Annotated in this window: 51 protein-coding genes, 5 pseudogenes and 1 riboswitch (1 of these 57 running past the window's edge); of the genes and pseudogenes, 42 read left to right on the forward strand and 14 right to left on the reverse strand. The window is 34.6% G+C overall.

Going from position 1 to position 57,671, the window contains the following annotated elements:
- Positions 1–96 precede the first annotated feature (96 nt).
- The 12 genes and pseudogenes from ACTNDN_RS08290 to ACTNDN_RS08345 all read left to right on the forward strand — a co-directional run.
- A pseudogene (locus tag ACTNDN_RS08290) lies at positions 97–267 on the forward strand (cell wall hydrolase); the annotation flags it as partial.
- A 208-nt stretch (positions 268–475) separates the two neighbouring features.
- Positions 476–877, forward strand: coding sequence for a collagen-like protein (locus tag ACTNDN_RS08295; RefSeq protein ID WP_235252415.1), 402 nt, complete (start codon positions 476–478; stop codon positions 875–877).
- 236 nt (positions 878–1,113) lie between these two features.
- A complete protein-coding gene (locus ACTNDN_RS08300) occupies positions 1,114–1,968 on the forward strand; it encodes a protein-glutamine gamma-glutamyltransferase (protein WP_035416681.1) in 855 nt (284 codons plus the stop codon).
- A gap of 131 nt (positions 1,969–2,099) precedes the next feature.
- The gene (locus ACTNDN_RS08305; protein ID WP_031539391.1) at positions 2,100–2,312 is read left to right on the forward strand and encodes a YjcZ family sporulation protein; all 213 of its coding nucleotides are present in this window, start codon (positions 2,100–2,102) and stop codon (positions 2,310–2,312) included.
- Between the two features lie 448 nt (positions 2,313–2,760).
- Positions 2,761–3,636: a MerR family transcriptional regulator gene (locus tag ACTNDN_RS08310; protein WP_251628281.1), complete on the forward strand. Its 876-nt coding sequence runs from the start codon at positions 2,761–2,763 to the stop codon at positions 3,634–3,636.
- A 233-nt stretch (positions 3,637–3,869) separates the two neighbouring features.
- Positions 3,870–4,625, forward strand: coding sequence for an exodeoxyribonuclease III (locus ACTNDN_RS08315; RefSeq protein WP_031539388.1), 756 nt, complete (start codon positions 3,870–3,872; stop codon positions 4,623–4,625).
- Positions 4,626–4,805: 180 nt separating this feature from the next.
- A pseudogene (locus tag ACTNDN_RS08320) lies at positions 4,806–5,779 on the forward strand (ring-cleaving dioxygenase).
- A 73-nt stretch (positions 5,780–5,852) separates the two neighbouring features.
- Complete coding sequence (locus ACTNDN_RS08325; RefSeq protein ID WP_031539386.1) at positions 5,853–6,653, forward strand: Cof-type HAD-IIB family hydrolase; 801 nt, start codon at positions 5,853–5,855, stop codon at positions 6,651–6,653.
- Positions 6,654–6,751: 98 nt separating this feature from the next.
- Positions 6,752–7,810, forward strand: a complete 1,059-nt coding sequence (locus ACTNDN_RS08330) for an undecaprenyldiphospho-muramoylpentapeptide beta-N-acetylglucosaminyltransferase (protein ID WP_031539385.1) — start codon at positions 6,752–6,754, stop codon at positions 7,808–7,810.
- A 148-nt stretch (positions 7,811–7,958) separates the two neighbouring features.
- Positions 7,959–9,293 carry a DEAD/DEAH box helicase gene (locus tag ACTNDN_RS08335; RefSeq protein WP_031539384.1) on the forward strand — a complete coding sequence of 445 codons (1,335 nt, stop codon included), beginning with the start codon at positions 7,959–7,961 and terminating at the stop codon, positions 9,291–9,293.
- Between the two features lie 47 nt (positions 9,294–9,340).
- Entirely contained in the window at positions 9,341–9,928 is a 588-nt protein-coding gene (locus ACTNDN_RS08340) for a branched-chain amino acid aminotransferase (protein WP_349205011.1), read from the forward strand.
- Positions 9,929–9,977: 49 nt separating this feature from the next.
- On the forward strand, positions 9,978–11,012 hold the full coding sequence (locus ACTNDN_RS08345) for an STAS domain-containing protein (RefSeq protein WP_251628277.1): 1,035 nt from the start codon (positions 9,978–9,980) through the stop codon (positions 11,010–11,012).
- A gap of 307 nt (positions 11,013–11,319) precedes the next feature.
- Here ACTNDN_RS08345 and ACTNDN_RS08350 read toward each other — a convergent pair whose 3' ends face one another.
- The 4 genes and pseudogenes from ACTNDN_RS08350 to ACTNDN_RS08365 all read right to left on the reverse strand — a co-directional run.
- Entirely contained in the window at positions 11,320–11,961 is a 642-nt protein-coding gene (locus tag ACTNDN_RS08350) for an ABC-2 transporter permease (RefSeq protein WP_349205014.1), read from the reverse strand.
- A pseudogene (locus tag ACTNDN_RS08355) lies at positions 11,942–12,824 on the reverse strand (ABC transporter ATP-binding protein). The gene ACTNDN_RS08350 and the pseudogene ACTNDN_RS08355 overlap by 20 nt, the downstream one beginning before the upstream one ends.
- The gene (locus ACTNDN_RS08360; protein ID WP_031539380.1) at positions 12,821–13,177 is read right to left on the reverse strand and encodes a GntR family transcriptional regulator; all 357 of its coding nucleotides are present in this window, start codon (positions 13,175–13,177) and stop codon (positions 12,821–12,823) included. Before ACTNDN_RS08360 ends, ACTNDN_RS08355 begins: the two are co-directional and overlap by 4 nt.
- Positions 13,147–13,533 (reverse strand): annotated as a pseudogene (locus ACTNDN_RS08365) (transposase); the annotation flags it as partial. The pseudogene ACTNDN_RS08365 and the gene ACTNDN_RS08360, both read right to left, overlap by 31 nt.
- A gap of 724 nt (positions 13,534–14,257) precedes the next feature.
- Here ACTNDN_RS08365 and ACTNDN_RS08370 point away from each other — a divergent pair.
- The 6 genes and pseudogenes from ACTNDN_RS08370 to ACTNDN_RS08395 form a co-directional block, all read left to right on the forward strand.
- Positions 14,258–15,067 (forward strand): Fpg/Nei family DNA glycosylase, encoded by an 810-nt coding sequence (locus ACTNDN_RS08370; protein WP_349205015.1) that lies wholly within the window; start codon positions 14,258–14,260, stop codon positions 15,065–15,067.
- A gap of 117 nt (positions 15,068–15,184) precedes the next feature.
- The gene (gene dacB, locus ACTNDN_RS08375; RefSeq protein WP_349205016.1) at positions 15,185–16,675 is read left to right on the forward strand and encodes a D-alanyl-D-alanine carboxypeptidase/D-alanyl-D-alanine endopeptidase; all 1,491 of its coding nucleotides are present in this window, start codon (positions 15,185–15,187) and stop codon (positions 16,673–16,675) included.
- Positions 16,676–17,001: 326 nt separating this feature from the next.
- Positions 17,002–17,187, forward strand: a complete 186-nt coding sequence (locus ACTNDN_RS08380; protein ID WP_031539376.1) for a hypothetical protein — start codon at positions 17,002–17,004, stop codon at positions 17,185–17,187.
- A gap of 61 nt (positions 17,188–17,248) precedes the next feature.
- Positions 17,249–17,347, forward strand: coding sequence for a conjugal transfer protein TraX (locus ACTNDN_RS08385; RefSeq protein WP_231512594.1), 99 nt, complete (start codon positions 17,249–17,251; stop codon positions 17,345–17,347).
- A gap of 152 nt (positions 17,348–17,499) precedes the next feature.
- Positions 17,500–17,970 (forward strand): hypothetical protein, encoded by a 471-nt coding sequence (locus ACTNDN_RS08390; protein ID WP_109767230.1) that lies wholly within the window; start codon positions 17,500–17,502, stop codon positions 17,968–17,970.
- Positions 17,971–18,397: 427 nt separating this feature from the next.
- Positions 18,398–18,589: pseudogene (locus ACTNDN_RS08395) on the forward strand (diguanylate cyclase domain-containing protein); the annotation flags it as partial.
- Positions 18,590–18,644: 55 nt separating this feature from the next.
- Here the strand turns inward: ACTNDN_RS08395 and ACTNDN_RS08400 are convergent.
- Both ACTNDN_RS08400 and ACTNDN_RS08405 read right to left on the reverse strand, forming a co-directional pair.
- Entirely contained in the window at positions 18,645–19,589 is a 945-nt protein-coding gene (locus tag ACTNDN_RS08400) for a nucleoside hydrolase (protein ID WP_441131062.1), read from the reverse strand.
- A gap of 283 nt (positions 19,590–19,872) precedes the next feature.
- On the reverse strand, positions 19,873–20,499 hold the full coding sequence (locus ACTNDN_RS08405; protein WP_031539932.1) for a ribonuclease H1 domain-containing protein: 627 nt from the start codon (positions 20,497–20,499) through the stop codon (positions 19,873–19,875).
- Between the two features lie 159 nt (positions 20,500–20,658).
- Here ACTNDN_RS08405 and ACTNDN_RS08410 point away from each other — a divergent pair, with 159 nt between their 5' ends.
- The 9 genes from ACTNDN_RS08410 (at position 20,659) to ACTNDN_RS08450 (ending at position 34,795) form a co-directional block, all read left to right on the forward strand.
- A complete protein-coding gene (locus ACTNDN_RS08410; RefSeq protein ID WP_031539931.1) occupies positions 20,659–22,419 on the forward strand; it encodes a sensor histidine kinase in 1,761 nt (586 codons plus the stop codon).
- Positions 22,412–23,158 (forward strand): LytR/AlgR family response regulator transcription factor, encoded by a 747-nt coding sequence (locus tag ACTNDN_RS08415; protein WP_031539929.1) that lies wholly within the window; start codon positions 22,412–22,414, stop codon positions 23,156–23,158. Before ACTNDN_RS08410 ends, ACTNDN_RS08415 begins: the two co-directional genes overlap by 8 nt.
- Before the next feature lie 157 nt (positions 23,159–23,315).
- Complete coding sequence (gene cstA, locus ACTNDN_RS08420) at positions 23,316–25,112, forward strand: carbon starvation protein CstA (protein WP_031539928.1); 1,797 nt, start codon at positions 23,316–23,318, stop codon at positions 25,110–25,112.
- A 303-nt stretch (positions 25,113–25,415) separates the two neighbouring features.
- The gene (locus tag ACTNDN_RS08425) at positions 25,416–27,620 is read left to right on the forward strand and encodes a sensor domain-containing protein (protein ID WP_441131063.1); all 2,205 of its coding nucleotides are present in this window, start codon (positions 25,416–25,418) and stop codon (positions 27,618–27,620) included.
- Between the two features lie 120 nt (positions 27,621–27,740).
- Entirely contained in the window at positions 27,741–28,670 is a 930-nt protein-coding gene (gene glsA / locus ACTNDN_RS08430; RefSeq protein WP_031539925.1) for a glutaminase A, read from the forward strand.
- Between the two features lie 132 nt (positions 28,671–28,802).
- Entirely contained in the window at positions 28,803–29,621 is an 819-nt protein-coding gene (speD, locus tag ACTNDN_RS08435) for an adenosylmethionine decarboxylase (protein WP_031539923.1), read from the forward strand.
- Positions 29,622–29,809: 188 nt separating this feature from the next.
- Positions 29,810–30,979: a M20 family metallopeptidase gene (locus ACTNDN_RS08440; RefSeq protein ID WP_251628269.1), complete on the forward strand. Its 1,170-nt coding sequence runs from the start codon at positions 29,810–29,812 to the stop codon at positions 30,977–30,979.
- A 173-nt stretch (positions 30,980–31,152) separates the two neighbouring features.
- Positions 31,153–33,126: a methyl-accepting chemotaxis protein gene (locus tag ACTNDN_RS08445; protein ID WP_031537716.1), complete on the forward strand. Its 1,974-nt coding sequence runs from the start codon at positions 31,153–31,155 to the stop codon at positions 33,124–33,126.
- Positions 33,127–33,346: 220 nt separating this feature from the next.
- On the forward strand, positions 33,347–34,795 hold the full coding sequence (locus ACTNDN_RS08450; protein WP_251628265.1) for an alpha-amylase: 1,449 nt from the start codon (positions 33,347–33,349) through the stop codon (positions 34,793–34,795).
- 107 nt (positions 34,796–34,902) lie between these two features.
- Here the strand turns inward: ACTNDN_RS08450 and ACTNDN_RS08455 are convergent, their stop codons facing one another.
- Complete coding sequence (locus tag ACTNDN_RS08455; protein WP_031537720.1) at positions 34,903–35,544, reverse strand: LysE family transporter; 642 nt, start codon at positions 35,542–35,544, stop codon at positions 34,903–34,905.
- 136 nt (positions 35,545–35,680) lie between these two features.
- On the opposite strand from ACTNDN_RS08455, the gene ACTNDN_RS08460 reads away from it, so the two are divergent.
- The 3 genes from ACTNDN_RS08460 (at position 35,681) to ACTNDN_RS08470 (ending at position 39,035) form a co-directional block, all read left to right on the forward strand.
- Positions 35,681–36,115, forward strand: a complete 435-nt coding sequence (locus tag ACTNDN_RS08460) for a DUF1801 domain-containing protein (protein ID WP_031537722.1) — start codon at positions 35,681–35,683, stop codon at positions 36,113–36,115.
- 160 nt (positions 36,116–36,275) lie between these two features.
- Positions 36,276–37,019: a type I methionyl aminopeptidase gene (map, locus tag ACTNDN_RS08465; protein ID WP_031537723.1), complete on the forward strand. Its 744-nt coding sequence runs from the start codon at positions 36,276–36,278 to the stop codon at positions 37,017–37,019.
- A gap of 274 nt (positions 37,020–37,293) precedes the next feature.
- A riboswitch (Lysine riboswitch) is annotated at positions 37,294–37,473 on the forward strand.
- A gap of 152 nt (positions 37,474–37,625) precedes the next feature.
- On the forward strand, positions 37,626–39,035 hold the full coding sequence (locus tag ACTNDN_RS08470) for an amino acid permease (RefSeq protein ID WP_031537724.1): 1,410 nt from the start codon (positions 37,626–37,628) through the stop codon (positions 39,033–39,035).
- 102 nt (positions 39,036–39,137) lie between these two features.
- On the opposite strand, the gene ACTNDN_RS08475 is transcribed toward ACTNDN_RS08470, so the two are convergent.
- Positions 39,138–39,641: a hypothetical protein gene (locus ACTNDN_RS08475; RefSeq protein ID WP_031537725.1), complete on the reverse strand. Its 504-nt coding sequence runs from the start codon at positions 39,639–39,641 to the stop codon at positions 39,138–39,140.
- Between the two features lie 102 nt (positions 39,642–39,743).
- Here ACTNDN_RS08475 and ACTNDN_RS08480 point away from each other — a divergent pair, with 102 nt between their 5' ends.
- From ACTNDN_RS08480 to ACTNDN_RS08500, 5 genes are all read left to right on the forward strand, one after another.
- Positions 39,744–39,998 (forward strand): hypothetical protein, encoded by a 255-nt coding sequence (locus tag ACTNDN_RS08480; protein ID WP_441131064.1) that lies wholly within the window; start codon positions 39,744–39,746, stop codon positions 39,996–39,998.
- A 121-nt stretch (positions 39,999–40,119) separates the two neighbouring features.
- Positions 40,120–40,533, forward strand: a complete 414-nt coding sequence (locus tag ACTNDN_RS08485) for a GNAT family N-acetyltransferase (RefSeq protein ID WP_349205022.1) — start codon at positions 40,120–40,122, stop codon at positions 40,531–40,533.
- Between the two features lie 683 nt (positions 40,534–41,216).
- Positions 41,217–42,845 (forward strand): catalase, encoded by a 1,629-nt coding sequence (locus ACTNDN_RS08490; RefSeq protein ID WP_231512557.1) that lies wholly within the window; start codon positions 41,217–41,219, stop codon positions 42,843–42,845.
- A 320-nt stretch (positions 42,846–43,165) separates the two neighbouring features.
- Positions 43,166–45,043: a molecular chaperone HtpG gene (gene htpG, locus ACTNDN_RS08495; RefSeq protein ID WP_441131086.1), complete on the forward strand. Its 1,878-nt coding sequence runs from the start codon at positions 43,166–43,168 to the stop codon at positions 45,041–45,043.
- Positions 45,044–45,209: 166 nt separating this feature from the next.
- Positions 45,210–45,935 carry an MBL fold metallo-hydrolase gene (locus ACTNDN_RS08500; protein ID WP_031537734.1) on the forward strand — a complete coding sequence of 242 codons (726 nt, stop codon included), beginning with the start codon at positions 45,210–45,212 and terminating at the stop codon, positions 45,933–45,935.
- Between the two features lie 84 nt (positions 45,936–46,019).
- On the opposite strand, the gene ACTNDN_RS08505 is transcribed toward ACTNDN_RS08500, so the two are convergent.
- The gene (locus ACTNDN_RS08505; RefSeq protein ID WP_031537736.1) at positions 46,020–46,643 is read right to left on the reverse strand and encodes a LysE family translocator; all 624 of its coding nucleotides are present in this window, start codon (positions 46,641–46,643) and stop codon (positions 46,020–46,022) included.
- A gap of 257 nt (positions 46,644–46,900) precedes the next feature.
- Here ACTNDN_RS08505 and ACTNDN_RS08510 point away from each other — a divergent pair, with 257 nt between their 5' ends.
- The 4 genes from ACTNDN_RS08510 (at position 46,901) to ACTNDN_RS08525 (ending at position 49,799) form a co-directional block, all read left to right on the forward strand.
- The gene (locus ACTNDN_RS08510; protein WP_031537738.1) at positions 46,901–48,175 is read left to right on the forward strand and encodes a diguanylate cyclase domain-containing protein; all 1,275 of its coding nucleotides are present in this window, start codon (positions 46,901–46,903) and stop codon (positions 48,173–48,175) included.
- 270 nt (positions 48,176–48,445) lie between these two features.
- The gene (locus tag ACTNDN_RS08515) at positions 48,446–48,820 is read left to right on the forward strand and encodes a hypothetical protein (protein ID WP_031537739.1); all 375 of its coding nucleotides are present in this window, start codon (positions 48,446–48,448) and stop codon (positions 48,818–48,820) included.
- Positions 48,817–49,350, forward strand: a complete 534-nt coding sequence (locus ACTNDN_RS08520) for a hypothetical protein (protein ID WP_031537740.1) — start codon at positions 48,817–48,819, stop codon at positions 49,348–49,350. Before ACTNDN_RS08515 ends, ACTNDN_RS08520 begins: the two co-directional genes overlap by 4 nt.
- 149 nt (positions 49,351–49,499) lie before the next feature.
- Positions 49,500–49,799 carry a coat protein gene (locus tag ACTNDN_RS08525; RefSeq protein WP_031537741.1) on the forward strand — a complete coding sequence of 100 codons (300 nt, stop codon included), beginning with the start codon at positions 49,500–49,502 and terminating at the stop codon, positions 49,797–49,799.
- A 289-nt stretch (positions 49,800–50,088) separates the two neighbouring features.
- On the opposite strand, the gene ACTNDN_RS08530 is transcribed toward ACTNDN_RS08525, so the two are convergent.
- The 3 genes from ACTNDN_RS08530 to ACTNDN_RS08540 all read right to left on the reverse strand — a co-directional run bounded on the left by ACTNDN_RS08530 (position 50,089) and on the right by ACTNDN_RS08540 (position 52,778).
- A complete protein-coding gene (locus ACTNDN_RS08530) occupies positions 50,089–51,342 on the reverse strand; it encodes a glycoside hydrolase domain-containing protein (RefSeq protein WP_251628257.1) in 1,254 nt (417 codons plus the stop codon).
- A gap of 115 nt (positions 51,343–51,457) precedes the next feature.
- Entirely contained in the window at positions 51,458–52,411 is a 954-nt protein-coding gene (locus ACTNDN_RS08535; RefSeq protein ID WP_284561680.1) for an L-lactate dehydrogenase, read from the reverse strand.
- Between the two features lie 148 nt (positions 52,412–52,559).
- The gene (locus tag ACTNDN_RS08540; RefSeq protein WP_031537746.1) at positions 52,560–52,778 is read right to left on the reverse strand and encodes a hypothetical protein; all 219 of its coding nucleotides are present in this window, start codon (positions 52,776–52,778) and stop codon (positions 52,560–52,562) included.
- A gap of 185 nt (positions 52,779–52,963) precedes the next feature.
- On the opposite strand from ACTNDN_RS08540, the gene ACTNDN_RS08545 reads away from it, so the two are divergent.
- The gene (locus ACTNDN_RS08545; protein WP_031537748.1) at positions 52,964–53,485 is read left to right on the forward strand and encodes a GNAT family N-acetyltransferase; all 522 of its coding nucleotides are present in this window, start codon (positions 52,964–52,966) and stop codon (positions 53,483–53,485) included.
- Positions 53,486–53,529: 44 nt separating this feature from the next.
- Here the strand turns inward: ACTNDN_RS08545 and ACTNDN_RS08550 are convergent, their stop codons facing one another.
- Both ACTNDN_RS08550 and ACTNDN_RS08555 read right to left on the reverse strand, forming a co-directional pair.
- Positions 53,530–54,375, reverse strand: a complete 846-nt coding sequence (locus ACTNDN_RS08550) for a TIGR03943 family putative permease subunit (RefSeq protein WP_031537749.1) — start codon at positions 54,373–54,375, stop codon at positions 53,530–53,532.
- 14 nt (positions 54,376–54,389) lie between these two features.
- On the reverse strand, positions 54,390–55,256 hold the full coding sequence (locus ACTNDN_RS08555; protein WP_251628253.1) for a permease: 867 nt from the start codon (positions 55,254–55,256) through the stop codon (positions 54,390–54,392).
- A gap of 238 nt (positions 55,257–55,494) precedes the next feature.
- Here ACTNDN_RS08555 and ACTNDN_RS08560 point away from each other — a divergent pair, with 238 nt between their 5' ends.
- Positions 55,495–56,715 carry a polysaccharide deacetylase family protein gene (locus ACTNDN_RS08560; protein ID WP_441131065.1) on the forward strand — a complete coding sequence of 407 codons (1,221 nt, stop codon included), beginning with the start codon at positions 55,495–55,497 and terminating at the stop codon, positions 56,713–56,715.
- Between the two features lie 173 nt (positions 56,716–56,888).
- Positions 56,889–57,671 carry the 5' portion of an aminoglycoside phosphotransferase family protein gene (locus ACTNDN_RS08565; RefSeq protein ID WP_251628251.1) on the forward strand. The gene runs 117 nt beyond the window's last position, so only the first 783 of its 900 coding nucleotides appear in the window; the start codon lies at positions 56,889–56,891; the stop codon falls past the right edge of the window.

Genomic DNA, 57,671 nt, shown 5'->3' on the forward strand with positions numbered 1-57,671 from the left:
TCGCTTGGTGGCCTTTTTGTCTAGTTGGGGGACTCGTCCCCCAACTAGACAAAAAGGATATTTATTCTCCCACAAACATTTTACTCATACTCACTTCAAAATGTAAAATACTGGAGAGAACATCCGGCAAGATTTGCTTTATGGTACTTTAATCCTAGCGGAGCTTGTCCTCCAACATGGTATGACCAACCTTTTACCGGGCAATTTAAACAACACTGTTTTTATGAACCAAAGGCAGGAACATGTGAAAGTGTATATATAGGATGAGAACTTATGAATAAGCTAAAAACATGCATGGCTTAATTTTGCATCTTTTTAGCTTTTTTTATTGGAATATATGACTAAACACATATTGGTAGTTGCAAAAAATTTTCTGTAGATTGGGCGGTCCTTAATACAGCGAATAAGCTTCACAAAATACAGGAAAACATACAATACTTTAGAGATTTATTAAATATAAGGTGGTTATGTTTGAATGTCTAATCATGAAGTTTATCCTGCTATAAACGCTAATCAACAATTAGAGAGACAATTTCTGAATTTCCTTATTCCATCTCCTCCAGGACCTGGATTTGGAGGAGCTCCAGCTTTTCCTGGTATTCCAGGACCTGGATTTCAGCCTTCCCAAGCTCCAACGGCTCCTCCTCCACCATTTACTCCTCAACAAGCCGTTGCTTCACCGTTTGCTATTGATCCAGGTGCAATTAGCTTATGTATGTTTCGTAATACCTTTATTTGGCTAAGTAATGGTCAAGGATTTTGGGTTTATCCTATTATAATAGGTCCTAGATCTGTCGCTGGCTTCAGATGGAATGGAAGATTTTGGGTTATATTTGGTATTGACACAAGAAGAATTGTTTCGTTTACATGTTTCTAAATAACATTTTTTAGGTGATGCTTGAAAGAAGTATCACCTTATTTTTATTTAGGATTTATTTTTCATTAAATAAAATAGAATGAATATAGCAAAAATTAATGGAAGAATTTACTTCATTTAAATCTAAAACTGCAATTTGCCACTCAATATGCAATTACCATTACATTTTTAAGAGGTAAAGAGAATACCTTAGATTTATACCCACCAGAAGAAAAAAAGTGTGAATGGAGGAGCAAATGATACAAATAGCAGGAACAACCTTTCAACCTCAAGATAATTGGCCATTGGAGCACATGGAAAAAGCTATCTTGCAGTATATGCATGATGATCATAACATCTTTTCTTATCCTTCTTTAGAGGAGTTGCAGTTCGAAATTAGAATGCGCAAAAATATCATTAATGGAGCAAAAGAAATGAATGAAACTGAGGCTCAGTTTACAATTTTCGAGCAAGCACGGTGCAATCCTGCTTATTGGCAATTAACGATAGCTGGTGGGTTTTTGCTGAGATCAGATGTGCAACCATCTGATGCCATTATGGATATTTATAAGAACAGTTCGCTATATGCGTTTGAATGCGCAACTGCTTCTGTCATAGTTTATTACTATGCTACATTACAGACTATCGGTAAAAATTTATTCAATGCTTATTTTCAAAATCTTTATCTTTACAGTTGGCATGTGGATACTGACCTCGGTCTAGTTACGTTTCATTCAAGTAGTTTTTTACCTGGTGACATTGTTTACTTTGAAAATCCAGACTTTGATTTAACAACACCTTGGTTTAGAGGATTAAATGCTATTATGCTTGAAGATGGGAGATTTTTCGGGCATGGCTTTTCCATAAAGACGAATCAAGAAATCACTCAGGTACTTAATAAAAGGAGAATACCGGGAAGTAATCGTTCTGCTGTCCTGACAAGTTTGGTGACAAGACCATCATTTACCAAATTATCAAGATTAGCAAAAGGGCAAACGAGAAGTATTGCTTTCAAACCCCAACTACCCGTTGTGCATCATAATTACAGTTCCATATCCACTCAAAGATATCAGAAATATCTACTACATTTGGGATATCTGTTCAAAGGCTGATTCAGTTTTTCAATTCCGTAAATATCATGTTCATGAATGGGTACATACCCATTTTTTAATAGACGGGCTCCATTTTCATTTTTGAGAGTATCATATAGTGATAACCTAACTATAAGAAAGGATGAATGAAAATGTATGCTAACGTAAATGCATCTCCAACTCAAGGTGCGAATGTTCCACCTCAGCCTAACACGTCGCCTGCTTTTTTTATGAATGCTCCATCTTTCCCTACCTACACAGCACCTGCTTACAGTTATTGTGGGCCAACATATCAAAAGAATGACTTTGTTTTAGTTGTCGTGTTGTTTATTTTATTAATCATTGTGGGAGCTTGTATTTGTTAATAATGTCTCCGTGTTATATTCACAATTTAAGCAGTTTTATCCCTAATAAATTCACATAAAAAATATTAAATTTTTTTGAAACGAACTAGATAGACGATGCTAACAATCGCTAACATCGTCTTTATTTATGTAAATAAACAGGAAATTGACTATAAAAAAAGTTGACACTAAAGAATGAACAAATGTCATTTTAACGATTATACGTTTGGATATAAACGAGTATGCGCCTTCCTTAACAACGGAGGGCTTTTTTCTGTCTACAAGTAACTGCTTTTTAATGTCCTCCGAACATGGTATATTTAAGTCGTTATTGGAGTGTTCTTGTGAATGAATTACTACAAGGAACTTTGGGAAAATCTTTGAATAGTAGGGAAACAAGGATCATTTAAAAATATTTATTGACTATCCCCTTGGGTGTCAGATTAAGCTTATTTTGAGAGGTGATAGTATGTTAATTAATGAAGCAAGGAAATTATCAAATTTGACTAAAAAAGCTATTGAATATTATATAGAACAAAAATTGATATGTCCTAAAATATTGGATAATGGTTACCGTGATTTTAACGAAAATGATCTAATTTGTTTAAGGAAAATTTATGTTTTACGAAAACTGGGGCTTAGCACATTAGAAATTAAGTTAGTCCTTGCCGATAAAACAAATAACACATTACAAAAGATATCCGTACAGAAAGAATTAGCTATACAGAGGGATCAAGAGAAAAAATCTCTTCTGGACCAACTAAGCTTTGATAAAGATTATTCTGATATAAGCAAGGAACTAAGAACATTAGAACAGCATGCAACTGTAACAGAAAAGATATTGGAGGCATTTCCGGACTACTATGGTCGATTTATTTGCATGCATTTTGCACGTTTTTTGAACGAGCCTATCACAACTTCTGTGCAGCAGTCGGCGTATGAAGAAATAATATCGTTTTTAGATAATGTGCCTACATTACCATTAACAGAGGACTTAAAATTGTTCTTATTAGAAAGTACAAAAGATGTAAAAACAGATAATATTCATGAATTGTTGGAAAGAACAAAACAATCTATTGAAAATCCTACTATATTTTTAACAGAAAACAAGGAAGCAATTGAGCGATACTTGGAGTACAAAAAATCCGAGCAATACAAGAATTCTCCCATTTATAAAATTCATCATATATTTAAGGAGTTTAATAAAGCTAGTGGTTATTATGAAGTATTTATTCCCTCAATGAAAAAATTAAGTAATTCTTACGCAGCGTATTGTAAACAGATGGAATTAGCTAACGAAACATTATTGTTACACTATCCAGAATCCAATCAATTAAATAACTAGGCGCTAATCTCCCTTTATGGTTAGAAGTTTGAATTGTTATGAAGAAAATAGAGTAGTTCCACTATTAGGTATTGGGTAGGGAAAGATGCATAGGACATTCCTACTTATTTAAATTATTTAGAGATAAGCTCGTAAATTTAACAGCCTTTTCTTCCAAGATATAATCCTTTAACGAACACCCATTTCATGATACTCTTATTAATTAGAAGATTGATATAGTTAGGAGTATTTTTATGAAATTAGTAACTTGGAATGTTAATGGAATTAGAGCCTGTGTTAAAAAAGGCTTTTTGGATTTTTTTCAGCAAATAGATGCAGATATCTTTTGTCTTCAAGAAACAAAGCTGCAAGAAGGACAAATAAAATTAGAATTAGAAGGCTACCATCAATTTTGGAATTATGCTGAAAGAAAGGGCTATTCAGGAACAGCTGTTTTTACTAAAGAAAAGCCTCTTTCTGTCCAATATGGCATTGGAGAAGACTTTGAAGAATTAGAGGGGAGAGCTATTACTTTAGAGTTCGAAAACTTTTTCCTATTGAATGTATATACACCAAATTCAAAGCGAGATTTAAGCAGATTATCCTATCGAGTAGAATGGGAAAAACAACTAAAGCAATATATTACATCACTAGAAGCAATGAAGCCGGTGATTTATTGTGGCGATTTAAATGTAGCTCACCAAGAAATCGACTTAAAAAACCCGAAGCCTAATATTGGGAATTCCGGCTTTACAACAGAGGAAAGAGGGGAAATGACTAGCTTACTACAATTAGGTTTTGTAGATAGTTTTAGATATTTATACCCTGAACGAACAGATGTGTACACATGGTGGAGCTATATGGCAAAGGTAAGAGAAAAAAATATTGGGTGGAGAATTGACTATTTTATCGTCTCCAATCAATTAATAGACAATATCACTGATGTAAATATCCATTGTGATGTATTGGGAAGCGATCATTGTCCCGTGCAACTTGATATACAAATATAATATAATGAAAGGGCATCATTTTCGCTAACATTCTAAAGAAGAAAAAAATTGTTAGAATGAAAAGCAGATGCCTTTTTTCGCTTTGAGTAAATTTCCTATATCGAAAACTATTTCTTGGTTACAAATGCTTAAGTATTGGATTTATATATCATCTATACATATTTTGAAGGAGGGACTTCTATGAATTTAAAAGGAATTCATCATGTTTCTGCTATGACAGCGAAAGCGAAAGAAAATTATGCCTTTTACACAAAGGTACTAGGATTACGTTTAATAAAGAAAACAGTCAATCAAGATAATCCTTCTGTCTATCATCTATTTTATGGAGACGAACAAGGAAATCCTGGAACAGAGCTCACGTTTTTTGAAATTCCCCATATGGCTCCTAACAGAGAAGGGGTAAGCAGCATTTCAGCAACCTCTTTGCGAGTGCCAAGTGATAAAGCGTTAGATTACTGGGTAAAACGTCTGGATGATTTGGTGTCAACCATGGAGATATAACAGAAAGAGCTGGACGGCTGACATTGGAATTTAGAGACTTTGAGACACAACGATTTTTCCTTGTGTCAGATGAGCATGATCCCTTCGTTAAAGCAGGCAGTCCATGGGATAAAAGCTCAGTTCCAACTGAATTTGCAATCACAGGTCTTGGGCCAGTTCAATTAACGGTACGTCGTTCAGAGGCTACTGTTCGTGTATTAACCGATTTACTTGGCTTTCGCTTAAAAGATACCTATCCATCCACTTTCGAAAATCAGCCATCTATACAAGTATATGAGACAGGCGAGGGGGGGTCTGGCGCGGAAATCCATCTAGAGGAACGGACCGATTTAAAAGTACAGCGACTAGGAAGAGGGGGGGTACATCATGTAGCCTTTCGTGCTGATAATGAGGAAGAACTACACACTTGGATTGAAAAAATAAATGAATCACGGTTCCAAAATTCAGGCTTCGTTGATCGATACTATTTTAAATCCCTTTATTTTAGAGAACCGAACGGAATCTTATTTGAGATTGCTACAGATGGACCTGGATTCGCTACAGATGAAGCTCTAGAACATTTGGGAGAATCACTTGCACTCCCACCATTTTTAGAGACTAAACGTGCAGACATAGAAGCTATATTAGAACCTTTAGATACAAGCAGTAAATAATCACAAAGAAAGGGAAAATATATGCTAAAATAAAGAAAGTATCATTGTTGGAATTGCTAGGGGGAAAAGAAAAATGAAATGTGTATCCATTGATTTAGATGGTACTTTATTAGATGACCATCATCAAATTTCAGAAGCAAATCGAAATGTTATCCAAAAATTAAAGGAGCATCATATTGATGTGATTTTAAATACAGGACGCCAATACGCAGATGTTATTAAAGTAGATGGCGTTAAAGAATTAGAGCTTCCGATTTTTTGCCTAAATGGCAGTATGATGTATGATGAAACGGGAAACCTGCTTTATGAAACACAAATTTCGCTTGAGTTATATCAAACCTTGCTCAAAGCATTACAAAGCCTAGAGGTTGGGGTGCTTGTCTATACGAATCAAGGTGGATTTCCAGGGACTTTGCCAATGCTTCGAGGGAAAGCTTGGGATGAGATTCAAGCACTTTTCGATCAACAAGATTATGAAGCGATTCTTCAATTAAAAGATGTTAAAATCTATAAATTAATCGCAGTTGTTGATGAAACACAATTGGATAAAATTGATAAAGTGAAAGAGGCTTTAAAAAAACATGATACAATTTCTTTCTCATCTTCTTTTCCAAATAACTGTGAAATCACGTCAAGTGAAGCACAAAAGGGAAAAGCGATTAGACGATATGAAAACTTGCGAAATCTTTCCTTTGATGAAGTTTATTCCTTTGGGGATGGCGGTAATGACGTAACCCAATTTGAAGTATCTACAAGATCTTTTGCGATGGAAAATGCTCCAGAAGAGATAAAAAAAAGAGCAAGCGATATTACAAAGAGCAACAACGAGAGTGGCGTAGCATATGCAATTGAAGAGATTCTGAAATTAGTGTAATCGTCATATACTAGATTAATGAAAAGCCAGATTCCTTATGGTAACATCTGGCTTTTTCGCTGCGAAAATGGATAAAAAGAATAGGAGTCTGATACATTTTGAAAAAAATTGTGTTTACTGGTGGGGGATCAGCTGGACATGTTACCCCTAATATTGCCATCATTAATGAGTTAAATAAACAAGATTGGGATATTTCCTATATCGGCAGCAAAGCAGGAATCGAAAAAGATTTAATTGAAAAGATTGATATTCCTTATCACTCGATTTCAAGTGGGAAGCTTCGAAGATATCTATCAAAAGAAAATGTCAAAGACATTTTTAAAGTATTAAAAGGCTGTTATGATGCAAGAAAAGTACTGAAAAAAATCAAACCAAATGTCGTATTTTCAAAGGGTGGATTTGTTTCCGTACCTGTTGTCATTGCAGCCCGTCAATTAAAGATACCTGTCATTCTTCATGAAAGTGATTTAACACCAGGATTAGCCAATAAATTATCTGTGCGATTTGCATCGAAAATCTTCACCTCTTTTGAAGAAACATTGCAATATCTTCCTACAGAAAAAAGTAAAGCGATAGGTTCTCCGATTCGAAAAGAAATACTCTCTGGTTCACAAGCGAAAGGGAAGCTATTTCTAGGCTTTACTAGTCAAAAACCGATTCTTACCGTTATGGGCGGGAGCCTCGGTGCAAAAAAAATAAATGAAGTCGTTCGTAATAATTTAGATACTCTATTGCAAACCTATCAAATCGTCCATCTATGTGGCAAAGGCAATCTTTCAGAAGAGCATGAAGGGATAAAAGGTTATAAGCAATTTGAGTATGTGTATGAGGAATTAGCTGATATCTTAGCAGCGACGGAGGTAGTCATTACAAGAGGCGGATCGAATTCTATCTTTGAATTTCTAGCATTACGGATACCCATGGTCATTATTCCGTTAACGAAACAGCAAAGTAGAGGCGATCAAATATTAAATGGCAAAGTCTTTACGGAAAATGGTTACTCCTATATGATAGAAGAAGAGTCGTTAACGAAAGACCATTTCCTTCATACCCTTAAAGAAATTCAACGCAACAGGGCGTTAATGATTGAAAAAATGCAACAGAACAAAAGCAAAAATGCGTTAGAGGAAATTATAAAAGAATTAAATCGTTATTAATATAAGCATATGTCAGGCTACAAGTAGAGTTTGCATGTTCAAATCTACCTGTAGCCTTTATTTATGGTCGCTTGATAATTTCTTCAGAAAAAGCCAAAATATATAAATGGGAATCGCTATATTAGCGCAAGGAAAGTAGGTAGAAACAATGCAATCATTTACAGATCTCGGATTGTCTTCATCAACCATCGAAAAACTTAAAAAACAAGGAATAAAACAGCCAACCCCCATTCAAGCAAAGGTCATTCCACCACTCCTAAAAGGAGGAGATTTAATTGCCCAAGCACAAACGGGGACAGGCAAAACATTTGCTTTTGTATTGCCGATATTAGAAAAATTGGATACTGATGCAAAACACATTCAAACACTAATCTTAACACCCACAAGAGAGCTAGCCATTCAAATAACCGATGAAATCATGAAAATGAAACAAGAGGCAATAAAGGTGCTAGCTGTATACGGCGGGCAGGATGTGGACAAGCAATTGAAAGTCTTACAAAAAGATGTATCAATAGTAGTCGCTACACCAGGCAGATTAATTGATCATATCAAACGCGGTACGGTTGATTTAAGTAAAATCTCTTATTTTGTATTAGATGAAGCAGATCAAATGCTTCACATTGGATTTTTAGATGAGATTAGCTATATCATGAGACATATACCTAAGTCGAGACAAACGATGTTATTTTCTGCAACTATTTCAAAGGAAGTAGAAAAGCTTGCGAAAAAATATACGAAAAATGCCGAATATTTTACAGTAGAAGCAAAACAAGGGCCTGCAAAGACGGTTAAGCAAGTAAGCATACATACAACTGATCGTGCAAAACAAGGAACGTTAATGACCTTAGTTAAGGAAGCGAATCCCTATATGGCCGTAATTTTTTGCAGAACAAAGCGTCGTGTGACCAAATTATATGAAGTATTGCTCGCAAATAAATTTAGCTGTGGCCAATTACATGGAGATTTGTCGCAAACAAAAAGAGAGCAAGTAATGAAAGCTTTTCGAGATGGAAAATTCCAATTATTAATTGCTACAGATGTTGCGGCAAGAGGATTGGATATTGATGGTATTACACATGTTTATAATTATGATATTCCACAGGATGCGGAGAGCTATGTGCATCGAATCGGCAGAACGGGTAGAGCAGGAACAGAAGGGTATGCAGTTACCTTTTATTCCTCTGATGATAGAGACCTATTAGACACTATTGAGGAACAATTGGCTATTAAAATAGAAAAAATACAACAGCCTAAAAAGACAGACAAAAATAAAAAAGAGCTGGAAACGAAACCTCAAGTAAAAAAGGACAAAAAGCAAGGTTCTCCTAAAAATAATAGAGAGACATCTCGTCCATCTAGATCTGATAGACAAAGTAATGATAACAAACGAAAACGTTTTTCAGAGAGCAATAAGAACTCAAGTACATTCCAATCACCTGCTAAAAAACGGACAAAACCAAAGAAGCGAGCAGGAAAAAGATAAATTTGTTAGCCAAAATAGGAATATAACATCGAAAGGAGCTCATTCCATTGTTAAAAGCGGAAATGAAAAATCATCTAGAAAAAGCACAAAAAGAAGGAAAAGTTGTTCTTTTTGAAGAAGAATTGAATTATGTTAGAAAAGAAGAACTACTTACAGAGGACAATATAGTTGTAGGAACCACCGCAGAGCGTTTTTCAGATCTATATATGGAGCTTGCGAATAAAGAAACGGACGAAGTCGTACAAGAAAATATCGATGCCATTTTCTTAAAGGAAGAAGTTCAATACTTTGAAAAAAATATAGATGTATATCTCTATGTGGAAACAAAGGCATTCGAGGTTATTGGAGTTGATTCTCTGTCATTAGAAGTAGATTCCGTCTTTAGAACTTATGAAGTATTATGTGGGTTAAAAGCTCCAAAAAAGAAGGAAAAAGAAATCCGTTCATTTATGGAAGAGCATTTAAGCGGAGATGAGACTAATTACCAACTAATGTTTAATGGAAATGACGGCATATGGGATGTTAATTTCTCTTTAGAAAAAGTCAACAGTTTTCACAAAAACATGGAAATTGGCGAAGCATTAAAACTAGCATATGCATTTTTATTTGCATTACAAGGAAGTTTAACTGCTTAAGGTGTAGAAAAAATAGAAATATAATCGTTTTTATAAGTGAGGGAGAGAAATGTCAGAAGAAGCGAATCAAATAGTTCAGATTAATTCTAGTGAATTTTCATGGAATAAGAAGGATGGTGTTTTCCATTTTGATGGAGCGCCAGCACTCTTGTTTTGGGATAATGCATTTAAAATTTTTTTAAGTACGATTATGGAAATCTCCGGACCGGATGCTTCCAATGCTGTCTTTGAAACGACGGGATTCCGCATGGGTCTCCTAGTAAATGACTATTATCAAAATCGTTTTACAATCGAGGAAGTTATCAAGAAATACAGTGAAATTTATTCCAGTGCCGGCTGGGGAAATGTTACAATTACCTCCTTTAATAAAGAAGCGAAAACTGTTAAAGTGCAGTTGAAAAACACATGGGAACATCGGATATTTCAATCTCTGAATCCTAACCAATCTGCTGTTTTATTACCTAGTCATTGGGCAGGTGTTTTCAGTGGTCTATTTCAAGAGAATATGTGGTATGAGTTAACAAAAACACAATCAAGTGGAGCGGATTATGATGAAATGAATATATTCGTATCATCTAATACACCACACCATAATGTCCATGAAATAGCGAGAGGAAAAGAAGCAAATTACATAAATGAATTAGAAGAAATGGTAGAGAAGCGCACGAAAGAATTGTCTACTTTAATTAGACATCTTTCGACACCAGTAATGCCTGTTATGCAAGGAATAATAGCAATTCCCCTAATTGGTAAATTTAATGATGAGCGTTTTGAAGATTTACTGCAAAAAGGATTAAAAGAATTCTCCGAGCGCCGTGCAAGCTTCCTGTTGCTTGATTTAACTGGAATTAGTGAATTTGATTCCTTTATCATTTTTCGACTTCAGGGCTTAGTGAAAGCAATCGAATTAATCGGAGGAGAATGTGTTCTCGTTGGTATTAATCCTTCATTAAGCATGCAAATAATTAATTCTGGTGTGGATATAAAACATATTCAAACATTTGCGACATTGGAGCAAGGCATCCAATATGCGATAGAAGCACTTGGTTATCGAATTGAGAAACAAGTGATGCATAAAGAGTAATCTATGGGTACCTTCAGTTAAATACGGGTTTACAACGCTAAGCCTGTTTTTAACAACGTTAAGAATACTTTAGTGCTCTTAAAGAATCTAAGGATACTATTTTCTCCAAATTAAAGTGGTATCCACCTCGTAAATTAATATGTTCCCACCTAACGGTAACAATTTCTCAAGTTTACTATTTTCTATGATTTCTATAAAACTTATAACCAAAATATATAAAGGGAAATAATACAAGAAGTATTACTATTGGTGTTGGTAAAATGGGCATACTCTCTTTCCTCCTTTTTTGATAATATTTCTTTAACAGTTATAATAAATCTTTTTTTGAATAAATCTTTATGGATACAATCAAAGAGATACAAAGAATAGCAATAACAGCCACAATCAGTATCAAACATTTAGCTAACATAGACATTGCAGATAGTTCAATAAAATCGAGTCTGATATCTACGTTTGATAGTGCCGGCAAGATAAATGGTGTTGCTACAATAACAATTGAGAAGAAATACTTTGTTCTTTCATAACCTAATTTATACTGTATGGGTGTATATACGCCAAATAATATTGTCGAAATCAGCAGAGCAGTAAGTGTGCTTAACAGGGTAAGATATTCAACTTTAGGCACGAACAGTGCTAATACGGTATATGCTACATAGCAGTAGGTAAAAATCAAAAGAAGAAAAGCATATCTTGCCTTTATGAGCATGCTGCGAGAATATGGCGTACCACAAAGTAACGCGGTAGCTTTAGGGTATTTCATTTCTGCAATCGATACATACTGATAGAGCATAAATTCTGTAAAAATCACTGAAATTAGAAAGTTGTTAAAACCTAAAAATTCAGGATTGCGAGCCATAATAAATAGTGGGAAAGCAATTACTACAAGCAACATAAATAGTAAGTATTTCTTGACAAGGAGAATATCCTTTTTAACGAGATGTAATAACATTATTTTTTGTCTCCTTTTCTATGTATCCAAGCATAATATCTTCAATTGTAGCTCTTTCAATCAGAATGTCGTGCATGTTTGTTTGAACCTTCGACAATTGATTGGTGATACCCGAAAAACCAAATTCTGTTTCTTGAATATTCAAGAACAAGTTTCTGGTTTCATCAGTCAAATCCTTTATATCGCCTTTTACCAAACGGTGAGTGTCAATCAGAATATCCTTTTCTTCTTCAAATAAAATCCTACCATTGTTGATGAGAATTAACATATCTGCAACTTTATCTAAATCAGAAGTGATATGCGTCGAAAAGAAAACCCCTTTACCTCCTTGTTTCATATAATCTTTCAAGATTTTCCATAAGCTGACTTCGGATTAAGGGGTCTAATCCACTTGTAGGTTCATCCATTATCAGTAAGTCCGCCTGATGGGAAAGTGCTAAAGTCAATGAATATTTCATACGCATCCCCTTTGATAAGGTGGCAATCTTTTGGCGTGGGTTTAAGGAAAAGTGTTCCATAAAGGTTTTGTAATCTTGTTCACTCCATCTTGAATATGCAGGGGATATAATGCTTGTCATTTCTGCCATTGACAATTCATCATAAAAGCCTCCATCATCCAAAACAATCCCAATACGATCCTTTAATTCCTGTTCATATTTGTTCATATCCTTTCCAAAGAATTTAATAGTACCTGATGCTCTTGTTACAAGTCCAAGTATTGTCCGTATTGTAGTTGTTTTCCCTGCTCCATTGATACCAATAAACCCTGTAATGCAATCCTCCTCTAAAGTAAAACTAACATCAGAAAGAGAAAAATCTCCATAAGATTTATTTAGCCCTGTTACTTCTAAAATGCTACTCACTGTCCATCCTCCTCATATAGAATATTCATCATTTCATTTAACTCTTCTTTAGTAATTCTCAATGTCTTTGCAGTTTGAATTAACTCAAGCATTACTTGCTCAACAAGATGACGTTTAGAGTCTCGAATCAGCTCAAGATTGCCGGTAGAGACAAAAGTACCAATTCCCACTTGACTTGTAATAAACCTTTCTTCTTCTAATTCATCGTAAACGCGACGAATAGTAAGAACACTTACCTTCAAGTCATGGGCAAAATTTCGAATAGATGGGAGAGGATCACCCTCACCAATCTCTCCTTTGAAAATAGCATCTTTTATTTGGTCTTTGATTTGCTGGTGAATAACGCTCTTAATTTTTTGTTTCTAGGGATAATTTCATCAGTTGTTTTCTGTTTACGACAATAACGAATACAGCCATATATAAGGAGGGCTGCAACCTACTTGATCCACGTTTTGTAATACGAACCATAGTAGATTAAAATTTACCGGATTCAAACACCTCAGGATCCACTCCAGCTAATGGGACAAATTTTTGATTGGTTAAACCAATCTATCTCTCCAATTTCTGAAATAATCGTTTCAGCGATTTTTCACCGATACCAGGGATAGATTAGATTGATAATCTTATATTCTTCAATACAAAGAGCAACTATCTCTGCCTCCAACTCTGATAGATGCTCTTTATATTATAGAAGCATATTAAAATAAAGGGTGAAGATGCTGATGGCAGCCAATCATTAAATGGACCTATTGAAAGTAGAGGAGAATGGGTAACGATTGAAGTTATGAAAGTGCGTCTTAATTCTTGTGGATCGAGTGGATTATGAAGTAGCCGATCAGGATTTAAGTTACAGTATGGTCAGCATGTCAAGTATTCCCCATTGTAAAGTAGTGATTAAAAATGTTAAGCGAAGGACATAATTTTATTTTTACTCCACCCAATTATAGTGATGATTTTAGGAAATTGAATAATTAAGACCAGGCTTTAACGAAGCAACGAAAAAAATCTGTAACCACCAAGTAGAAATGAACACTTTCTTACCAAAAATGCTGAATAAGACTGAACACTATTTTCCAGTAATGACGAGAACTTTATTTAGAGAGAAGAGCAGGAGAGCCTAATTTGGCTGAGCCAGATATCTTGGTGCATCCGGCTTCATGGCTCATCAACTTATCCGCAGAGGCTGTATGTAAAGTGACAATGTACACGTTCTAATTTCCAGCAAAGTGTTAACTTCAATGCAACAAAAAGTGTTTAAAGTTAACTGACGGTTACAAAAGCCCAATTTCTCAAATATAAATGTTGAGAAAATGGGCTATAATATGAGAATTCCCTTAACATTGTAAATTTGCAATTCTTGACTATGGCTTTTTTTATAATATTTTCCATTCATCTGGAAAAAATAAGAAGGAAGCGATAAAGGAGAGGATACTATGCCTGAACTACCAGAAATGGAAAACTACAAAATATTATTAAGTGAATTGATTGTCAACCGCCCGATTACTGCTATTACCATAAATCGTGAAAAATCAATAAATATTCCGATTTCTGCCTTCTTATATCAAATGCAAAATGCATCCATCATACGAATCGAAAGACGTGCAAAACATTTACTTTTTCATTTATCCAATCAAAAAATCTTGTTGCTTCATTTAATGCTTGGTGGATGGATGTTTTACGGAAAAGAAGAAGAGAAGCCCAAACGAACGATTCAAATCCAATTTTCATTTGGAGAAAAACATCTATATTTTATCGGATTACGCTTAGGGTATCTTCATTTGCTTACCCTAGAAGAATGTAAAGAAAAACTGAAAGAGCTTGGACCTGAGCCATTTAATTCTACATTTACGGAGGAGCTCTTTATAAGAACTATAAACACGAAGAGAGGAAATTTAAAGCTTAAATTAGTTGATCAACATTTTATTGCTGGGATTGGCAATTGTTATTCAGATGAAATTTGTTATGAGGCACAGCTTTTGCCAACAAGAAAACTAGAAGACTTAAAGGAGCCTGAAATGAAAAATCTTTTTCGCTCCATAAAGAACATGCTGACACTAGCAACCAATATAGGGGGATATATGGAACATCCACTCTATTTAGGTGATACTAAAACAGGGAGCTACAATGATATTTGCAAAGTATATGATAGAGAAGGAGAAGCATGTCCACGCTGCCAGAATAAAATAAAGAAAATTAAAATCTCTTCTAAAAAAAGTTTTTATTGTCCAGGATGTCAGTTTTAACTATTTTTCCGCATATATTAGGAGTAATTTTCAAAAAACTGGACAGACTATTCCTTTAGTCCACTTAACACCCAACTTATCCATGGTGGAAAGCATCATATAATAAGGAGTGAGAAAATGGCTTTTTTGAAAAAGGGAATATTACAAATTTTGATATTCTCCATTTTCCTATCTGGCAGCACACCAAATGCTTTTTCTCCAATGGCTTTAGCAGCAGAAACACATAAAAAAGCAACGATATCCACTGCACTTGAATCTCTCTTACAATCAGAACCTGATCTGAAAGGAAGTCTTGCAGGAATTAGCATACGCGATCAAGAATCTGGCAACATCCTTTATGAACATATGAGTGATTTACGATTAACACCAGCCTCCAATATGAAGTTATTGACATCCGCCGTTGCCTTAAAAGTATTGGGGGAGGACTATCAATTTATTACGGAAATCTATGGAGATGGTAGAGTGGTAAATGGGCATTTGAAAGGAAATTTGTACATAAAGGGGAATGGAGATACGAGTCTACTAGCAACTGATTTAGAAAAAATGGCAAAAGAACTGAAGCAAAAAGGAATCCGTTACATTGATGGTAACATCATTGGTGATGATTCTTGGTATGATGACACGCCATATTCCGTTGATTTAGCATGGAGTGATGAATCAACCTATTATGGAGCGCCGATTTCTGCTTTAACCTTATCACCAAATAAAGAATATGACGCTGGGACCGTATTACTGGAAATAAAGCCTGGAAAAAATATTGGCGAGCCTGTCGTAATCAACAGTATTCCTAGAACATCGGAAATAAAAATAAAAAATATGGTGAAAACAGGGGATAAAGAGTCTGGGACTAGCTTGAAAGTGGAGAGAAAACATAATAGTAAAGTGGTCACTGTTACTGGGAGACTACCTATTACTACTTCTCTAAAAAAAGAGTGGGTTTCAGTAGATAATCCTACGAAGTATACATTAGACGTATTCCAGCAAGCATTAAAGAAAGAAGGAATACAATGGAATGGTGCAGTCCAAAAAGGAAAAACTCCACAAATAGCCTCCCTTATTACCACCCATGCTTCGATTCCTCTCTCTGAATTACTCATTCCTTTTATGAAATTGAGTAATAATACGATTGCAGAAACATTAATCAAAGAAATGGGGGTTGTTAAGAAAGGGAAAGGGAGTTTTGAAAAAGGATTAGCGGTTTTAAAAGAGGAATTAATTGCTTTTCAACTGGACCCAAACAAGATGCTTATTCGCGATGGATCTGGTATATCTCCTATAGACTATATTTCGGCTAATGATTTGAGTCTATTTTTATACGAAGTTCAAGCAGAACCTTGGTTTGCAACATTCAGTCAAGCATTACCTGTTTCAGGTATGGAGGAACGATTGGTAGGAGGTACGCTTAGAAATAGATTAAACGGAGAAAACACCAAAGGGAAGGTTATAGCAAAAACAGGAACCCTCACCTCTGTCAGCACATTATCTGGATATATGGAAAGTACAAACGGAAAAAAATACATCTTTTCCATCTTACTAAATCATCTCGTGGATGAAGAAAAAGGAAAAGAAATAGAAGATCGTATTATTGAGACATTGGCAGAATATTGATTTGTCACTCTAGACGATATTTTTGATTCTTTTTGTAAAAAGGATTAGAAATATCGTCTTTTTCCTATTTGACTTTAAGAGGAAAGTCTATCTCTAAGTATTTCATTTCTCCCTTCCAATTATTTAGATAAGTGCCATATTTATACTATAGTTTGAAGAATATCACACAGGGATATGAGTATTAATTGACATTTTATTCAGAATATTAATAATGATAATTGACATATTTTACCTCATATTATACTCTATCTGTATATTATATTATCATTCAAAATATAGGAATAACTATTAATCTTATAAAGCCTGATTAGGAATATAGAATTGAAGTGAAAAACCACCATAGTAGTACATTAAAGGTGCAATTAGTAAGGTACAACAAATGGGGCAATGTAAATTCTTGGACTGTGAAATCAGGTAATACATTAGTTGCTTTTTTATACCCTGCAGTAGCAAACGATAAATACTTTTTAGAATTTGACGCACCAAGTAGCTTTAGTGGATTTGTACAATAGCATTATAAAAGGATGTTTACGGATGTCTACGACTATATTGAAAATCATAGCCTTAATAGCTATGATAATAGATCATTATGGAGAATTTTTTCCGAACACTCCTGAATACTTAAGGTGGATAGGGAGAATATCTATACCAATATTTATTGTGTCTTTATAGGAATCCAGCACACCTCGAATAAAAAGTTGTTTTTCTTCCGTCTATATATGGCAGGAGTAATAATGGCTTGTATAAATTTAATGATAATTTTGAAATAGAATCGAAATGTTCTCTAGAGCATCTTTCATTTCTTATATTAATGAGGTGATTACGTGGACCATGTTGAGTACAAAGCATATTTGAAGCAGCAATATTCCCATGAGATTCGACCGTTACAATCAGTTAATGACGTTATCTCCGCATTTCAAAAAAAATTAGATATTGTCGAAACAGAATTATCAGAATCCGAAGCTATTTTCTTAAAAATGACAATGCTTAACTATATTAATGTACACAAAAACGACCCTATAAAATCTAACTTGGATAACTTAAATTTCATTTCGTATGAAGTAGTAAGAAATGAAAAAAGTGATCATTACTACAATCATATGGGGATTACATCTGATAATGAAAGAATACTTGTCATTATTGAATCCCAGTTAAATGCAATAACCTCCAATTGCGAAGAACTAAAAGTTGATATGATTATTGAACGTGGAATCGACACACCTCATGTTAATCAAGAAACATCTGAGTTTTTTGCATATCTAATGCTTTTTGATTCTCATAATGAGAATCATTGACTCCGACAGGAGACAAAAAGATAAGATTTTACAGAAAAGTGAAAGAGTTACAGGAAAATTAATTCTCGATTTTAAGAGTCTATTCTATGGACTCTTTTTTTGGGGGATCTCCAAGAGCAAAATTAAAAATGAAGAATTTTAGGTTATATAATTGTTCTAGAAAAGGGCGTGATTGTGGAGAAATACATAGAAAATGATCAAACTTTTTTATAAAACCGAAACTTAAATCTGTTGGATAAGAATCAATTTTGATCAATCTTTTTTCAAAATTGATTCTTTTATTTATCGTAAAACGCTGGCTTGGGAGGTATTTTTGATTAAACTTTATTTTAAAGCAACAACAAGGAGTTAAAGTACTCAACTAATTATAAATAAAGACTCTTCTCAAGCAGTCAAAGTAGCAAATGAATGAAAGAGCAAACTCGCTGCAAAGCAAATAGAGCATAACTTCTCGAAAGTTGGTCCATACCTTACTGCAAGTATTGGAATTGCAACAATCATTCCCAAAGAAGAACTTTCTCCTTCCTTATTAGTTTTAAAAGCGGATGAAGGACTATATGAATCAAAAGAAAAAGGAAGAAACACCTATACAGCCATTGAGGTAGATATGGTTATATAGAAAAGACCAATTTCCCTCCTATTAACATAATGGAAGGGAAATTGGTCCTTTTTCATTAATCGTTTTTCGCAAGCTTTGCTAAACCTGTAATGTATTCGAAAAACGCATCCCGATTTGCATCATATACAACAGAAACAGGACGACCTTCTTCACTTAGTAAGGTTCTACCTTGGGAAGGAGCTTCTGTTAAAGCAATGGATTTCACTTCTTTCATTTTAACCAATTCTTTTTTTCCAATCGTTGCAGTGGTTAAAACATCCCATAAATAATAGGTAGAGTTTGTCTCCACATGCACAAGAGGGGGACAAGCAGCATAACATTGCCCAATGAAATCGACGCCTGAAAATCTTCTTAATGATGCCCAATTATTTCGTACGGAAAGAGTTAGTGGCACTTGATTTGTACTTTCTAATGCCACCATTTCAATCGTTAAATCGCTAGCCCATACTGTTGATACTGCCCACGGATCCCAGAAAGCATTCCATTCCGCAGTTCCATCATGCTCCGGCTCTTGCACATTGCCGACCTCTAAGAATGTTCCCCCCATCCAAACTAATTTTTCAATTTTTTCTTGAATATCTGGGGCAATTTCTAATGCTCTTGCCAAATCTGTTAACGGGCCAGTAAATAAAAGCGTCGTTTTATCCGGATTTTCTCTGACAGCTTTAATTAAATGTTCATGTGCAGGAAGAACGCTTTCAGGTGCAGTTACTACGCCACTTTCATTTAAAATCGGCAGTGCATCTACATAAAAAGTATGCATTCTCCATTCTTTTGGAAAAGGATTCACTCCACGAGAATTGGATCTAGCAACTTCAATTGCTCCATTACCAAATCGATCAATAATCTTTCTACTTGCACTAATACCAGGCTCTAAATAGCCATCTGCCGGAATGACGGAGACACCAATTAATTCCACTTCATCCATTTGTAGTAGAAGGAAAAGGGAAACTAAATCATCAATTCCTGCATCATGGTTAAAATAAACTTTCTTTGACAAAGACATTCACTCCTATGTATTACAATCATTTATAAAGCTTATTCTATTATACTATCAGATTCATGCGAATAATTAGTAAAAAAATACTAAATATTTGTTTCTAGTCTCTTCTAAATTAACTTAGCTTAACTTATTTATATAGACAATTAAATTAATTGGAAAAATTTTACCCACAAAAAGAAAAAGAGCTTAGCATAATCTCCAAGTTCTTTTTCTTTATATACCTAGATGCGTATAGTTTCTATTATCGATTAATAGATTTGTTATTTACATAATCGTGAAGTTATTTTCGTCCAAAATCAGCCTTAATCTCTCCATATTTATTCGTATCCCATTTTAAAATCTTATTGGAATAGTTGTTTTCCTTCAACCACTTTTCTGCACGTTCGATTAATTGCCATAATTCTTCTGTTCGCTTGTCTCGCACTAAGGTAGTGTTTGCTTTTTTATTTCGAACCCAAGAAAGAGCGGTCATACTGTCGCTGTAGATGGTCGTATTTTTTTCTTGTTTTTGCAAAAGACTTAGCGCATGTACGATTCCTAAAAACTCACCAATATTATTTGTTCCAAATACTGGCCCATAGTGGAAGAGAACTTCTCCCGTTTTCGTATGGACTCCACGATATTCCATCAACCCAGGATTACCGCTACAAGCTGCATCTACAGATATGCTATTTTCATCAATTGCTTCTAAGGAAGTGTTAGCCTGTTTTTTAGAGGAAGAGCCTTTCGCCGCTTTTTGACCAAAACTCCCTCCTTGATTAAAGGCTTTTTCTGCTTCCTCAAGTGATTGGTAAGATTTAAAAGCTGCTCCTTTAAATCCTTTTGTCTGTTTTTCGCATTCAGCCCACGTACGATAAATCCCAGGTTTTCTTCCATTCCATACAACATAATATTTTTTCCCTGCCATTCATTATAACCAACCTTTCACGTCCTATTAAGTAATCATATCATATAATGAAATCGAAGCACAAAATAGGCATTTAGCCACAAACTTTTGAAAAGGCTTTCTATAATTCTTGTAATTTACTATAATGATGGGGAGTAAAATAGGAGGGTGGGGCATTCATTGTTACAGTTACTTCCACTAATGATTGAAAGAGTCGGTATTTTAGTTATCTTTGCCTTCTTATTATCAAGAATCAAGATTTTCCGTTCGATTATCCATAAGGAATCACAATGGCAGGATAAGCTCTATTTAATTCTTTTCTTTGGCTTGTTCGGGATTATTAGCAACTATACCGGGGTAGAAATTTTAAAAGGAAGCATAAGTACACATACATGGCAGCATGAACTAGATGTATCAAGCGCGATTGCAAATACGCGCATTATGGGTGTTGCGATTGGTGGCATGATTGGAGGTCCTTTAGTAGGTCTTGGAGTGGGATTAATAGCCGGTCTTCACCGCTTAACACTAGGCGGATTTACCGCGCTAGCCTGTGGATTATCAACGATCATGGCAGGGATAGTTACCGGTTTCCTCGGCAGGAAGTATTCTATCCAGCAAGACTCAGCCAGCAAGGCTGTTATTATCGGCATAGCGATGGAAATAATTCAAATGGCATTCATCCTTTTATTCGCATCACCATTAGCTCTTGCACTCGAACTAGTCAAAATCATTGCTTTTCCGATGATTGTCATCAATGGATTTGGGATGTTAATTTTCATTTATATCATACAAAATATTCTTTTAGAAGAGGAAAAAACGAAAGCAGCCCAAACCAATATCGCTTTAAATATTGCACAATCTACACTAGCGTACTTTAGGCAAGGCCTAAATCCTGAATCAAGTAAACAGGTTGCTAAAATTATGCTTAAAGCAACAAACGCAGATGCAGTATCCATTACAAATAGATCGATTGTATTAGCACATGAGGGTCTAGGAAGGGATCATCACATTCCCCTTGATAAAACCTCTACAAAACTTACAGAAAAAGTGTTAAGAGAAGGTAATATATTAGTAGCCAAAAATAAAGACGAAATTCAATGCAACAATCAAGATTGCCCTCTCTATGCTGCTATTTTATTACCCTTAAAAGCGAATAATAAAATAGTTGGTTCATTGAAGCTTTATTTTGCTAATCCCAAAAACATTCAATTAGTAGAATACACAATGGCGGAAGGCTTAAGTAAATTATTTTCTTTACAGCTGGAATTAGCAGAGGCAGAGCTTCAGCAAAGGCTACTAAAAGATGCGGAGATTAAAGCATTGCAATCACAGGTTCATCCCCATTTTCTTTTTAACAGCATGAATACTATATCAGCACTAATTCGCACAGATGGAGAGAAAGCTCGGGAAATGATTCGAAAATTGAGTATTTATTTTCGCAGTAATATACAAGGTTCCAAAAATATGTTAATTCCCTTAACACAGGAATTAGAACATGTGCATGCTTTTTTAGCATTAGAAGAAGCACGGTTTCCAGATAAGTTCATCTTGAAAGAGTCAGTCGATCCTGAATTAAAGAAGGTACTAATTCCCCCTTTTACCCTTCAGCCTTTAGTTGAAAATTCGATACGCCACGCTTTTTCAAAAGGAAATGTTGGAAATATTACGATATCTGCTCATAAAGAAAAGGATAGAATGGTGCTGATTGCAGAAGATGATGGTAAAGGGATGTGTGAGGATACGCTTTATATGATTGGGCAAAAAACAATAACATCTAGCACTGGCACAGGAACCGCGCTTTGGAATATACAAGAGAGAATGAAAAAAATTTATGGAGAAAAAGGGATGTTCAACATTGAAAGTGAGTGGAATAGAGGAACAAAGGTAATGATCAAAATACCATTTAACGAGCCAGCAATCTGGAGGGGAGCAGATGATTAAAGCATTAATTATAGAAGATGAACCATTGGCTAGAGATGAACTAAGCTATCTGTTAAAAAGAAGTAATAAGATGGAGATAGTAGGGGAATGCGATTGCCTTGAAACTGCCTTAGAGTATATTGACAATCTTGAAATCGATGTAATATTTTTAGATATTGAGCTTGGGGAAGAGAACGGGATGAACTTAGCCGAACGTTTAAACCTTAAGGAAAATGGAAATGCCCCTGAAATTGTTTTTGCTACCGCTTATGACGAATATGCTTTGCAGGCGTTTAATGTCAATGCACTTGATTATCTTCTAAAACCATTTGAAGAAGAGCGAATTAATCAAACGATTATAAAACTAGTAAATAAAAGAGAAAGAAAGAGGAATGAAGGGCAAGGAAATAAACTTACTAACTCTCCGATACATAAAAATAAGCTCGCGATTTCAACAAACGAAAAAATTAAAATCATCGATGTAGATTGTATTGTTTATATTAGTGCACAAAATGGAAAAACATTACTTGTTACCGATGAAGAGGAAATGATCGTTACATTTACCTTAAGTCAATTAGAACAAAAGCTAATAAACAGTCCAATTATGAGAGTCCATCGGTCTTATTTAATAAATAAAGAACGAATTTGTGAAATAGAACCATGGTTTAACTCTACTTATTTATTATGTATGAATAATGGGGAAAAGGTGCCATTGAGTAGAAATTATACGAAAGAGATTAAGCAGTTATTCGGTTTTTAACAAAGATGATTTTTTAGTCGAACCTAACAGATAAAATCATTGTATTTTATCTGTTATTTTTTGCATCTCATATATAAATCCCCGCATTCTGTCATGAAAATGACTTATCTTCCTTTTTCATTTTTTATAATAATAGCATTAAAGGAGGTAGATAAATATGAATGCGGTTACAATTGTAATAGCATCTGCGTGTATCTTGATGATTGCTTATCGTTTATATGGTACCTTTATGACTGTAAAGGTATTAAAGCTAAACGATAAAGAAAAAACTCCCGCTCATGAATTAAATGATGGAAAAGACTACGTACCTACAAATAAGTGGGTCACATTTGGTCATCATTTCGCAGCTATTGCTGCAGCAGGACCGCTCGTAGGACCTATTCTTGCTGCACAATTCGGCTATTTACCTGGGCTAATATGGTTATTGATAGGCGCTGTAATCGGTGGTGCTGTCCATGATGCAGTTGTGCTATTTGCTAGTATGAGAAAAAAAGGAAAATCTTTATCCGAGGTAGCAAAGGAAGAACTCGGACCTGTTGCTGGTTTTTGCACAGGGCTTGCTATGCTGTTTATTATTACCATCACTATGGCTGGTCTATCCATGGTAGTATTACACGCTCTGGAAAGAAATCCATGGGGCACATTCTCTGTGGGGATTACTATTCCTATTGCAATGGGCGTAGGAATATTTTATAAAAAGACAGGAAATCTGAAATTATGTACAACAATTGGATTTATTCTATTAATGATTGGTGTGTTTGTTGGCCCAATGATTCAAGAAACAGTAGTTGGAGATTGGCTAACCCTTGATACAAAAACACTTGCGATCATTCTTCCAATCTATGCATTTTTTGCAGCGGCACTTCCTGTGTGGCTACTCTTGGCACCTAGAGACTATTTAAGTAGCTTTATGAAAATAGGTGTGTTTATTGCCCTTATCATTGGTGTTTTTATTATTAATCCCGCCATTGAATTTCCAGCGTTTACGGAATTCGTACACGGAGGGGGACCAGTAATTGCAGGACCAGTATGGCCGTTTATTTCGATTACCATTGCCTGTGGCGCTATTTCTGGCTTCCATGCATTTGTCGGATCTGGAACTACCCCAAAAATGCTCGATAAATGGAGCGATATTAAAGTCGTAGGTTTTGGAGCCATGCTTGTTGAGTGTTTAGTTGGAATTATGGCACTGATTGCTGCAACCGCTTTACATCCTGGAGATTACTTCGCGATAAATTCAACTCCAGAGGTATTTCAGACACTAGGAATGAGTGTATCAAATTTACCAGAGTTAAGTCGTGAAATCGGGATTGATTTAGAAGGCCGAACTGGTGGAGCTGTTACATTGGCTGTTGGAATGTCCTATATATTCACGGAAATCTCTTGGTTTTCTCATCTTGCTTCTTATTTCTTTCAGTTTGTAATCATGTTTGAAGCAGTATTTATTTTGACTGCAATCGACGCTGGTACAAGAACGGCACGTTATTTGATTCAAGACTTTTTAGGCGAGTTTTACAAACCACTAAAGAGGGTCGATTGGTTGCCTGGCTCCATTTTTGCCAGTGCGCTAGCATGTGTGATGTGGGGATATCTATTATTCTCAGGTGATATCAGCTCTGTCTGGGCACTATTTGGGGTATCCAATCAGCTAATGGCAACAATCGGACTTATTATTGGCGCAACCGTGATTTTAAAAATGGCTGATAAAAGAAGATATATGCTCACTTGCCTTATCCCGATGGCTTATTTATTTGTAACAGTAAATTACGCAGGATATTGGATGGTGAAAAATGTTTATTTAAACCCAGAGGCAGTTGGCTATAATGTGTTAAATGCAGTGCTTTCCATTATTATGCTAATCTTAGGCATTATTATCATTATAACAGCAACAAAGAAATGGTTTGACACTTGGAATACTCCGCGTGTACAAGTAGAAACTCCGAACCTTCATTAAATTTCATTATGCAATGGGTTATAAAGTAGGATGTATGTATATGTTCTTACTTTATAACCTTTCTTCGTTATTATTACAATTAAATTCCACATTCACTACCATCAAAAAAAAATCCTTCGGAAAAGAATTTTTCAACTTATAAACAAATTATAATAAGTGTATTCTAATTGTACATGCAAGGACAAAGGTATTAATGAGGTTTTAATCACTGAATATCGGGTATCAATATAATGTTTTGCCAAAATACTTATTTCGGTACATATCACATGATTAGCATCTATGACAAGAGTAAGGAGTTCTTATATGGATTATAAACACAGTGAATTAAAATGGATTATCGCAATTGGCGTTTTTGTTTTATTCTCTGTGATACTTAATGTCTTTGTTACAAGTATCAATAGAGTCATTTTTATTCTGTTACAACTTATCATTACTGCTGGGTTACTTTATGTTTTTTATCAATTAATAAAAAAAATCACCTATGTTCTAGGAGAATATGCACAAACCAATAAAAAATTGCAATCGATTTTCGAAACATTAGATATTGCCATTTGGTTTCATGATTTAAAAACCAATACATTAATGATTACTGCTGGAATTGAAACCATTTACGGATATTCCGTTGAGGATTTTTACAAAAACCATAATCTATGGAAAGAAGTCATTCATCCCGATGATAAAAAAGTTTTAGAGGAGCGAGCAGAGCTTCTTACGAAACAGGATGTCGTTGTTAGCAATTACCGGATCATTAAACCAAATGGAAAAATTCGTTGGATTAAAGATAGAGGGATTGCCGTTTTTGAAAAAGCTACTGGAGAAATGAAGGAATTTACTAGTGTATTGATAGATATAACCGATAATAAAGAAAATGAAGATAAATTTACGAAGCTAGTCGATATGTCTCCAGATATCATCGCGGTAGTTATGGACTATAAATTACATTATATAAATAAAGCCGGTATAAAAATATTTGAAAGTGACCACAGCCCATTAGTCGGTCTTTCTGTTAATGATCTTTTTCCAGAAGAGACTTTTCACTATATCGTTCAAGAATTTAATAAAGGAATAGAACAAAAGAAACAAGTGATCGAAATGGAAATTGATTTCATGAAAGGAAATGGGGAAAAGCTATTACTAGAAATCCATTGTATGCGCATCCTGTTCGGAGGACAGGATGCTGTATTAATACTAGGAAGAGATATTACGTCACGAAAGCAAACAGAATTAAAAATAAAACAATTGGCATTCACTGATGTATTAACAGAATTACCAAATCGAAATAGTTGTATAAGCTTTTTAAACGACCGCTTATTAAACTGTGATGAAGTTCAAACAATGGCTGTATTATTTCTAGATTTGGATCAATTTAAACGGATTAATGACACAAAAGGGCATGGTACTGGTGATATTATATTAAAAAAAGTAGCCCATAGGTTAAAATCTGCTATAAAAGAGAATGATTTTGTAGCACGTTTAGGTGGAGATGAATTTTTAATCTTATTAGAGAATAAAACAAAATGGGAGACATCGGAAGTAGCAAAAAAAATCATTAGTCAATTTTCTGTTCCATTTATTGTGAAGCAAGATGAATTCTTCGTAACACCTAGCATTGGTATCAGCATGTTTCCTGAGGATGGCAAAGAACAAGAATCATTAATAAAAAATGCGGATGCAGCTATGTATGTTGCCAAAGATTATGGAAAAAACAATTATCAATTTTACTCTTCCTCTAATGCAGAAAAAGGGGCAAGAAAAATGGAATTGGAGATGGCTCTTCAAAAGGCAATTGCTAATAATGAATTAGAACTATATTATCAGCCACAAATAAATAATACTACAGGAAACATATATGGAGTGGAAGCACTTTTACGCTGGAAACACCCTGCATATGGCTATTTATCTCCCGATGAATTTATTCCCATTGCAGAAGAAACGAATTTAATGCTATCTATAGGGGAATGGGTATTGACACATGCATTTATGCAAAAGAAAAAATGGGATCTAGCGGGCAAAAAAGATATAAAGCTCGCAATCAATATTTCTGCACGCCAATTTCAATACAGCGACTTCTTTCCTTTTCTTCAAAAAGAGGTGAAAAGACTTCAAATAAACACAGCGAAAATAGAGTTAGAAATAACAGAAAGTATCATGCAGAATATAGAAAAAGCAACAATTGAACTAAATAGTATAAAACGACTTGGCTTTCAAATATCCATTGATGATTTTGGAAAAGGCTATTCGTCATTAAGTTATTTGAGATCACTACCGATTGATACAATTAAAATCGATAAAAGCTTTATCGATGATATCAGTCATCCAAAGCATAAGGGATCGTTAGCAAAAGTAATTATTGATATGGGGCATAATATGAATTTTATCGTCATCGCAGAGGGTGTTGAAACAAAAGAACAAGTGGACTTTCTTCAGAAGCATGAATGCGAAATTGTCCAAGGTTATTACTATAGTAAACCATTGACTTCAGATGAACTGGAGAAATTATATCTTTAGTAGTTATGAAATAAGCACTATTTTTCTTCTTGCGCTTCTAACGTTATACTTAAATTAAGATAAACTTATTTAAGTTGATCAAAGAAGCTTAAAAAATCTTTTGCAAAGTTGGTGATCAAATTGCCTTGTCAATCAAATGAAGAATTAGAAAGCATTCTTTTGGAAGCAAAGCAGTATACAAGAGAAGGGAAAGTAGCCGATTATATCCCCGCTCTAAGTAAAGCAAATCCAGATGATTTATCTGTGGCAATCTATCATCCTGATGGTACTTGTTATTCTGCTGGATGTATTCAAGAAAAAATCACGTTACAAAGTATCTCTAAAGTAATTACATTAGCTCTAGCTTTAATGGAATCAGGGGAAGAATACGTTTTTAGCAAAGTAGGATATGAGCCTACGGGTGATCCGTTTAATTCCATCGTTAAACTAGAAATGAGCAATCCATCTAAACCATTAAACCCAATGATAAATGCTGGTGCACTGGCAGTTACTCATATGATTAAGGGGAATTCGGTTGAAGAGCGGTTTCGAAAAATAATTGATTTTGTAAAAAGGCTATCTGGAAATGAGGAAATTAGCTATTCAGCTGAGGTTGCAAAATCAGAATTTGAAACATCTCATTTAAATAGAGCACTATGTTTTTTTATGAAACAACATGGCATTATTAATGAAGATGTAGAAGAATTATTGGACTTATATACAAAACAATGCTCTATAGAAGTGAATTGCTTAGATTTAGCAAGAATTGGGATTGTCTTTGCTTTAAATGGCAAGGAACCAATTACAAATAAGCAATTAATGCCTGCACATGTTGCACGCATTTGCAAAACTTTCATGGTAACATGCGGAATGTATAATGCTTCTGGAGAATTTGCCGTACGGGTTGGAATTCCTGCAAAAAGTGGGGTAGCCGGCGGGATATTAGGTGCGGTACCAAATCGCTTTGGAATTGGCATTTCCGGACCTGCCCTCGATGACAAAGGAAATAGTGTTGCCGGATTAAAACTATTAGAAATACTTGCAAGCAAATATGAATTAAGTATGTTTTAAAGGAAAATTAAATCGCTAATCTTTTGTTATTTCCGATAGAAAGGAATACAAGAGATTAGCGATTTTTTGGTTAATCTACCATCTGTTCGGGTAACATAATTATACTTACATGTTAGAAAAAGGGGGATAAACATGAGTTTAACACCTCAGCAGCGCATAGAGCTACATGGATTTAATAATTTAACAAAGTCTTTAAGCTTTAATATGTATGATATATGCTATACACGGACTAGGAGTGAACGTGAAGCCTATTTACAATATATTGACGAACAATATAATGCAGATCGTTTAACGAAGATATTAAAAAATGTTTCAGATATCATTGGAGCCCATGTGTTGAATGTAGCCAAGCAAGATTATGAACCACAAGGGGCAAGCGTTACATTACTCGTCTCAGAAGGACCAGTATCTGAAGCACCAAAGGAAGTATTTGAAGAATCGCCAGGACCACTACCAGGAGGATTTCCAGGCTCTGTTGTGATGCATCTCGACAAAAGTCATATTACGGTTCATACATATCCTGAATATCATCCAGATGAAGGAATCAGTACCTTTCGCGCCGATATCGATGTCTCTACTTGTGGAGAAATCTCTCCCTTAAAGGCATTAAATTATTTAATCTACTCTTTCGATACAGATATAATGATTATGGATTACCGTGTTAGAGGGTTTACCCGCGATATTCATGGCCATAAATTATTTATCGACCATGACATAAATTCCATCCAAAACTATATACCTGATGATGTTAAAGCACAATTTGATATGATTGATGTCAATATATATCAAGAGAATATCTTTCATACAAAATGTAAGCTAAAACAATTTGATTTAAATAATTATTTATTTGGCTATAAAGAAGAGGAACTTAAACTAGAAGATCGCATTTTTATTACAGAAAAGCTAACGCAAGAAATGAATGAAATATTTTATGGGAAAAATATTAAGTGAATGTAGACTGGCTAAAACTCTTTAATCAAGAGATTAGCCAGTTTTTTTATCGTCATTAGCGGCGAAAAAAAAACTCTATTTTTATGCATAAATATACTCTGATTATTATTTTTACGCATTTTTTACTAGCTTTTTTATAGAAAATTGGTAAACTAGTAATGTATAAAAGAGAGAAAGGTGCGAAAATAATGAAACAAATCATCATAGATGCAATGAACGAAAATGAAGCTAAATTTAAAGATATAAGTATATATATCGGCGACAATCCTGAACTAGGACATGAAGAATTTAAAGCTTGCAAAATATTGACAGATACATTAAAAGAGCATGACTTCCATGTCGAAATTGGGATATGCGATTTACCTACTGCATTTAAAGCCACATACGATAGCGGAAAAGAAGGACCCACTATCGGTTATATGGCAGAATACGACGCATTGCCAGAATTAGGTCACGCTTGTGGACATAATTTAATAGCTGTAATGGGGATTGCAGCAGGAATTGGTCTTAGTAAGGTTTTAGAAGAAACAGGGGGAAAGGTTATTGTTTATGGTACACCTGCTGAAGAAACAAAAGGCGGAAAAGTGACTATGGCTGAAGCCGGTATTTTTGAAGAATTGGATGTAGCTATGATGGTTCATCCTTTAGATAACTATATGAAGAGTGGCGACTCGCTTGCAATGGATGCCATTCAATTTGAGTTCTTTGGAAAATCTGCCCACGCTGCTGCAAGTCCGCATCTAGGAATTAATGCACTAGATGCAGTATTACATACTTTTAATAGTATTAATGCATTAAGACAGCACATAAAACCAGATGCACGAATTCACGGTGTAATCACAGAGGGTGGAAAAGCTGCAAATATCGTCCCTGATTATGCAGTGGCTCAATTCTATGTAAGAGCAGGAAAAAGAGAAGATGTAAATATATTAGTTGAAAAAGTGAAAAAATGCGCTGAAGGAGCAGCACTCCAAACAGGTGCTACCGTGAAATCTAGCTTTTATGAATTTTCCTATGATGACATGATTACAAATAAAACGTTATCTGATGTCTTTACTAAGCAACTAGTTTCTTTAGGAGTAGAAGAAATTGAAATTCACGAACAAAGAGATGGTTCTGGATCGCTAGATATGGGAAATGTAAGCCAAGTAGTACCAGCCATTCACCCGTATGTGAAAATTTGTAACGAATCCTATGCATGTCATACACATGAGTTTAGAGAAGCAGCTATGTCGGAGCAAGGAAGAGATGCAATGTTATTAGGTGCAAAATCGATGGCACTAACTGGTTTAGAAATCTTAACGAATAAAGAGTTATTAGCAGCAATCAAAAAAGAGTTTGCTAAAAATAAACAATAAGGAAGAAGAAACTCCCCTTATCTTTTTACATCACTATCTGTAGAAAATAAGGGTTTTTTTTTGTTCAATTAAGGCGTAATTATGACAATTTTACCTCTTTTGCAATAGACTGAAGTGTTTCATTTATAATGAATAAGTCCTATATTTATTCATAAAGGGGTTATAAAAAGAATATGAAAAAAATATTACAGAACAGCATGACAGTTAAAAAGAGATTATACGCAAGCTTTTTCATTTTATTAATTATTCCTACCATTTTTATTGGTGTATTCTCTTATGTCAATTCTAAGAAACAATTAGAACAAGAAATGATGGCCAATGCGTACCAACAGATTCAGCAGCTAAACGGAAATATTACAACCGAATTATCAACTAAAATTGAGCAAGTAAACAAGCTTCGAAAGGAATGGGGGGAACCAAATAAGTCTGTATCAGATGATGTTGTTATCAATATGCTAGAAAAATACTACTATTTCTATGATGATATTGACAGTATATTTTTTGCTACGAAACAAGGACAATATATACAGCAGCCAGCAGACAAGGTAACAGAAAATTATGATCCAACTGCAAGTGAATGGTTTATTGCAGCAGAGGAGAATCCAGATGATATATATATATCAGATCCCTATATATCTGCTAGTACCAACGAAATGGTCGTTACGATTGCTGGCATAACCGAAGATCGAAAGAAGGTTATCGGTTTGAAGATTAAGCTGAGTGCCATACAAATTTTTGTGAATAATATCACAATAGGAAAGGAAGGTTATGCTTTTCTATTGGATGATAAATTTGCTTACATGGCTCATCCAACAGAAAAAATTGGCGAAGTTGGGACAGAAAACTATATTGAAAGGATGAAATTAGAAAAAACAGGTGCTTTTTCCTACAGCCTTGATAATAAAGAGAAAAAGCTAACCTATCTCACCAATAATCTAACTGGTTGGAAGATTGCTGGATCTATGTATGTAGAAGAAGTTTCGGATGCTTCCTTTCCAATACTAAGAGCATCATTCTTTGCAATTATCGGTTTTATTATTATAGGTTCTATTCTTATTTATAGAAATATACAGTCCATTATTAAGCCTTTAAATCAAATAAAAGAAAAAGCAGCTCTTGTTGGAAAAGGAGATTTAACACAGGAATTAGTAGTGAAAAGGAGAGATGAAATTGGGCATTTGACAATATCCTTCCAGAAAATGCAAGAAAACTTAAAACGATTAATCAAACATTTAGAAAAAAGCATTACACAGGTTGCTGCATCTAGTGATAACCTTACCGCGAGCTCCTCTTCTTCGACAAAGATAGTAGAAGATTTAGTATCTGTCATACAAGAAATAGCTTCAGGTGCCGAGCATCAAAAGCAAGAAGTCGAAACAAGCACTAAAAAAATAAAAAATATTACAGAGAAAACAGGATTAATACGCGAGAATTCTCTCTATATGTCCAAATTGGGCAATAGCACTTTAGAGAAAGCAAAAGAAGGGGAAGTTGCTATTAATCAGGCAGAATCTCAAATGCAATTAATTGTTGATTCTGTAATAAAATCAGATAAACAAATAGAAACATTACATAAACGTTCCAAGGAAGTCGAATCTATTATTCAATTAATAAGTACTATTGCCAACCAAACGAATCTTTTAGCATTAAATGCCGCGATTGAAGCAGCTAGAGCAGGAGAAAATGGCAAAGGTTTTTCTGTAGTGGCAGAAGAAATTAGAAAATTGGCAGAGACAACCCAAAAATCAGCGGGGGAAATCGAATATTTAGTGAAAGAAATACAGACAGATACCCATTCAACCGTAGATATGATGACACTTGTCCACAAGCAAGTTGATGGTGGTCTTTCTGTCATCTCTTCAGTTAAAAAGAAATTTCATGCTATCTCTTCTAGTATGAATGAAACTGCACCGATTATTGATGAAGTAACACTTTCTTCTGAAGAAGTATATAAGCATATTAAAACGCTTGTCGAAACATTTGAATCCTTATATGAATTTAGTAAACAAAACGCAGCATTATCCGAAGAACTATCTGCATCCACAGAAGAGCAACTAGCATCATTTGAAGAAGTCCATGCTACTGCTAAGACTCTCGCAAAGACTGCTGATCATTTAAAATCGTTCATTGGTCAATTCCATTATTAATACTCTTTTGGTTTATAGGTTTTTACTAAAAATGATGAAAATGAATACGGAAAGCCATCATACAATAAGTAACAGTGTTGTTTAGATATCCCCCAATAACCTACTTATTTATAAATAGGCTTGAAAATCCATCATTCTGGGTAGAATTACTTCATAAGAAAGCTTAACTAATTATTCTAAAAAAGATAAGCTATATTTTATGGAGTAGGAGAATAGATAAATGGAAAATAAAACAATGATGCAGTTTTTTGAATGGCATTTAGTTGCTGATGGACAACATTGGAATCGTTTGAAAGAGCAAGCAGGAAAATTAAAAGAAGTAGGTATTGACTCTATCTGGATTCCCCCAGTTACAAAAGCGGCTTCCAAAGATGACAATGGATATGGCGTTTATGATGTCTATGATTTAGGAGAATTTGATCAAAAGGGTACCATCCGGACCAAATATGGCACAAAACAGGAATTACATGATGCAATAGAAGCGTGTCATAATGTTGGCATACAAGTTTATGTCGATGTTGTCATGAATCATAAGGCAGCAGCAGATGAAAAAGAAACGATTAAGGCTATTGAAGTGAATCCTGAAAATAGAGAAGAAGAAATATCTGAACCACATGAAATAGAAGCATGGACGAAATTTACCTTTCCAGGAAGAGGGGATACTTACTCCCCTTTCAAGTGGAACTTTCAGCATTTTAATGGAACAGATTATGATAACAAAGCTAAAAAAGCTGGAGTCTTTAGGATTATCGGCGAAAATAAAATGTGGAATACAAATGTTGATGATGAATTCGGGAATTATGACTATCTAATGTTCGCCAATATCGATTATAATAATGAACTCGTCCAAAATGAAATGATTTCATGGGGAAAATGGCTTTACAAGACACTTAATTGTGATGGCTACCGATTAGATGCAATCAAACATATTAATCATTCCTTTATTAAAAAATTTGCCCATTCCATATTAGAAGAAAAAGAAGATTTCTATTTCGTAGGAGAATTTTGGAAAGCAGATATTAACGAATGTCAGGAATTTTTGCAGCAAACAGACTATACAATCGATTTATTTGATGTTCCTCTTCACTATAAATTGCATACTGCTTCTATGGAGGGCAGTAATTTTGATCTTTCTACAATCTTTGAAGGAACGTTAGTGGAAGATAATCCGCTTAATTGCGTTACCTTTGTCGATAACCATGATACCCAACCAGGTGAATCGCTTGAATCTTGGGTAGAGGATTGGTTTAAGCAGATAGCATATAGCCTAATATTGCTTCGAAAAGATGGCTATCCAACGATTTTCTATGGCGATTACTTTGGAATTGGCGGAGAACTTCCAATGGAAGGAAAAAAGGCTGCAATTGATCCATTACTGTATGTACGAAAGAAAAAAGCATATGGTAATCAAGATGATTATTTTGATGATCCCAATGTAATTGGCTGGGTACGCCATGGTGAGACGGAAATAGAAAGATCCGGATGTGCTGTCGTCATTTCTAATAAAGAAGAAGGCAGCAAAAAAATGTTTGTTAGCGAAACACGAAGTGGGGAAGAGTGGATAGATTTTACGAATACAAGAAAAGATCGAGTGAAAATAGGGAAAGATGGTTTTGGTAATTTCCCTGTAAATGCCCAAAGTGTTTCTGTTTGGGGATTAGCTGATTAAACAAAATCAAACAAATGTCAAAAAAGACGCTGTAACACAAAGCGTCTTTTTTGCATAAAATTAATCAATAAAAAATCGCTCTAAATAAAATGGTTACTAGATTGTTTCTAGGAAGAAAAGAATAATTTTACAATCCCTTGATAACCAAAATATGCGCCAAATAAAACTAAAGATAGTCCAGAAATAACGGAAATTCCTCTTAATGTTCCAAGTGTAAGAAACCGCCTAAAGCCATTTGTTAAGGCTGCAACAATTATATCCCATATTGTAAGACCTAGAAAAATCATACTACTATAAACCAACAAGGAACTAGTCCCATTTTCTTGGGCGGTTTTAGCTAAAACAGATCCATATATTCCTAACCAAAAGAGAATAGATAAAGGACTAGTAATAGACATAATAAATCCTGTTAGAAAACATTTAAACAGGGAATCTTTGCCCCTAAGGGAATCAAGCTTGAGATTCTGAGCTCCAATAATGCTTTCAAACCCTGTATAAATTAATACAAATCCGCCAAAAAGCCAAAGGAATATTTGCACGATGGCTATCTCAAGAAAATGAACCATTCCGATATATACCATTATCATAAAAATACCATCGGCAAGCATGGAACCAAACCCTACAATCCAGGCATGCCAAAAACCATTTTTTATTCCTTTATCAATTCTCGCAGAATTTACTGGTCCAATTGGTGCAGCTAATGTAAAGCCTAACAAGATATAGCTTAGTAAAATGGTTACACTGAACATCCGAGTCTCTACACATCCTTTCTTGTACATGCTATGAAGACTAGTAAGAGGATATGTGAATTAATTTAAAAAGATAAAAAACTAATCATTCAAATTTTGAAACTAGCTTTATAATAGAAAGAAAAGGAGACTTTTCATGTATAAATTAAAAACAAAGGAAACAGATCAAGATGTTGTTGAATATATAGAATCATCCTTAACAAGTAATACAAAAAAAGAGGATGCCTATAAACTAATCGACATTTTTTCTGATATTACTGGATTACCACCGAAAATGTGGGGGACGAGTATTATTGGTTTTGGTACGTATCACTACAAGTATGCAACAGGTCATGAGGGAGATGCACCTATCGTTGGCTTCGCTCCTAAAAAAGCAAGAATCAGCCTCTATTTAACGACAGAGGAAGAAACAAGAGCCTTTTATTTAGAGCGAATCGGCAAACACAAGGCTGGAGTTGGCTGTGTATATATTAATAAGCTTGCTGATATTAACGAGGAGACCCTAAAGGAATTTATCGAAAAATCGGTCGAAATAATTCGTGAAAAACATTCTATACACAAGGAGAAATAAACAAAGAATGAGAGCAGAAATTTAGGAATTTAAGAATGGGATTTCAAATAATTAGTAACTTCTAATAGGTAAATTCCTTTTACTTACTGCCAATATTAGCATATAATAATAGACGCGAAAAGGATTCGAGAACTGATATAGATGAACAAGGAGAATTAAAATGATTGTAAAGAATGAACAAGACATTAATGGTCTGAAAGAAATTGGTAAAATTGTAAGTATCATCAGAGAGGAATTAATAAAAATAACAGTGCCAGGAGTGACAACAAAAGAACTAGATGATTTAGCAGGTAAGCTATTTGCTGAACATGGTGCAGTTTCAGCCCCTCAAGATATGTACGATTTTCCAGGATATACTTGTATTTCTGTGAATGATGAAGTGGCACATGGCATTCCCGGAGATCGAGTAATTCAAGAAGGAGATTTAGTTAATATCGATGTATCTGCAAGTAAAAATGGTTACTTTGCTGATACAGGTAAATCATTCGTTGTCGGGAATGGCGATCCTAAACTAATCAAACTTTGTGAAGTGGCACAAGAAGCATTTGAAGAAGGACTTAAATGCTTTAAGCCTGGAGCAAAGAAGAATCGTATCGGAAAATTTGTTTACAACACAGCAAAAAAGCACGGATTTACGGTAATTAAAAATTTAACAGGTCATGGGATAGGAACTTCCCTGCACGAAAAACCAGATCATATCCTTAATTATTTCGACTCATGGGATACGGACCTGCTTCGAGATGGAATGGTTATCGCATTTGAACCATTTATATCTACTGGTTCAGAAGAAGTTTATGAAAAAAATGATGGCTGGACATTCTCTACTAAAGAAAAAAGCTTTGTTGCACAATACGAGCATACAGTTATTATAACAAAAGAGAAACCGATTATTACAACCTTATAAGCTTTTACAACCAAGCTCTGTTCATTCAACAGAGCTTGGTTTCTATTTCATCTCATTATTTTCATGCAATCCTTAACTCCTTCTTTACATATCCTCTCCTGTGTTAAACGTAATTTTTGGTAATATACCTTCAAAGAATTACAACCTAATAAGCATTTACGATAATTGCGAATTTACCGATAGTTCCCTCTATTTGTTTTTCCATTGACATCAATAAATATATCGAATAACCTAATACATATCTTTTTTATATTTAAAAATCCTTATCAGCTCAAGATGAGGTAGAGGTTGCGATTTTTATTAGTAAAAAGAGGAAGAGCAAAGAGAGCTCATTGATTGCTTTTGAAAGGAAAAGTCGCCGAAGCACTATTATTCTCTAATAATAGTAGCTGGGACTGCATACGAATAGGTGCAGGACTGTCATAGGATCTTACTATGGTGAACTATCTTTATATCTGAAGGTTTTTCTACCTTCACACCATTTAGAGGTGTGTTTTTTTATGCCTTGGAAATAATAAAAATACATTTTGTTGTATAAGAATTTAAGGTGTTAAAGTAAATCTCCTATGTCATACGTTTAGCAAATACTTCTTAAAGGAGAAAAACATGAATTCAAAAGGAACATTAGGATTAGGGATATTAATATCCTTAGTTGTAGGTAATATGGTAGGATCAGGAATTTTTATGCTTCCTCGATCATTATCGGAAGTAGCAAGCCCTGCTGGGGTTATCTTAGCTTGGCTATTAACAGGATTCGGAGTGCTGGTAACTGCCTTAGTGTTTGGGAATTTAGCCATTCGTAAGCCTAATTTAACGGGCGGTCCACAAATTTATGCGAAAGAATTATTTAAACCAGATTCAAAAAAATCTACTCTTTCTGGCTTTATGTCTACATGGGGGTATTGGATAGGTAATCTAACTGGAAATGTTGCCATTATCACTACTTTTGCTGGTTATTTATCAACGTTTTTCCCGATTTTAACAAGTCAAGCCGTTTTATTGAATATAGGTTCTTTTACTCTTTATGTAGGAAATACGTTTACATTCGTTGTCTGTACAATTTTATTATGGGGAACACATTACATTATTTTAAACGGATTGGAAAACGCAGGTAAATTAAATGTTATTGCAACAGCTTCAAAGGTTATTGGTTTTATGCTATTTATCATCATCGCGTTATTTGCATTTGAATCAAGCAATATCCTACCCTTTGCAGAACCAAAAATAAATGAAGTAGGTAAGTCAGTTGGATTGTTTGGACAAATCAATAGTGCTGCAATGACAACATTATGGGCATTTATCGGTGTAGAATCAGCAGTTGTTTTTGCTTCTAGAGCAAAGAGGCAATCCGATGTAAAAAAAGCAACCATCTTTGGTCTATTAATTGCTTTAGCTATCTATATTGGAATCAGCACCCTTGTAATGGGCATTCTTACACAGGATCAATTGGTCGCTTCACAAAAGCCTTTAATTGATGCAATAGAAGCTGTTCTTGGTCCCATCGCAGGAAAAGTGCTCGCAGGTATAGGGTTAATTAGTTTGTTCGGATCAACAATTGGTTGGATTATGTTAAGTGCAGAAGTGCCTTATGCAGCTGCTAAACAAGGAATTTTCATTCCAGCTTTCTTAAAAGAAAATAATAAGAGTATTCCAACATTTTCCTTAATCGTAACAAATATCTTAGGGCAATTATTCATTTTCTCGACTGTGTCAAAAAGCATATCACAAGCATTTGATTTTATTATTTATATTGCAACACTAAGCTATCTGGTTCCTTATTTAATTTCAACCATCTTCCAATTGAAATTAGTTATAACTGGTGAAACATATAATTCACTGAAGGAAAGAAGATGGGATTTTGTTATTGGATTCCTTGCGACAATCTACTCCGTTTGGGTAATTATCGCAGGAACTGCAGATATTAAAACATTTAGTTTCGGTGTTTTATTACTATTAAGCGGAATTCTTTTCTATAATCAACTAAATAAAAAAGAAACAAAGAAGAAATCTGTCTAATATTTCAATAAGTTCTATTTAAGAATGGGATATAAGTATTCCACCTAGTAATAAAAACGAACAGTTATACAAATTTCGTATAATTGTTCGTTTTTTGTTTTTCTAAATAGATTCACTTACAGTGCTGTCATCCCACTCTACTTCATGCTCCTTTGAAAGCTTATCTAATTCAGTCATATATTGACGTATAAGTGTGCGAGCTTCCTCCAGCATGGCATTCGCTTCTTCAACAAGCCTAATATCTTGCGTTTCTAACGCTGTAAGTATTTTTACAAACGCATTAAACTGAATATCAGCGCCCTTTATATATATTTCATGTATTTCTCTTACCTCGTCTGTTTCCACCTTTACCCTATTTAATTCTTTAATAAATTCATTATAATTGGGAATCACTGTTGTTTGGATTGTATCATACATTGTCCAATCATCCGTATAATTGAGTCCAGACACAGAATCATACGCAGCCACGGCCTTAGCCTCTAATTCAAAGGCTGTTGTCATATCTTCATTTACATATTGAAGCAAATCCTCTTTAACTGGATCAGTAGAGCAAGCTGTAATCAGAAATAAAAAGGGAATTAAGATAATTTTAATAACTTTTTTCACTCCTTCACCTCCTTCTCCTTACTGTATGAAGGAGTGGAAGTCCACTATGAAAAGAAAATCGAAAAGGGAAGAGCCTAAAATTACAATTGGGGACCGGTTTATATGATTGATACATTATTTAAGCAAATTCTTTTCTTACTCATACCATTTGCTTATTTAAGCTGGTTTGCATGGTGGAGTAAATCATGGATTGTTTTTCTTCCTATATTAGTAAACCTTCCCTCTGTCATTACTGAACAATTTCCTTTGACAGAGGAATGGAAGGCAATTATTTCATCTATTTTCCTATTTATCATGATGTTAGCTTTTTTAATTTGGCAAATCTGGTTATTGAAAAAAGAAAATAAGCCAACCTAATGGCAGTTAAAGCATATCCGAAAAAAAGATATGCTTTTTTTAAAAAAACAATTGAATATTAATTCATATTATTGTATAAATATTATTATGAAGATACGGATATTAAAGGGGAAAAATAAGTATGGATTATTTTATTACGGAAGAGCTGCCACCATTTTCACAGTTTGCCTTATTACATGAGGACAGTGGCTTATTAAAAAGTAAAAAAGGAAACTATACAAGAGAACAATTATATGAAGCAGCTAAAAATAGCTGGTACTCCATTTCCATCTACCACAATCAAAAACTTATTGCTTTCGGTCGTATGATTTCAGATGGAGTTTACCAATCATTAATCTGTGATGTCATGGTTCATCCTGAAGAGCAGGGAAAAGGACTAGGAAAGCAAATCATTGAAAAGCTCGTCTATAAATGTAAGCAATCAGGTATTCAATCGATTCAATTATTCTCAGCGAAAGGGAAGCATCCCTTTTATAAAAAATTAGGGTTTGTAGAAAGAGAACAAGACGCTCCTGGCATGTCTCTCCTCTTTTAGAGGTTGGGACAAATCTAAATAACTAATCTTTAAAGACGAACAATCTCTAATTTAGCTCTTAAATAAAGCTACTTTTTCATATTAGTTATTTATGGTTATTTATGGTTTTAAATATATTCAAGTGTAAAAACTAAGTCGTTCCATTGCGCTACAGACGGTCGATGCGCCGGGGAGGAAGCTGAGCCTCCTCGGCACGCGCCTGCGGGGTCTCAGCCTTTCCTCTATTTCCCGCAGGAGTCGACCGTCCTCCGCTCCATTTCACTTCATTTTTAAACCTTTTTCTAAAATACAAATACGAACGATGATGTAAACCAACCGCATAATTGTTCGTGTTTACTGTTAGCTGAAATGTTTATATCCCAGCCTCTTTGTATTTTCCTATGCATAACCATCCTTTATCTGGTAACACTACTTACGTACATAAATGGGTTAAAGAAGAAAGGAAAGGGGTATTAGTAAAAATCCCTTAATACATTTATTTGTGTACATAAATGATTATTAATTCTTTTAGGCGTTAATTTCGGGACTTTTTAATGCCTCTCTTGTTTGTACATTAACTTTCCATCTATCCATCTAATATGTACATCCTTTCGTTTACTTATAAAGAATTAATTAACATTTATTGGATACAATTAATAAGGACTAATGACTAGGAGGTAATTTTTTTGAGTGATAACAAAGAAATGGAGAAGAAAAACGGACAAGATCAGGAACGAGAAACGTTGACGACACGTCAAGGTCATCCAGTATTAGATAATCAAAATATCCGTACTATTGGTGATCGCGGACCAGCTACACTCGAGAATTACCACTTTATTGAGAAAATCTCCCATTTTGATCGTGAAGAGGTACCAGAGCGTGTGGTACATGCACGTGGGTCTGGAGCTTTTGGTTATTTTGAAACTTACGGAAAAGTTGGAAATGAGCCAGTAGAAAAGTATACTCGCGCAAAAGTATTTTCAGGCGCAGGGAAGAAAACACCATTAATGGTTCGCTTCTCTACAGTTGCAGGAGCTAAAGATTCACCTGAAACAGCACGCGATCCTCGTGGCTTTGCAGTAAAAATGTATACAGAAGATGGAAACTGGGACCTTGTTGGGAACAACCTTAAAATATTCTTTATTCGTGATGCTATGAAGTTCCCTGATATGATTCATGCATTCAAAGCAGATCCGGCTTCAAACGTTCCAAACCCACAGCGAATGTTTGATTTTGTTTCCCGTACGCCTGAGGCTACACATATGATAACCTTCCTATTCTCTCCTTGGGGAATTCCTGCTACATATCGTCACATGCAAGGATCTGGTGTAAACACTTATAAATGGGTTAATGAACAGGGTGAGGCAGTTTTAGTGAAATATCATTGGGAACCAAAACAAGGTATCCGAAATTTAACACAAGAAGAGGCCGAATCCATTCAAGCTAAGAACGTAGGTCATGCAACACAAGATTTATATGAATCAATTGAGCGCGGTGATTACCCAGAATGGGAGCTTTATGTGCAAATCATGGAGGATGATTATCATCCAGAACTCGACTTTGATCCTCTCGATGACACAAAGCTTTGGCCAGAGGATAAATTCCCATGGTTGCCAGTTGGTCGTATGGTCCTCGATCGTAATCCAGTCGATTTCCATGCTGAAATTGAGCAAGCTGCTTTTGGAACTGGAGTACTTGTAGATGGAATGGATTTTTCTGATGATAAAATGTTACAAGGGCGTACTTTCTCTTACTCTGATACACAACGCTATCGTGTTGGCGCAAATTATTTAAAAGTACCAGTAAATGCACCAAAAGCACCTGTCCGTACGAATCAACATCGTGGGCAAATGGATGTACGTGACCCGAAAGAGTCTGGTGAAAATCCACATATTAACTATGAGCCATCCATGCTCGGAGGTTTTAAAGAAGCAGGTAAAGAAAACCGTGTTCCTCATCAGCCAAAGTATAATGCAGCGGCAATGAGTGCTCCAATAGACAGACCTAATAACTATGGACAAGCCGGACACACATACAGAAGTTTTGAAGATTGGGAACGCGATGAATTAATAAAAAATCTATCTGAAGCACTGGCAATCTGCGATAAAAAAATTCAAGATGCGATGATTGAACACTTTACACAAGCAGATGAAGATTATGGTAATCGCGTGAAGGCAGGCATCGAATCAAAAATGAAAGAAATGAAAGAAATGGCTAAGGAAAATGTACCTGGACGTGAAGCAGGTATATCAAAATATGGTGAAGGTACAATAGATGCAAATCAAGCTACCAAAGATGCAGTAAAGAAAAGCCATGAGGCAGATCCTTATTAATGGAAATACGCGTAAGAAGAGATAAAAGAAGGAAGAGATTTCGCAATTAATATCAGGCTAATTTGTGACACATTTCGCATAAGATTTGTGTCCTTTTTTGATGTCTTAACAAAAAGTTAGAGCTAGTAACAAACCAATGGTTTCTACCATTACAGATATTAATGTAATCAAAAATTTAATGCTTAGCCTTCTTTTTCTCTAAACATCCTAATAATTGACATACCTTATGAAATATGATATTAAATTAATAGATTAGCACTCACGAACTTTAAGTGCTAATATTATTACATAAGAATGAAGAGAAAGGGTGTATAAAAATGATCGAAACAAAGGAATTTAAAGCAGAATCGAAACGATTATTAGAAATGATGATTAACTCCATCTATTCACAAAGGGAAGTATTCTTACGTGAGTTAATCTCAAATGCTAGTGATGCAATTGATAAAATCTACTATAAAGCTTTAACAGATGATACCATTAATTTTGAAAAAGATAATTATTTTATTAAAATAACAGCAGATAAAGAAAAACGGACATTAACTATTTCCGATACTGGAATTGGGATGACAAAGGAAGAGCTGGAATCGAATTTAGGTACAATCGCCAAAAGCGGCTCCCTTGCTTTCAAAAAGGAAAACGATTCGAAAGATGGCCATGACATAATTGGGCAGTTTGGGGTTGGATTCTATGCTGCATTCATGGTAGCAGATGAGGTAACAGTAATTACTAAATCATTAAATAGTGATACTGCATATAAATGGATTTCAAAAGGTGCAGATGGTTATACCATTGAAGAAACAGAGAAATCGGCAATCGGTACAGATATTATCCTGACAATTAAGGAAAATACCGAAGAAGATCAATACGATGAATATTTAGAAGAATATCGCTTAAAATCGATTATTAAAAAGTACTCAGACTTTATCCGTTATCCAATTAAAATGGAAGTGACTTCAAGTAAATTAAAAGAAGGCACAGAAAACGAATACGAGGAAGTTAGGGAAGAGCAAATTCTAAATAGCATGGTTCCTATTTGGAGAAAGAATAAAAATGAATTAACAGATGAAGATTATCAAAATTTCTATGAAGAAAAACGCTATGGCTATGACAAACCGTTAAAGCATATTCATGTTAGCGTAGATGGTGCAATTCGTTATAACGCGATCCTTTATATTCCAGAAAAAACTCCTTTTGATTATTATTCTAAAGAATATGAAAAAGGTTTGGAGCTTTATTCAAATGGCGTTTTAATTATGGAGAAATGCGGGGACTTACTGCCCGAATACTTTAGCTTTGTAAAAGGTATGGTCGATTCAGAAGATTTATCTCTTAATATTTCAAGAGAAATGCTGCAGCATGATCGCCAATTGAAGCGTATTGAAAAGAATTTAACAAAGAAAATTAAAAGTCAGCTTCTAAGCCTACTAAAAGATGAAAGAGAAAAATATGAATCTTTCTATGAATCATTTGGTAGACAAATAAAATTTGGTGTCTACAATGATTTCGGAATGAATAAAGAAATGCTACAAGATCTTCTACTTTTCTATTCTTCAAAAGAGAAAAAATTAGTATCATTAGATGAATATGTAGAAAGAATGCCAGAAGATCAAAAATTTATATATTATGCATCTGGAGATTCTATTGAACGTATTGATAAGCTTCCACAAACGGAATTAGTTAGCGATAAAGGATATGAAATTCTGTATTTAACAGATGATATTGATGAATTCGCCATTAAAATGATTGCTAATTATAAAGAAAAAGAATTCAAATCAGTATCTAGCGGTGATTTAGGTCTTAACCAGGAAGAAGAAAAAGAAGAAAAAGAAGCAACAGAGGAAAATAAAGCATTGTTTGATTATATGAAGGATATTCTTTCCGATAAAGTGAAAGGCGTAAAAGTATCAACTCGTTTAAAATCACATCCTGTTTGCTTAACTGCCGAAGGAGAAGTCTCCATTGAGATGGAAAAAGTCCTAAGTATGATGCCAGATAATCAAAATATCAAAGCAGATAAAGTTTTAGAAATTAACAAGAACCATGAAATTTTCCAAGCGTTAAGAGAGGCTTTTGAGAATGATAAAGATAAAGTGGCCCTTTATACAAACCTTCTTTATAACCAAGCATTACTAATTGAAGGTTTATCCATTGAGGATCCAGTAGAGTTCACAAACAATATTTGTAAACTAATGAAATAGACAACGAAAACCGCATTTTCAATTGGAAAGTGCGGTTTTTCTTCTTTATATCCTTCCCAATTTTTCCATTTATAAAAAACATCTTCTTCCTGTTAAATTATGTTTTACTATTTAAAACGAAACCGCTATACTTATAAAAAAACAATCAGAGATGGGGAACAATTATATGGCAGAATTAAAAGGAATAGAGATATTGACGATTGAAAAAAATTCCTTTGTCATGCACCCAACCCTAATATGGGATGAAAAACAAACATTATTAATAGATACAGGAATGCCTGGATATATGGAAGACATAAATTTAGTTATGGCTAAAGCAAATAAATCATTGGAAGATTTAACAGACATCTTGTTAACACACCAGGATATTGATCATATTGGAAGCTTACCAGAAATATTAACAGCATGCACACAGCATTTAACCATATATGCACATAAAGAGGATATCCCTTATATAGAAGGAAATCAACCTTTATTAAAAGCAAATCCTGCTAAATTTAATGAAGAGCAATGGGAAGCATTACCAGACTCATTAAAGTTTATTTATCTACACCCACCAAAGGCCCAAGTTACCAATTCACTAGAAGATGGTCAATTACTACCTATTAATGAAGGACTTGAGATAATTCACACACCTGGCCATACACCGGGGCATATAAGCTTATTCCATAAAAAATCAGGGACCTTGGTTGCTGGTGATGCATTAACTGCTGTAAACGGAAAGCTTCACCTACCTAATCCAGTACATACGCCGGATATGAACCTTGCCATTCAATCGATTGAAAAGTTTCTAACCTATCCAATTACAAAAATTGTGTGTTATCACGGTGGAATTGTATCTGATAATGTGATGGAACAATTACATGGTCTAGTAAAGTTAAAAACAATCTAAAAAAAGATGCCTTATCTAAAATATCTCTAAAACCATAAATAATAGAGAATGGTTCAGATAGGCATCTATTTCAAATGAAGATTTTTATAAAAAGAATTGAATCCCCCGAATTCCAAAATAGCCGCCGAATAAAAGCAATATTAGACCTGAGATCTTGCTGATAAAGGTAATTAGCTGTTCGGAGACAACCGTTCGAAAGAAACTCGATAAAACCGAAACAGTGAGATCCCAGATGGCAACACCAAATAACATACAACCTGTATACAATAATAAGGTGCTTGTACTTAAATTATGTATAGTAGTGGCTAATATAGATCCATATATTCCTAGCCAGAAGATAATCGACAGCGGATTCATTATACTCATAAGCAACCCAGTTATAAACGATCGAAACATAGAGTTAGTATCCTTACTGCTTCTTGAGATTGTACTTGTTTTTGTCATGACTCCTTCTATACCTGTGTAAATGAGGACAAAAGCACCAAATAGCCACAGAAAGGTTTGTACAATAGGGATATTAGCTAATTTTGCTACTCCAAAATATACGAGAATGATGAAGAAAACGTCACCCAATAGAGAACCTAGTGATAGAACCCAAGCATGACGAAAACCATATCTAAGACCTCTGTTTATAACTGCAGCATTCACAGGCCCAATCGGTGCTGCCAATGATAAACCTAAGGCAATATAATATAAAATACTATCCATTAACGATCCTCCTAATATAAACGTCTATATTAAACGTATTCAAAAAAGGAAGCCTGTACCACTTATTCAGGAAATTTTTTTACATGAGCAATTAAGGTTTCCATCGGTTTGAATCAACAATATTAAATTGTGGGGTTAATCCCTTGATTTCAAAGTATTCTTTAAAAAATAGACGAATAATGATATAATAGTTAAATAATAGAAAATACTGAAAACACCCATTTGCCTATAATTATTCTTTAGTAGGAGACTTAACGATGAATAGTATGAAAGATAACGATACACCATCTAATGATTTTTTTCGTTTGCTGGTGGAGCATGTAAACGACTGGATTTGGCAAATTAATGAACAATGGGAATTTACATATTCCAATTCCATCGTAGAAGAGACATTGGGATATTCCGCTAATGAATTACTTGGAAAATCGATGTTTTCTTTCATTAAAATAAATGAAGTAGAATCAGTTCAAGCAATTGTCTTGAGCGCTATGGAGAATAATAGTTCCTTACAAAATCTAGATTTCACGATGATTCACCGCAATGGGCATGAAGTATTTATCGAGACAAATGCGAATCCCATAATAGATAATCAAAATAATACTATCGGATATAGAGGCATAAATCGAGATATCACCTTATGGAAGAAAAATCAAGATCGTCAACAACAATTGCTAGATATTATCGAAGCTTCTCCAGACTTAATTGCAACAGCGGATAGCTTTGGAAATACCACCTATTTAAATCCTTCTGCTAGAGCTTTTCTTGGCATTCCTGAGGGAATAGAAGAATTACATTCCGTTAACGCACAGTTATGGACAAATAAAATTGTTGACATAAACGAAAACGAGCTTTCTGCTGAGAAAAGTATTTGGAGGGGAGAAAACACTCTTTCTAACTCTATGGGGAAAGAAATTCCTGTTTCGCAAATAATTGTGACCCACAAGGCTAACAATCAAAATATTCATTTCCTTTCAACGATTGCAAGAGATATTTCGGAAAGAAAGGCATATGAAAAGATTATAAAAAGACAAGCTTTATATGATACACTGACAGAACTACCGAATCGACGGCATCTATATAAAACCATTTCAAGATTAATGGATAGTAAGGATAAGGAGAAAACTTTTGCTTTGCTATTCATAGATATTGACGATTTTAAACAAATTAACGATACACTAGGTCATAAATATGGTGATCGAGCACTAAAGCTTATTGCTGCAAGGATGAAAGGTTCTGTAAGGGAGAATGATTTTCTATGCCGTTTAGGTGGAGATGAATTTATTCTCCTAGTAGAAGGTATGAACACAAAACAAGAAGTCGAGGATTATGCAAAAAGATTGATTTCGATTTTTAACCATCCACTCAGAATGGATAATAAGCTACATTCTATTACTTGTAGTATCGGCATAAGCATCTATCCTGATCATGGGAAAGATATAGAAACATTAATGCAAAACGCTGACAAAATTATGTATCATATGAAAAAACAAGGGAAAAATGGCTTTCAAATAACACAAACTAATGGAGGATGATTCAATAGCACATGCTAATGAATCGTTTTTTATGTTTAGGTATATATTACTAACTGCTCAGCAGCTCCACTTAATAATTTTCTGATTCCCTGTGCTAAACCTATTATTTTAAAGGATACTTGCTACTATTTTCATATAATAAAAGTTGCAAAATTGTCCCAACTTGTCTAACTATTGAAGGATTTTGTAGAATATGATCGAAAAATAATCAAAAAGAATGTATAATAGGTACTTAGGAAAGTAGATTCTGAAAGAGGGAGGATCATTAAAATGGAATGGACCCTAGCCATTTTGTTTATTGCAGCAGCCATTTTGCTCATTACTTCCGTTATTAAAGCAAAACAAACGTCAAAATCAGAGCAACGTGAAATAGATGTAATTCACCTTTCTGTGATGGAAGAAATAGCACAGTTGCAAAAACAAATTCGTCATCTTGAGCTGGACATAGAAATAATGGAAAAAGAATCTGGCGTTCAACTTGCTTCTAAGGACCGTACGGTTTTAAGAGAAGTACTTGACTTGCATAGACGTAAGTATTCAGTTGAAAGTATTGCAGCTCAAAAGAAGCTTACTCAAACTGAAGTAGAAGAGATGTTAGCTCCTTACTTACTTGGAAAAGAAGAAAGGAGAAGTGTTTTACAATGAAACCAACGATAATCACAAGTTTCGCAGCAGGACTACTTTTAGCAACATCTGTTAGTGGAATTGTCTATTTCTCTACAAAAGATGATTCTGTAAAGGCAGAAGAAAACAAAGTGGAAAAGGTAGACAAAGTGACGGAAGATGTAGCAAATACACCGACTGTAGAAGAAATGAAAGAAATTTTAACAAGCAGCGGATATGTTGTTCAAACTTCAGAAGAAGCGAAACAAAAGGAAGAAGAGCAAAAACAAGCATCTGAATCCAATACTTCTGAAGAAAAGAAAGAGGACAAAGAAGAAGAGCAAGAAGAGGAAGTGAAGACAGTCACTGTTACTGTTTCAAGCGGTATGACTAGCTATGATGTAGGAAGCATTTTACATGATGAAAAAATCATTAAAGAAACTGCCTTGGAATTCTCACAAAAAGTAGATAAAAAAGGCGTTGCAGAATACTTAAAGCTTGGTTCATTCAAAATAAAAAGCGATATGTCAACAGATGAAATCATTTCCAAAATTTTCAAGAAACAAAGCTAATATATAAAGGGTTGTTCAAAAAGGGTACTCTCTTTTGGACAATCCTTTTTTATGTAATAAATGGTTCAAATTATTCTGTTTCTATAGATTGATTCCCCAAACCTTGTTTTTTATGCCTCATAGACTAAAGAGAAGGGAGAATCAAAAAAATGCAAAAGAAAAAAAGGAATAAAAATCCGATAAGAATCTGTCTGCCAGGTGGTTATCGCTATTGTGGACCGGGTTGCAGCGGTCCTGGTGCGCCAATTAATTATGTAGATTCCTGTTGCCAAAGACATGATCAATGTGTTGACACATACGGTTCCTGTCGATATTGTGATGAAAGATTACTGCACTGTGTCCAATCAAGATTAAGAGAACATAGTCAAGAAGGCAAAACAGCCAGATTAATTTCTGATTTTATGCGATTTCGACTAGAAATTAACGGGGGCTGGAGAAGGAATCGATAATATCTTCTTATTTACGATAATATACTGAAAATAAACGATCACAGTATAAAGGAGTAAGGAAATAAACTAATCCCATCTTCTAGAAGAAAAAATGAATGGAAAGACAATCGGATATAAATAAATTCCATCATTATTGTCTTTTTGGTGGTTTACTTGTCGTTTCCAGTTTGTATGAAACAAGAAAAAAATCCTGTTCTACAAAAACAATATCTCTACATGATCCCTGCATGAAACAAACAAAAAAAAGTCATCTTACTTTCCGAAGGCTCGTTAGTAAGATGAGTCTTTTTTAATGTTTCCATAATACATCTGTTATTTTACTATCAAATAGATTTGTATCTATATTACATGTTTCATCATCAATGCCATATTGCCAGCCATATGCAAGAGAACCTTCTGGAGCATCCACTTTAAATTCTGGTGCATCTTGTTCAGTAGTAATTCCAATGTTTGGAGAAGCAGACCATAGATACGTATTTTCCTTTATTTCTCCCTTATTTTCAACAGCCTCATTAAAAGCATTTGTAAGTGCCTCTCCTGAATCAAAGATACCGTAGATTGCAGGTTCGTAAGAGGAATTGCTTACTTCGTCATACCACCCCTCAATAAAGGCTGCATCGACTGGATAGTTTGGCTCTATGTCAGCAAAAATCGCAACACCATCAGGAGTACTTAGGTCATTAGCTAATGCAATCGCTTTTTTCGCTTCACTAACACCATTATCATAGCCAGTTGCATCAGTGAATCCGTTATAGATTAGAAGGATATCTGCCTCATTGGAGTGAATTAAATCAATTTGTTCCCCTGTTAGACCGTGTGAAACCCCATCATTTGTACCTAAATAGCGTGCAACAATTTTTGGGGTTCCAAAGTTATCTCTCACACAAGCATAGAAATCCTCCGTTGTTTCACTAGCGGAATCAATTCCCCATAAATAGGAAGTCTCCTCATTATTATCCGTATCTCCGTTATTATCGTTGCTATTTTCCTCATTATTGCTATCGTCACTATCATTTGAATTTTCATTATCATTATTTGTGTTTTCTTGTTTTCCATTTGTATTAAGCTCATTTGTGACATTTACATCAACTGTTAAATCTAAGTCATTTAATATTTTATTTGCTAATTCCGCTTTATTATTAGAAAGAATATTGTTTGTAATCGAGTTAGTTGTTGTACCATTTACCTGCCCTTTTAACAGATTCTCTATGGCATTATTAATGGTAACAGATGCGTCATCTTCTGTTTTATTATCAATTGTATTTTCAATCGATGCATTTGTATCCTCTATATCATTCGTTACTTTATTATCAATCGTTGCTTTCGCTTCACTGCTTACAATATTTTGAATATTATTTGTTACAGATATATTAACATTTCCTTGGCCGCTTTCCGTTGTAGCAGTGCCTTGTGAATCAACCGAATTACTTGGTTCTTTGTCTGCTTCCACACTCTTTGTATGAAAAAGCAATACAGTTACAATGCCGGAAAATAGAATCAAGAAAGTAGCAGCTGCTATGAGAAGGTATTTCTTCCAATCCATTCTGTCACACCTTTCCTAATTTACTTACCATATAAAGTATGTAAACTAGGCTGTTTGGGTGTGGGCTATTTAGAAGTTATGCAATACCATCCATAGCAGATCAAGAGAGAATGGTTTATTTATTAAAATGAGGTTTTAGAATATCTTTTAATATAGTCGCACTTTGATGAAATTTTTCTTGCTCATCTTCAGCTAGTTCCAATTCAACGACTTCACGTATTCCTTCTCTATTTATTACTGCAGGTACACCTATATAGACATCCTTTTCTCCATATTGGCCATCTAAATAGGCAGATACGGTTAATACACTATTTTCATTACTTAAGATTGCCTTTGTAATTCGCACAAGTCCCATAGCAATCCCATAATAAGTAGCACCTTTCCCTTCAATAATTTTGTAGGCTGCGTCACGCACATTCACAAAAATTTCGTCTAAATCCTCCATTTTATATTCAGCCGCTCTTTTCATTAGCTTATAAACAGGAATACCGGCAACATCTGCTGAACTATAGGCTGGCAGTTCACTGTCGCCATGCTCTCCAATAATATAGGCATGGACACTAGTTGGAGCAACTTTAAAGTAATCTCCAAGTAGAAAACGGAACCGAGCAGTATCCAAAATTGTCCCAGAGCCAACAACTTGATTTTTCGGAAGTCCACTATATCGCCAAGTTGCATAGGTTAAAATGTCTACTGGATTTGTTGCAACTAAGAATATTCCATGAAAGCCACTTGCCATCACTTGATCGACAATCGATTTAAATATTTTTAAATTCTTTTCCACTAAATCAAGACGTGTTTCACCAGGTTTTTGATTAGCTCCAGCACATATAACAACTAGATCCATCTCCGTGCAATCCTTATACTCTCCATATTTAATACTTATTGGGTTAGGAGCAAAGACTTTGCCATGATTCAAATCCATTACATCTCCAAATGCTTTATCTTTATTAAGATCAATTAACAATAATTCATCCACAATCCCTTGATTCATTAACGCAAATGCGTAACTAGATCCTACAAAACCTGTGCCAATTAAGGCTACACGGCTAACTTTATTACTAAGCATCCTTCATTCTCCTTTTGAACATATTTTAACTGTATCATTTGTTATTTTAACGGGAATTATGTATCCACATTAATGAGAGAGGGGGAAGGCAAATATTATCTGAACGAAAAAAAAGAAGCCACTTTAAAGTAAGCTTCTCTGAAATTCCTTAGCGTTTTCTTTTTTTAGAGTCTGCTGCAACGGCTGCTTTTTTTACAATCTTTTCAAATTCTACATTTGCTTGAAATACATCCTCTTTTAATTGAATAACCGATAGTATTTTTCCTTTGCGTCCTTTAATTTTTATTTCTTGTTCAACATTTGGGATTTCTTGCCGGAGTTGAGTTAATACATTTGTGCTATTATCAAAAAAGTGAACAGTTACCAAGTTATTTCACTCCTTTATTCGAATTTTTCTCATAATAAAATAAATATGATTTATGAAATAAATTAGAACAAAAACAATATTGTCTTATGGGACAAATTTGCTCCTAGAGGAAAAAGATTACGGACCAACTTCACTTGTTTTCGCTTATAATGAAAGAAGACTATATAAAGGTGAGGGACCCACACATGAAAATTTCCTTTCAAAAAACAGGAGATCCAACAGACCAACTGATTACCAGTTTAAACAAATGGGAGAATGATCCAAAGCTAATCCCATTAATCCATCCTTGTCGGAATAAAGAGGATGTAGAAAGCTATGTACGGATAACAAAAGAAGAAATCAATAAACGGTTAACAACATACCATATGTATGAAATATATCTAGACAATATACTGGTAGGGGAAATGAATTATACAGTTGACCCAGTCCATTTGTATAAAAAAGAAAGAGGGACTGCATGGATTGCTATTACAATAGGGGAAGAAATCGCTAGAGGGAGAGGAATAGGCTCCACTTCGCTTAGATATTTAGAAGAACAGATTAAAAAGCAGGGTCTAAAAAGAATAGAATTAGGGGTATTCGAATTTAATAAAAGTGCTCAAAAATTATACAGCAAACTTGGCTACCAAGAAATCGGGAAAAACAAACAATTTACCTACTATCAAGATAGAATGTGGGACGATATCCGCATGGAAAAATACGTATAAAAAAAATAGGGAATGTAATGCAAAAAGCTAACATTCCCTATTTTTTAATATTGACGATACACGTAAGGATCATCGGGCTCATTTATTGTTTTCCAATCTGTAACTTTAAGAATCGGAATGGTTTTCTTAAATGGTTGATAGTAAATGGTTTCAAGCTTTCCAGTTACCTGTAGCCACTGGTCATTGTCTTTTTTCATATCATCTGGAATATCCAGAAGCATGCCAAATACGCCAGCATCTGCAATGCAATGTATGATGCCAAATCGCAGCAAGAACAGCTGATTATTCATTAAATCTTCTTCCTTATACGAAAAACCAGTAATGGTAATTTCCCGATCCATAAATTGTCCTGGATAATTATAAATCGTTTCTAAATCATTTAAAAAATTATCTTCTCCCAAAGTAATTTCTTTTAGATTCTTTAATTTATCCAAACCCTTATCCATTACTTCTGCATAACCTTCTTTTCCATAATAACTGCTTGTATTAGGCTGCAAGAATTGATGCTGGCTATACTCATCTCCTTCATCATATGCAGGGAAATACAAACCTTTTTTTTCTACAATATTGGAGTCAAGGGTTGCTACTGGAAGCATTAACCCCGTTAGTATTGGCAGCATTAATGCTACAATCGTTAATCCACGTTTCCAAAAGCTATTTTCTTCATGGGAATGATCGTGCCCACAATGTTCACAAGAATCATGATCATGGTTATTTTTATCCTTTTTCATATAGTTATAGACACATATAATTGTAAAGAGTACAAATATATAAATGGCTGATTCTGATATATATGAATATTTCATATTAATATATTTCGAGATATCGCCAGTAGCATGTAAATGCAAAAATAAATAAGTAAAGCCGATTAACACAAATATACGAAGCATTTTTTTTCACCTCTTTATAGAAAAATGGTTACGAGAAACACGATGATGGTAATAAGACTTGTTAGTAAGATAACAAACTTAGCTTTAAACGTACTTAAGAGCATCAATGTATTCTTAATATCTAACATTGGACCAAATACTAGGAATGCAAGAATTGATCCTTCTGAGAAGCTGTTTCTAAAGCTCGCTGCCACAAATGCATCTGCTTGGGAACAAAGACTTAGGATATAGCCGAGTCCCATCATAACAAGATGAGAGGATGCCTGCCCATGTCCTATTGATACAAGGGTAGATGTTTTCACAAATGTTTGTACAGCGGCAGCAATGAACGAACCAATCACTAAATATTTTCCTACAGAGAAAAATTCGTCTATAGAATGTTTAAACATTGCTTCGATTCGTCCTTTAAACGAATGATAGTGCATATGTTCTGGCACATGATTTTTTAATGGCGACTGTTTCACTGTTTTTTGCAAAGCAAGTCCAACTAGAATCGAACAAATAAGCGCAGCAACCGACCGAAGAATCACCATTCTCCAGCTGTTTCCAAATGCAACATAGGTGGAAAAAATAACTACCGGGTTAATAATCGGGCCAGTGAGCATAAAAGCAATACTTGCTGGCAGTGGTACACCTTTTAAGATTAGCCTTCTTGTAATTGGTATTATTCCACATTCACATGCGGGAATAATGCTTCCAACTAATGAAGCAAATAAAATCGCAAGAATTGGATTCTTCGGCATGATTTTCGCAATAAATTCTTCTGAAACAAAGATTTGTATGATTCCAGAAATAAGAACACCAATTAATATAAAGGGTAGTGCCTCAATAATGATACTTATAAAGATCGTATTTAATTGTAATAATGTTTCCACATTCATTTTTAAAAGAACACCTACTTTTTCGTTAGATTACATGAATTCATTATTATAAGGAACAATGATTAAAATCAGATGAAAACAAAAAATACCCATATCGCCGATTTTTAATTAGTTATTGCAAACGAATTCATAAACCCTTACATTAATAGTGATAGGATGAACGCCACAGAAGAGAAGGTGAACAAAACTGAAGACAAAGTATTTGCTCTATTTCCTTGTAATATTCCAGATGTTAATCATGGCTGCATGTAGTGCTCAGAAACCAAAAGAAGCAGGTGATCTTAACCAGAGTGAAACAAATCAAGAACAAAAAAATATCGATTTTCCTTCTGACTATTTAACGGATATAGTGGAAACAGCAAAAAAAGGAATGACAGATACAAGTCCCTTTAACGTATTTTCCAATACGATAGAACAGGTAGAAATGCAATGGGAAGAGCCAGTTAGAACAGACCATGTAGGGAATGGCTTTTACGCTACCTATGATAAAAAGAATACCGTGTTTGGTTTTACTGCAAAAGGAGAGATTTATGATATTCGTTCCTATAAAAAGCAATTACAGGTATTCTCCTTGTCTGATTTAAAAGAAGTAATAGGAGAACCAGCAGAAATAAGAACAGGTGAAGGGGAAAAAATAATTGTTTATAACCTTTCAAAGGAGATTCAGCTTAAATTTATCATCCTGAATGAAACAGATAAAGTGGACCATCTATCTGTTTATAATGAAGAGAGAGGGGAGCAAGCTGGCTATGTATTAGATTTAAAGGGAAACTCTGATCAGCTAACAAACAAGCAATGGCAAGCGATGCAAACTTGGAGGAGTGATATCGTGAACTTTAAAGAAAATCAGCCTAATTTATACATAAATGGACGAAATGAAAAGAAGATTTCTTTAACCTTTGATGATGGTCCTGACGAAATCGTGACACCAAAAATAATTGAAATATTACAAAACCATCATGTGAAAGGGAATTTTTTCTTTATTGGCAGTGAAGCAGAAAAGTACCCACAAGTTGTTAAAAATGCCTATGAAAACGGTAATTTAGTATTAAGTCATAGCTATCATCATGTTGATTTGACTACTTTAAGCAATGCTGAACAAGCAAATGAAATAAACAATGCAGGGCTTGCTATTCAAACAATTATTGGGAAAGAGCCGGCGATGATTAGACCACCATATGGGGAAACAAATGAAACCTTAATAGAAAATGCCAAAGATAAAGGCTACTCTGTGATAATTTGGTCAATCGATACACTTGATTGGTCACAAAAGGATCCTGAAAATATTATCAAAAATGTCACAGATAATTTGCGAAACGGCGATATTATTTTAATGCATTCAGATTCAGAAAAAACAGAAACAGCAAAGGCATTACCTACAATCATTAAAGCCGTTCAAAAAAAAGGATTTGAAATTGTTGGCTTGGATGAATTGTTGGGGGTAGAGGCATATCAGTAATTAGAAATTATGTTAGTGGTAAAGGAAAGATGAAACTTTAAAACGAATGATTAATATAGTTTCTATTAATCATTCGTTTTAATAAAAGCAAACTCTGACACTTTCAATCATATAGAAGGGGACAGTATGATTACTGAAATCCTAAATGTAATAACAGAAGAGAGGCTAACGAAATGAAAGAAAAAGAAAGGCTTGCATTTATAAAAAGATATTTTCCCCATTTCGTGATTAAAGAAGTAAAAGTAAATAATAGGGGGTGGGACAACGATCTAGTTATTATTAATAATAACTTAGTCTTTAGATTTCCTAAATCGGAAGAAGTGGCAGCAAAAGTAAAAACAGAAGGCGAAATTTTAACAGCAGTAAAAGCGAGAAATCCACTGTTGGTAATACCTGAATTTGAGTATATGCATGAAGATGACAAAGTTAAAGGTGTAAAATATCCTCTGATTGAAGGGAAATCTTTATCTGAATATGCTCCTAATACCATTACTTGTCATTTTGAGAACGCCAGATTGGTTGGCGACTTTCTCACAAAATTACATAGTGTCGAAGTAGCACAATTAAACAGTAGTATGTTAACAAGCCTTCATAACCATTCTTATTGGGAGTCTTTCTACAAGAAAGTAGAACGACAAGTATTTCCATTTTTAAAGTACAAACAGCAAGAACAGATTGCCCATTTATTTGAGCGCTTTCTAGAAAGCTATGAAGACATACCCGCTAAGAAAGTTATCATTCATGGAGACTTAACGACCTCAAACATTATTTATAATGAACAGAAGGGGAGGATTAGTGGCATTATTGATTTTACAGATGCACAAATTGGAGACCCTGCTTTTGACTTTGCGGGTATCTATTGGGCATACGGTCCAGACTTCACGAAGAATGTATTATCCTGCTATCAATCTTCCGAAAAAACAGAAGCCATATTTAAAAGAGTAAGTAATTTTTAC

Origin of the sequence: Niallia sp. HCP3S3_B10 (assembly GCF_052064465.1) — a bacterium.
Taxonomy (GTDB): domain Bacteria; phylum Bacillota; class Bacilli; order Bacillales; family Cytobacillaceae; genus Niallia; species Niallia hominis.

What these genes read in the sequence shown, in the direction of transcription:
- ACTNDN_RS08560 (WP_441131065.1), top strand. Translation starts at nt 55,495, where the DNA reads ATGGCTGCATGTAGTGCTCAGAAACCAAAAGAAGCAGGTGATCTTAAC.
- ACTNDN_RS08535 (WP_284561680.1), bottom strand. Translation starts at nt 52,411, where the DNA reads ATGCTTAGTAATAAAGTTAGCCGTGTAGCCTTAATTGGCACAGGTTTT.
- ACTNDN_RS08385 (WP_231512594.1), top strand. Translation starts at nt 17,249, where the DNA reads ATGATAATAGATCATTATGGAGAATTTTTTCCGAACACTCCTGAATAC.
- dacB (WP_349205016.1), top strand. Translation starts at nt 15,185, where the DNA reads ATGGCTTTTTTGAAAAAGGGAATATTACAAATTTTGATATTCTCCATT.
- ACTNDN_RS08345 (WP_251628277.1), top strand. Translation starts at nt 9,978, where the DNA reads ATGTCAGAAGAAGCGAATCAAATAGTTCAGATTAATTCTAGTGAATTT.
- ACTNDN_RS08350 (WP_349205014.1), bottom strand. Translation starts at nt 11,961, where the DNA reads ATGTTATTACATCTCGTTAAAAAGGATATTCTCCTTGTCAAGAAATAC.
- ACTNDN_RS08455 (WP_031537720.1), bottom strand. Translation starts at nt 35,544, where the DNA reads ATGTTCAGTGTAACCATTTTACTAAGCTATATCTTGTTAGGCTTTACA.
- speD (WP_031539923.1), top strand. Translation starts at nt 28,803, where the DNA reads ATGAGTTTAACACCTCAGCAGCGCATAGAGCTACATGGATTTAATAAT.
- ACTNDN_RS08490 (WP_231512557.1), top strand. Translation starts at nt 41,217, where the DNA reads ATGGAGAAGAAAAACGGACAAGATCAGGAACGAGAAACGTTGACGACA.
- ACTNDN_RS08305 (WP_031539391.1), top strand. Translation starts at nt 2,100, where the DNA reads ATGTATGCTAACGTAAATGCATCTCCAACTCAAGGTGCGAATGTTCCA.
- ACTNDN_RS08405 (WP_031539932.1), bottom strand. Translation starts at nt 20,499, where the DNA reads ATGGCAGGGAAAAAATATTATGTTGTATGGAATGGAAGAAAACCTGGG.
- ACTNDN_RS08450 (WP_251628265.1), top strand. Translation starts at nt 33,347, where the DNA reads ATGGAAAATAAAACAATGATGCAGTTTTTTGAATGGCATTTAGTTGCT.
- ACTNDN_RS08325 (WP_031539386.1), top strand. Translation starts at nt 5,853, where the DNA reads ATGAAATGTGTATCCATTGATTTAGATGGTACTTTATTAGATGACCAT.
- ACTNDN_RS08425 (WP_441131063.1), top strand. Translation starts at nt 25,416, where the DNA reads ATGGATTATAAACACAGTGAATTAAAATGGATTATCGCAATTGGCGTT.
- ACTNDN_RS08440 (WP_251628269.1), top strand. Translation starts at nt 29,810, where the DNA reads ATGAAACAAATCATCATAGATGCAATGAACGAAAATGAAGCTAAATTT.
- ACTNDN_RS08315 (WP_031539388.1), top strand. Translation starts at nt 3,870, where the DNA reads ATGAAATTAGTAACTTGGAATGTTAATGGAATTAGAGCCTGTGTTAAA.
- ACTNDN_RS08370 (WP_349205015.1), top strand. Translation starts at nt 14,258, where the DNA reads ATGCCTGAACTACCAGAAATGGAAAACTACAAAATATTATTAAGTGAA.
- ACTNDN_RS08510 (WP_031537738.1), top strand. Translation starts at nt 46,901, where the DNA reads ATGAATAGTATGAAAGATAACGATACACCATCTAATGATTTTTTTCGT.
- ACTNDN_RS08335 (WP_031539384.1), top strand. Translation starts at nt 7,959, where the DNA reads ATGCAATCATTTACAGATCTCGGATTGTCTTCATCAACCATCGAAAAA.
- ACTNDN_RS08550 (WP_031537749.1), bottom strand. Translation starts at nt 54,375, where the DNA reads ATGCTTCGTATATTTGTGTTAATCGGCTTTACTTATTTATTTTTGCAT.
- ACTNDN_RS08530 (WP_251628257.1), bottom strand. Translation starts at nt 51,342, where the DNA reads ATGGATTGGAAGAAATACCTTCTCATAGCAGCTGCTACTTTCTTGATT.
- ACTNDN_RS08480 (WP_441131064.1), top strand. Translation starts at nt 39,744, where the DNA reads ATGATTGATACATTATTTAAGCAAATTCTTTTCTTACTCATACCATTT.
- ACTNDN_RS08525 (WP_031537741.1), top strand. Translation starts at nt 49,500, where the DNA reads ATGCAAAAGAAAAAAAGGAATAAAAATCCGATAAGAATCTGTCTGCCA.
- ACTNDN_RS08445 (WP_031537716.1), top strand. Translation starts at nt 31,153, where the DNA reads ATGAAAAAAATATTACAGAACAGCATGACAGTTAAAAAGAGATTATAC.
- cstA (WP_031539928.1), top strand. Translation starts at nt 23,316, where the DNA reads ATGAATGCGGTTACAATTGTAATAGCATCTGCGTGTATCTTGATGATT.
- ACTNDN_RS08415 (WP_031539929.1), top strand. Translation starts at nt 22,412, where the DNA reads ATGATTAAAGCATTAATTATAGAAGATGAACCATTGGCTAGAGATGAA.
- ACTNDN_RS08520 (WP_031537740.1), top strand. Translation starts at nt 48,817, where the DNA reads ATGAAACCAACGATAATCACAAGTTTCGCAGCAGGACTACTTTTAGCA.
- ACTNDN_RS08310 (WP_251628281.1), top strand. Translation starts at nt 2,761, where the DNA reads ATGTTAATTAATGAAGCAAGGAAATTATCAAATTTGACTAAAAAAGCT.
- ACTNDN_RS08515 (WP_031537739.1), top strand. Translation starts at nt 48,446, where the DNA reads ATGGAATGGACCCTAGCCATTTTGTTTATTGCAGCAGCCATTTTGCTC.
- ACTNDN_RS08485 (WP_349205022.1), top strand. Translation starts at nt 40,120, where the DNA reads ATGGATTATTTTATTACGGAAGAGCTGCCACCATTTTCACAGTTTGCC.
- map (WP_031537723.1), top strand. Translation starts at nt 36,276, where the DNA reads ATGATTGTAAAGAATGAACAAGACATTAATGGTCTGAAAGAAATTGGT.
- ACTNDN_RS08295 (WP_235252415.1), top strand. Translation starts at nt 476, where the DNA reads ATGTCTAATCATGAAGTTTATCCTGCTATAAACGCTAATCAACAATTA.
- ACTNDN_RS08470 (WP_031537724.1), top strand. Translation starts at nt 37,626, where the DNA reads ATGAATTCAAAAGGAACATTAGGATTAGGGATATTAATATCCTTAGTT.
- ACTNDN_RS08545 (WP_031537748.1), top strand. Translation starts at nt 52,964, where the DNA reads ATGAAAATTTCCTTTCAAAAAACAGGAGATCCAACAGACCAACTGATT.
- ACTNDN_RS08300 (WP_035416681.1), top strand. Translation starts at nt 1,114, where the DNA reads ATGATACAAATAGCAGGAACAACCTTTCAACCTCAAGATAATTGGCCA.
- ACTNDN_RS08555 (WP_251628253.1), bottom strand. Translation starts at nt 55,256, where the DNA reads ATGAATGTGGAAACATTATTACAATTAAATACGATCTTTATAAGTATC.
- ACTNDN_RS08500 (WP_031537734.1), top strand. Translation starts at nt 45,210, where the DNA reads ATGGCAGAATTAAAAGGAATAGAGATATTGACGATTGAAAAAAATTCC.
- ACTNDN_RS08505 (WP_031537736.1), bottom strand. Translation starts at nt 46,643, where the DNA reads ATGGATAGTATTTTATATTATATTGCCTTAGGTTTATCATTGGCAGCA.
- ACTNDN_RS08460 (WP_031537722.1), top strand. Translation starts at nt 35,681, where the DNA reads ATGTATAAATTAAAAACAAAGGAAACAGATCAAGATGTTGTTGAATAT.